This window comes from Luteimonas endophytica (assembly GCF_029887875.1).
Taxonomy (GTDB): domain Bacteria; phylum Pseudomonadota; class Gammaproteobacteria; order Xanthomonadales; family Xanthomonadaceae; genus Luteimonas; species Luteimonas endophytica.
Genome location: NZ_JARXRM010000034.1, coordinates 1 through 53,642, shown reverse-complemented (window position 1 = coordinate 53,642; position 53,642 = coordinate 1). Strand labels below are relative to the sequence as shown.

42 protein-coding genes, 3 pseudogenes and 1 riboswitch are annotated in these 53,642 nt (G+C 70.8%); of the genes and pseudogenes, 21 read left to right on the top strand and 24 right to left on the bottom strand.

What is annotated here, in order from left to right:
* From QFW77_RS11150 to hslO, 5 genes are all read right to left on the bottom strand, one after another.
* The coding region (locus QFW77_RS11150; RefSeq protein ID WP_280572385.1) for an IS481 family transposase at positions 1–921 on the bottom strand (921 nt) is incomplete at its 3' end.
* Between the two features lie 197 nt (positions 922–1,118).
* Positions 1,119–2,705 (bottom strand): tetratricopeptide repeat-containing sulfotransferase family protein, encoded by a 1,587-nt coding sequence (locus QFW77_RS11145; protein WP_280574752.1) that lies wholly within the window; start codon positions 2,703–2,705, stop codon positions 1,119–1,121.
* A 176-nt stretch (positions 2,706–2,881) separates the two neighbouring features.
* Positions 2,882–5,752, bottom strand: coding sequence for a TonB-dependent receptor (locus tag QFW77_RS11140; protein ID WP_280574753.1), 2,871 nt, complete (start codon positions 5,750–5,752; stop codon positions 2,882–2,884).
* Positions 5,753–5,934: 182 nt separating this feature from the next.
* Positions 5,935–6,786: an XOO1806 family protein gene (locus tag QFW77_RS11135; RefSeq protein ID WP_425603318.1), complete on the bottom strand. Its 852-nt coding sequence runs from the start codon at positions 6,784–6,786 to the stop codon at positions 5,935–5,937.
* 141 nt (positions 6,787–6,927) lie between these two features.
* On the bottom strand, positions 6,928–7,830 hold the full coding sequence (hslO, locus tag QFW77_RS11130; RefSeq protein WP_280574750.1) for an Hsp33 family molecular chaperone HslO: 903 nt from the start codon (positions 7,828–7,830) through the stop codon (positions 6,928–6,930).
* A gap of 121 nt (positions 7,831–7,951) precedes the next feature.
* On the opposite strand from hslO, the gene mtgA reads away from it, so the two are divergent.
* Genes mtgA through QFW77_RS11115 form a run of 3 tightly spaced genes read left to right on the top strand, consistent with a single transcriptional unit; the run spans position 7,952 to position 10,131 of the window.
* On the top strand, positions 7,952–8,668 hold the full coding sequence (mtgA, locus tag QFW77_RS11125; protein ID WP_280574749.1) for a monofunctional biosynthetic peptidoglycan transglycosylase: 717 nt from the start codon (positions 7,952–7,954) through the stop codon (positions 8,666–8,668).
* 46 nt (positions 8,669–8,714) lie between these two features.
* The gene (locus tag QFW77_RS11120) at positions 8,715–9,740 is read left to right on the top strand and encodes a glycosyltransferase family 2 protein (protein ID WP_280574747.1); all 1,026 of its coding nucleotides are present in this window, start codon (positions 8,715–8,717) and stop codon (positions 9,738–9,740) included.
* Positions 9,700–10,131: a CBS domain-containing protein gene (locus QFW77_RS11115; protein ID WP_280574746.1), complete on the top strand. Its 432-nt coding sequence runs from the start codon at positions 9,700–9,702 to the stop codon at positions 10,129–10,131. Before QFW77_RS11120 ends, QFW77_RS11115 begins: the two co-directional genes overlap by 41 nt.
* A gap of 109 nt (positions 10,132–10,240) precedes the next feature.
* Here QFW77_RS11115 and QFW77_RS11110 read toward each other — a convergent pair whose 3' ends face one another.
* The 6 genes from QFW77_RS11110 to QFW77_RS11085 form a co-directional block, all read right to left on the bottom strand.
* A complete protein-coding gene (locus QFW77_RS11110; RefSeq protein WP_280574745.1) occupies positions 10,241–12,190 on the bottom strand; it encodes an AsmA family protein in 1,950 nt (649 codons plus the stop codon).
* Positions 12,191–12,293: 103 nt separating this feature from the next.
* On the bottom strand, positions 12,294–12,659 hold the full coding sequence (locus QFW77_RS11105; RefSeq protein WP_280574743.1) for a hypothetical protein: 366 nt from the start codon (positions 12,657–12,659) through the stop codon (positions 12,294–12,296).
* 50 nt (positions 12,660–12,709) lie between these two features.
* Positions 12,710–13,360: a PAQR family membrane homeostasis protein TrhA gene (gene trhA, locus QFW77_RS11100; protein ID WP_280574742.1), complete on the bottom strand. Its 651-nt coding sequence runs from the start codon at positions 13,358–13,360 to the stop codon at positions 12,710–12,712.
* Between the two features lie 187 nt (positions 13,361–13,547).
* On the bottom strand, positions 13,548–15,152 hold the full coding sequence (locus QFW77_RS11095; protein WP_280574740.1) for a peptide chain release factor 3: 1,605 nt from the start codon (positions 15,150–15,152) through the stop codon (positions 13,548–13,550).
* 334 nt (positions 15,153–15,486) lie between these two features.
* Positions 15,487–16,455 carry a peptidoglycan DD-metalloendopeptidase family protein gene (locus QFW77_RS11090; protein WP_280574739.1) on the bottom strand — a complete coding sequence of 323 codons (969 nt, stop codon included), beginning with the start codon at positions 16,453–16,455 and terminating at the stop codon, positions 15,487–15,489.
* A 4-nt stretch (positions 16,456–16,459) separates the two neighbouring features.
* A complete protein-coding gene (locus tag QFW77_RS11085; RefSeq protein WP_280574737.1) occupies positions 16,460–17,578 on the bottom strand; it encodes a phytase in 1,119 nt (372 codons plus the stop codon).
* Positions 17,579–17,697: 119 nt separating this feature from the next.
* Positions 17,698–17,822: riboswitch (SAM riboswitch) on the top strand.
* Between the two features lie 84 nt (positions 17,823–17,906).
* Between QFW77_RS11085 and metX the strand changes: the two genes are divergently transcribed.
* The 3 genes from metX to QFW77_RS11070 are packed head-to-tail and all read left to right on the top strand — an operon-like array spanning position 17,907 to position 21,279.
* Entirely contained in the window at positions 17,907–18,947 is a 1,041-nt protein-coding gene (gene metX / locus QFW77_RS11080) for a homoserine O-succinyltransferase MetX (protein ID WP_280574736.1), read from the top strand.
* Positions 18,944–20,179: an O-succinylhomoserine (thiol)-lyase gene (locus QFW77_RS11075; protein ID WP_280574735.1), complete on the top strand. Its 1,236-nt coding sequence runs from the start codon at positions 18,944–18,946 to the stop codon at positions 20,177–20,179. Before metX ends, QFW77_RS11075 begins: the two co-directional genes overlap by 4 nt.
* Entirely contained in the window at positions 20,176–21,279 is a 1,104-nt protein-coding gene (locus QFW77_RS11070; RefSeq protein ID WP_280574734.1) for a homoserine dehydrogenase family protein, read from the top strand. Before QFW77_RS11075 ends, QFW77_RS11070 begins: the two co-directional genes overlap by 4 nt.
* A gap of 30 nt (positions 21,280–21,309) precedes the next feature.
* On the opposite strand, the gene QFW77_RS11065 is transcribed toward QFW77_RS11070, so the two are convergent.
* Positions 21,310–21,699, bottom strand: coding sequence for a DUF1622 domain-containing protein (locus QFW77_RS11065; protein ID WP_280574733.1), 390 nt, complete (start codon positions 21,697–21,699; stop codon positions 21,310–21,312).
* A gap of 7 nt (positions 21,700–21,706) precedes the next feature.
* Positions 21,707–23,089, bottom strand: a complete 1,383-nt coding sequence (locus QFW77_RS11060; RefSeq protein ID WP_280574732.1) for an L-serine ammonia-lyase — start codon at positions 23,087–23,089, stop codon at positions 21,707–21,709.
* 45 nt (positions 23,090–23,134) lie between these two features.
* Between QFW77_RS11060 and QFW77_RS11055 the strand changes: the two are divergent.
* Positions 23,135–23,365 (top strand): annotated as a pseudogene (locus tag QFW77_RS11055) (glutaredoxin family protein); the annotation flags it as partial.
* Between the two features lie 430 nt (positions 23,366–23,795).
* On the opposite strand, the gene QFW77_RS11050 reads toward QFW77_RS11055, so the two are convergent.
* The 3 genes from QFW77_RS11050 to QFW77_RS11040 are packed head-to-tail and all read right to left on the bottom strand — an operon-like array spanning position 23,796 to position 25,658.
* Complete coding sequence (locus tag QFW77_RS11050) at positions 23,796–24,344, bottom strand: YceI family protein (RefSeq protein WP_280574730.1); 549 nt, start codon at positions 24,342–24,344, stop codon at positions 23,796–23,798.
* Positions 24,337–24,939: a cytochrome b gene (locus QFW77_RS11045; protein ID WP_280574728.1), complete on the bottom strand. Its 603-nt coding sequence runs from the start codon at positions 24,937–24,939 to the stop codon at positions 24,337–24,339. The genes QFW77_RS11050 and QFW77_RS11045 overlap by 8 nt, the downstream gene beginning before the upstream one ends.
* Positions 24,936–25,658 (bottom strand): YceI family protein, encoded by a 723-nt coding sequence (locus QFW77_RS11040; protein ID WP_280574727.1) that lies wholly within the window; start codon positions 25,656–25,658, stop codon positions 24,936–24,938. Before QFW77_RS11040 ends, QFW77_RS11045 begins: the two co-directional genes overlap by 4 nt.
* 121 nt (positions 25,659–25,779) lie before the next feature.
* On the opposite strand from QFW77_RS11040, the gene QFW77_RS11035 reads away from it, so the two are divergent.
* The 6 genes from QFW77_RS11035 (at position 25,780) to pdeM (ending at position 38,854) form a co-directional block, all read left to right on the top strand.
* Positions 25,780–29,328, top strand: a complete 3,549-nt coding sequence (locus QFW77_RS11035; RefSeq protein ID WP_280574726.1) for a two-component regulator propeller domain-containing protein — start codon at positions 25,780–25,782, stop codon at positions 29,326–29,328.
* 77 nt (positions 29,329–29,405) lie between these two features.
* The gene (locus QFW77_RS11030; RefSeq protein WP_280574725.1) at positions 29,406–32,960 is read left to right on the top strand and encodes a hybrid sensor histidine kinase/response regulator; all 3,555 of its coding nucleotides are present in this window, start codon (positions 29,406–29,408) and stop codon (positions 32,958–32,960) included.
* Positions 32,961–33,051: 91 nt separating this feature from the next.
* The gene (locus QFW77_RS11025) at positions 33,052–34,047 is read left to right on the top strand and encodes a ligase-associated DNA damage response exonuclease (protein WP_280574724.1); all 996 of its coding nucleotides are present in this window, start codon (positions 33,052–33,054) and stop codon (positions 34,045–34,047) included.
* 55 nt (positions 34,048–34,102) lie between these two features.
* Positions 34,103–35,710: an ATP-dependent DNA ligase gene (locus QFW77_RS11020; protein WP_280574723.1), complete on the top strand. Its 1,608-nt coding sequence runs from the start codon at positions 34,103–34,105 to the stop codon at positions 35,708–35,710.
* 2 nt (positions 35,711–35,712) lie between these two features.
* Positions 35,713–38,199, top strand: a complete 2,487-nt coding sequence (locus QFW77_RS11015) for a ligase-associated DNA damage response DEXH box helicase (protein ID WP_280574722.1) — start codon at positions 35,713–35,715, stop codon at positions 38,197–38,199.
* Positions 38,189–38,854 carry a ligase-associated DNA damage response endonuclease PdeM gene (pdeM, locus tag QFW77_RS11010; protein ID WP_280574721.1) on the top strand — a complete coding sequence of 222 codons (666 nt, stop codon included), beginning with the start codon at positions 38,189–38,191 and terminating at the stop codon, positions 38,852–38,854. Before QFW77_RS11015 ends, pdeM begins: the two co-directional genes overlap by 11 nt.
* A gap of 34 nt (positions 38,855–38,888) precedes the next feature.
* Here the strand turns inward: pdeM and hemE are convergent, their stop codons facing one another.
* From hemE to QFW77_RS10990, 4 genes are all read right to left on the bottom strand, one after another.
* Positions 38,889–39,968, bottom strand: coding sequence for a uroporphyrinogen decarboxylase (gene hemE, locus QFW77_RS11005; protein ID WP_280574720.1), 1,080 nt, complete (start codon positions 39,966–39,968; stop codon positions 38,889–38,891).
* Positions 39,969–40,037: 69 nt separating this feature from the next.
* Positions 40,038–40,292: a WGR domain-containing protein gene (locus QFW77_RS11000; protein WP_280574719.1), complete on the bottom strand. Its 255-nt coding sequence runs from the start codon at positions 40,290–40,292 to the stop codon at positions 40,038–40,040.
* A gap of 124 nt (positions 40,293–40,416) precedes the next feature.
* Positions 40,417–41,514 (bottom strand): 3-dehydroquinate synthase, encoded by a 1,098-nt coding sequence (gene aroB, locus QFW77_RS10995; RefSeq protein ID WP_280574718.1) that lies wholly within the window; start codon positions 41,512–41,514, stop codon positions 40,417–40,419.
* Positions 41,511–42,071 carry a shikimate kinase gene (locus QFW77_RS10990; RefSeq protein WP_280574716.1) on the bottom strand — a complete coding sequence of 187 codons (561 nt, stop codon included), beginning with the start codon at positions 42,069–42,071 and terminating at the stop codon, positions 41,511–41,513. Before QFW77_RS10990 ends, aroB begins: the two co-directional genes overlap by 4 nt.
* 125 nt (positions 42,072–42,196) lie before the next feature.
* Between QFW77_RS10990 and QFW77_RS10985 the strand changes: the two genes are divergently transcribed.
* Positions 42,197–42,400, top strand: a complete 204-nt coding sequence (locus QFW77_RS10985) for a dodecin family protein (RefSeq protein WP_280574715.1) — start codon at positions 42,197–42,199, stop codon at positions 42,398–42,400.
* Positions 42,401–42,501: 101 nt separating this feature from the next.
* On the opposite strand, the gene QFW77_RS10980 is transcribed toward QFW77_RS10985, so the two are convergent.
* The gene (locus tag QFW77_RS10980; protein WP_280574714.1) at positions 42,502–43,317 is read right to left on the bottom strand and encodes a kinase; all 816 of its coding nucleotides are present in this window, start codon (positions 43,315–43,317) and stop codon (positions 42,502–42,504) included.
* Between the two features lie 17 nt (positions 43,318–43,334).
* Between QFW77_RS10980 and pdxH the strand changes: the two genes are divergently transcribed.
* The 3 genes from pdxH to QFW77_RS10965 all read left to right on the top strand — a co-directional run bounded on the left by pdxH (position 43,335) and on the right by QFW77_RS10965 (position 45,505).
* Positions 43,335–43,937 carry a pyridoxamine 5'-phosphate oxidase gene (gene pdxH, locus QFW77_RS10975; protein ID WP_280574713.1) on the top strand — a complete coding sequence of 201 codons (603 nt, stop codon included), beginning with the start codon at positions 43,335–43,337 and terminating at the stop codon, positions 43,935–43,937.
* Complete coding sequence (locus QFW77_RS10970) at positions 43,934–44,743, top strand: cobalamin-binding protein (RefSeq protein ID WP_280574712.1); 810 nt, start codon at positions 43,934–43,936, stop codon at positions 44,741–44,743. The genes pdxH and QFW77_RS10970 overlap by 4 nt, the downstream gene beginning before the upstream one ends.
* 366 nt (positions 44,744–45,109) lie before the next feature.
* Positions 45,110–45,505: a DoxX family protein gene (locus QFW77_RS10965; RefSeq protein ID WP_280574711.1), complete on the top strand. Its 396-nt coding sequence runs from the start codon at positions 45,110–45,112 to the stop codon at positions 45,503–45,505.
* A 25-nt stretch (positions 45,506–45,530) separates the two neighbouring features.
* On the opposite strand, the gene QFW77_RS10960 is transcribed toward QFW77_RS10965, so the two are convergent.
* The 3 genes from QFW77_RS10960 to QFW77_RS10950 form a co-directional block, all read right to left on the bottom strand.
* Positions 45,531–46,010 (bottom strand): DUF4426 domain-containing protein, encoded by a 480-nt coding sequence (locus QFW77_RS10960; RefSeq protein ID WP_280574710.1) that lies wholly within the window; start codon positions 46,008–46,010, stop codon positions 45,531–45,533.
* Positions 46,003–46,848, bottom strand: coding sequence for a pyrroline-5-carboxylate reductase (gene proC / locus QFW77_RS10955; RefSeq protein ID WP_280574709.1), 846 nt, complete (start codon positions 46,846–46,848; stop codon positions 46,003–46,005). Before proC ends, QFW77_RS10960 begins: the two co-directional genes overlap by 8 nt.
* Before the next feature lie 218 nt (positions 46,849–47,066).
* A complete protein-coding gene (locus QFW77_RS10950; RefSeq protein ID WP_280574707.1) occupies positions 47,067–47,798 on the bottom strand; it encodes a YggS family pyridoxal phosphate-dependent enzyme in 732 nt (243 codons plus the stop codon).
* Between the two features lie 152 nt (positions 47,799–47,950).
* Between QFW77_RS10950 and QFW77_RS10945 the strand changes: the two genes are divergently transcribed.
* The 4 genes and pseudogenes from QFW77_RS10945 to QFW77_RS10935 all read left to right on the top strand — a co-directional run.
* Complete coding sequence (locus QFW77_RS10945) at positions 47,951–48,988, top strand: type IV pilus twitching motility protein PilT (protein WP_180680083.1); 1,038 nt, start codon at positions 47,951–47,953, stop codon at positions 48,986–48,988.
* A 170-nt stretch (positions 48,989–49,158) separates the two neighbouring features.
* Positions 49,159–50,289, top strand: coding sequence for a PilT/PilU family type 4a pilus ATPase (locus QFW77_RS10940; RefSeq protein WP_180680084.1), 1,131 nt, complete (start codon positions 49,159–49,161; stop codon positions 50,287–50,289).
* A gap of 104 nt (positions 50,290–50,393) precedes the next feature.
* Positions 50,394–51,368 (top strand): annotated as a pseudogene (locus tag QFW77_RS19130) (DUF6531 domain-containing protein); the annotation flags it as partial.
* A gap of 1,047 nt (positions 51,369–52,415) precedes the next feature.
* Positions 52,416–53,642: pseudogene (locus tag QFW77_RS10935) on the top strand (hypothetical protein); the annotation flags it as partial.

The window sequence follows — 53,642 nt, the reverse complement described above, 5'->3', positions numbered from 1 at the left end:
TGGACGCTGGAGGCGACTGATAGGCGGCCGGTAGCCGAGGCTGGCATGTGGTCGATGCCAGTTGTACTGATGGAGCCAGTGAGGCAGGGCCTGGCGCCGCTGGTCTGAGCTGTCATAGGAGCGAGCGTAAGCCCACTCGCGCAATGTGGTCTGGACCAGTCGTTCGGCCTTGCCGTTGGTACGGGGCGTGTAGGGGCGCGTGCGCAGGTGGCGCAGGCCCAGTCGGCGCAGGAGCCGGCGGAACAGCCGGGACTTGTAACAGGCGCCGTTGTCGGTCATGACCCGGGCGAAGGTGATGCCAAGGCCGCGGTAGTACCGTAGCGCTTGCAGCAGCGCCCGGCACGCACTGGTGCCACGTTCGTCGTTCTCGACGGTACCGAAGGCGATCCGGGAGTGGTCGTCGATGGCAAGGTGGACGAACTCCCAACCGGCGCCATCCGAAGTGCCCTGGCGAGCGCCGGTGACGCGATGTCCGGGGCGCCAGAACCGGCCCAGCTTCTTGATGTCCAGATGCAACAGATCACCCACCTGTGGGTACTCGTAGCGGTGGTCCGGGCGCGCTGGCGCCAGCTCGGCCAGTCGATGCAGACCGGCACGACGCATCAGCCGCGCGATCGTGCTCCGGCCGACGGGCAGTGCCAGCGAGATCTGGCGATAGGTCCGCCGCTGGCGACGCAGGGCGACTACCTGCTCGACGACCGGCGCCGGCGTGGCACTGGGGCAGCGAAGCGGGCGCGACGAACGGTCCTGGAGCCCTCCCGGGCCTTCCTCGCGGAAGCGGCGCAACCACTTGTAGGCCGTTCGAGTGCTCACACCCGCAGCGTGGGCGGCTTCTTCGACCCGAAGACCGTGCTCGATCACCCGTTCCACAAGCAGGGCTCGACCGCGAGGCGTAAGACGGGCATGTTTATGCAGGTTCATCCGGGGCTCCTGGGGTGCTGAATGGGTCGCACCTCCAGTGTTCCGGGATCACCCCGGATGAACAACCTACTGAGAGATCACAGCTAGCGGTCGCCTGGAGAATCGTGCAAATCGACTGGCCGGTACCACCTGGTTTGCGCCGTTCTCGAGCAAAAGACAGGCGCGGCTTGGGAGGCCTACCAGAAGGTGCGCGGCCTTCAATCGCAGATGATGCCTGCCTTCTCCAGCATCTCCCGGAGCGGCTGCAGGCGGGAGCGATAGCGCTTCCACCGATCCAGTGCGGTGGTATACATCGGCGCCCGAACCTGGACGGCGCTCGCGGTTGTGACCGGGGAGAGGTTCTTTTCGAACGCCAGGCACGCGTCGTCCCATTCGAGTTCGCAATGGGAGACGATTGCGCGGCTGGTGTTTTCCTGTTCCGTCACCAGCGCTTCGTACCCCACTTCCAGGATCCGTCCGGGAAACGCCCTTTTCCAATGCGCCATTAGCCCGTCGAACAGGATGTAGTAGTGCCCGATGTCGAGGAGGTCGTAGGAATAGTCGAAGTAGGGCGACTCCGGCGCGAAAAGCTGCCTGAAATTGCTGAGACAGGTGTCAAGTGGGTGCCGACGGACACAGACGATCTTCGCCGCCGGCAGCGCGCAGGCGATGTACCCCAGGTACAGGAAGTTGTGCGGCAGCTTGTCGGTAAAGAACGGCAGCGAGCCTGTGAATGCGCGGGTGCTGGCCACGTAGTCGTCGCCCAACCTACGCCAGTCGACAGCATTCGCGCCTGCGCGGGAAATGTGCGCTGGATTGAACATCTCGAACGACTGGCCGCCTAACGCGCGCTTCCAGGCGGAGGGGAAATTGTGCAGTTCCCCGGCGGACTGGACTTGGGGGTGGCTGGAGATGATCCGGTCCACCAAGGTAGTGCCGGTGCGCGGCATGCCGACGATGAAAATCGGATCTTCGGCGGCGCTGCCCTGGGTGGTCGGACTGGAATAGGGGGCAGGGAAGACCGAGGCCAATGCAGCGAACAGGTCCCTGTCCTTCGACCTGGAATACCGAAGCAATTCCCTGGGAGCTGCCTTGCCGAGCACGCAATGGTCGAAGGCGCTTTCGTAGTCGCCGATGTCCTCAAATTCCTTGGCCAATGCCATGTTGAGGAATGTGGTTGCGGTGACCTTGCCCGCCGCGCGTTCGGCCAGAGCCGATAGGCGTTGTATGTGGTTGGATTCCCTGGACTGCCTGCGTAGTTGGGACAGGGAATGGTGCGCCCTCCAGTGATGCGGGTTCAGGGCGACACTGGCCTCCAGCTCGCGTTCGGCGCCATCCAGATCACCAAGGAAGGTGAGCGCGGTGCCGAGGTTGAAGCGCACTCCAGAATCTCCGGGCATGAGCCGTGCCGCCCTGCGAAAGGCGTGTGCCGCGCGCTCGTAGGCGTGGCATTGCACCAGTACGACGCCGAGCGTGTCGAATCCAGCAGCGTTTTCCGGCAGCAGGAGACGTTCGGCCTTGCCGGCCGCAGCCAGGGCCGCGGCATAGTCCTGCGACGCAACGCATGCCCTTGCCAGGTAAAGATGAAAATCGGCGCGCTGCGGATCCAGCGTGATCGCCCGCCTGAAATGGTCCTGCGCGTCGCGGATCCTGCTTCGTTCCAGCACGGCGACGCCCGCGATGAAGTGGCTCTCTGGGTCGAAAGGGGTTCGTTCGATCAAGCGAGCGGCTTGCGAATGCGCATCGTCCCAGCGCCGCTGATGCATGGCGGCGAGCGCCTTTTTCTTGAGCTCGGCTACGTCCATGGATGGGGGTGCTCTTGAAGCATCGAATGACTGCCTCTGCCGGGCGCGGTGGCCAACGTCTACGTGCCGGTTCGGCATTATGGATGAGTGGGCCGACGTCGCCAAAAGCGCGTCCGCAGAAAAGACTACAGCCCCTTGCGGGGCTGTAGTCTTGGAGCACAACGGAACTTCTAGGATCAGAAGCTCTGCTGGTAGCGCATGTACACGAAGCGGCCGATGTCGTGACCGCCGTAGAACGCATAGCCGGAGCTCGGCTGCGTGTAGTAGATCGGCGGGTCGCGATCGAACACGTTGTTGGCGCCAACGGCGATCCTGGCATTCCACGGCGCGTTCCAGCTGAACTGCACGTCGTTGAACGCCACCGAACCCACTTCGTTGTGCGGAACGACCGCGCCCAGCGTATCCGGTGCCTGGTAGTCCGGGATCGAGCAGTGCCGTCCGTCGCCGAAGCCCATGCACGCTTCCTTGCTGCCCGAGTTGTACCGGATGCCCCAGTTGACCGCAAAGTCGTTGAGCGCCCAATTCAGGTTTAGATTCGAGCGGATGCGGAAGCTGTCCTCGAAACCGTTGGCCTGGCTCGGTACCTCTTCCGGATCGTTCGTGGACTTGGTTTCGTAGCTGCTGACGTAGGTCGTTGCCCACCTGGCGCCGAACTGACCGTAGTCGGTGTTGAGCGTGTAGTTCAGGTCCAGGTCGAAACCTTCGGTTTCGGCATAGCCGGAGTTCCGGCCACCGAACCCGAGCTCGGTCACGATGTAGCCGAGAGATGGGCTACGCGAGAACAGCTCGCAGCGGCTTTCGATCAGGGCGACGTAGCAGTCGTTCAGGATTTCGTTCGGCGTGTCGGCAACGATCGTGTTTTCGATCCTGATGTTCCACCAGTCGAGCGCGACGGACAGGCCTTCCACGTAGCTCGGGCTGTACACCAGGCCGAGCGTCTTGGACGTGGAGAATTCCGGCTCGAGGAAGGGGTTGGAGCCCGAGCGGAACGGGACCGGCGTCTGAGCAACCCGGCCATCGGTGGGCTCGAAGCCTTGCTGCAGCTGGCGATAGTTGGCCGGCACGTCCTGAAGGCAGCGGGCCGAGCCGCGGGCATCGCCATAGACGCTGTCGCAGGGATCGTGGAAACCGGTGGTGAAGGTATCCGTCGTGCCGCCGTACAGGTCGCCAATGGACGGCGCGCGGAAGCCCTCGGCCCAGGTGCCGCGGACCAGCAGGTCGTCGATCGGTCGCCACTTCAGCCCGAACTTGTTGTTCGTGGTGTCACCGAAGGTATCGAAGTCCGAATAGCGGCTGGCCACGCTGAGCGACAGTTCCTGGGCGAAAGGAGCATCGGCCAGGATCGGGATGTTCAACTCGGCATAGACCTCGTCCACCGAGTACGAACCGTAGGTCGGGCCGGACGCCAGATTGGTGGAATCGCCCGACTGCGCGATCGCGTCCGGGGTGAAGCCGCCTTCTTCCTTGCGGTGCTCGACGCCCACCGCGAAGCCCAGGTCGCCTGCAGGCAACGTCCACAGCGAACCGGTCAGGTTGGCGAAGTAGTTGTTGGTCTCGGTCCTGCCCAGCGCATGCTCTTGCTTGTAGAGATAGTCCTGGACCGCCGGATCAGCCAGCGAATGGGCCACCGCACCCGTGCCGAAGCCGGCGAAGGGGTTCCATGGCACGCAACCGGCGATCACCTCGTCGGCGCCGTCGACCCCGGTGCCCTCGGTGCCGCAGACGATCTGGCCCTGGGCGTTCATGAACGACGGACCCACCGCCTGGCGGATGTTCGGGATATAGAGGTTGCCGTTGTTGACGATCCGCAGCTCGTTCTCGTTGTACATGTACCCGACGTCCCAGTCGAAGTACCGTGTGCCGATTTCGAACGCGCCCTGCAGCGCCAAGCTCGCGCGCCAAGTGGTCTGGTCGGTGTCCGTGGTGCGCGGCACTTCCCAACCGCGACGGCGCCAGTTGACCGGGTCGGTGCCGCCGGTCGGGTTGAAGTAGCTGTCGGCCGACATCGGAGCCTGGATGGCAGCGGCCTGCGACTGGGTCGGGTAGCCGGCGATCTGGCGGAACGAGGAGCGCTTGGTGTAGCCCAGGTCGGCGAGGAAGCGGATGTCGTCGGTCAGATCGTAGTTGGTGCTGACGAACAGCGAACGGCGTTCGAGCGGGGTCAGCAAGTGCATCTGGTCGGTCGGCTTGCTGGTGTCGGCGGCGGTCTGGTCGTGCCAGCCGTCCGTGCCCAGGGCGTCGCTGCCGCGATCGGCGACCTGCCAGGGGTCATCACCGCTCACGCGCCAGTTGCCCCACTGACCGACGGGGGTGGTGCTGTACTGCGGGTAGCCGGGGTAGGAATCGTCGGAGAACCAGCGGTCGCGCGCCCAGACGCTTTCTTCATCGTGATACTCGGCGCCGATGGTGACCGAGCCACGATCGCCGGCCATGCCGATCACGAAGTCGTAGGTCTGCTTCGCTCCGTCGCCTTCGCCGTACTGGCCGTAGTAAGCGTTGACTTCGGCGCCCTCGAAGTTGCGCCGGGTGATGATGTTGATGACGCCAGCCATGGCGTCGGAGCCGTAGATGGAGGAGGCGCCGTCCTTCAGGACGTCGATGCGTTCGACCATGGCGGTCGGGATGGTGGACACGTCCTGGAAGCCATCGGGGCTGATGCCCAGGCGCTTGCCGTTGACCAAGACCAGAGTGCGCTGTGCGCCGAGGTTGCGCAGGTCGATGTACTGACCGCCCGCTTCCTGGTTGGCGGTCAGCGGCGAGGTGCGGCTGAATGTAGGGGAACCCGCCGAAGGAATGTTCTGCAGCAGGTCGGCAACGGTATTGAACCCACCGGCCTGGATTTCATCGCGGCTGATGGTCACGACCGGCTGAGCGGTCTCGATGTCGACCTGGCGGATACGCGAGCCGGTCACCTCGATGCGGTCGAGGGTGGTGGCTTCCTGCTCGGTTTCCTGGGCGAACGCAACGCCCGTGCCCGCCAGGGCGGTTGCACCTGCGGCGAGCGCGAGGGTGATCGCGTCGCGGAGCTGGGTGGTCTTGAATGTCATCTCTCTCTCCAAGTGAGTCTTGGGAAATTCCCATGGGAACCCGCCGGTGGCGTCAACTAAAACGCCTAATTCGGCAAGGCCGGGGCCGATAGTAGCCCCCCTCGGAGAAAAATTAAAGTGTCGTTAATCGAGACGGCGAAAAACGGAACTTTCACGTTTCCCGCGGTGATGCCGAGCAGCCGTCAGAGATCCTGCTCGTAGCGGACATAGGGCACCGTGCCCTCGTCCTCGCCGTTCTCACCGCGCGGTGAGAAAGGATTCCTGCCGCGCGTGACGACGTTCTCGGCGCCCACGGTGAGCTGCCCGCTCCAGGGCGTCCGCCATGTCAGGCCGAGTCCGAGGCCTTCCCAGCGCGGCTGGCCCGGAGTGTCGATGACCTGGCCGATGACGTTGGCGCCGAAATTGCCGAAACCGCCGCCGACGGTCAACGAACGGCTGTCCCAGCGATCGGCCAGACCGGCCGGCGCCTGGGCGTAGGGGATGAGGCGCGCCTTGGCGACGGTGCCGGCGATCGAGACGAAACCCTGGTCGCTGATGTTCTTCTGCGCGAACACGGTGAGATCGTTGCTGTCGACCTGACTGGCGCCGCCACGCGGCCCGGTCGAGGTCATCCATGCAGGGAGATCGCCGCTGCTCTCGCCGACCGCCAGGCCGATGCTGCCGCCGGGGCGGCTGAAGGCGGCGGTGGCCGAACTGCGGCGCCCGCCGTCATCGCCGAGATCGTCGTCGAGCGATGCGAGCAGGCAGTTGTTGGCCAAGTTGCCGAGCGCGTGCGACAGCCCGCTCGGATCGTTGCAGAGCAAGGCGAGCGAATCGCCCGATTCCAGGCCGAAAGCCGCATCCAGGCGGTTGCCGCCGAAACGCAACCGTGCGCCGCTGCGCGCGGCGCCGTCGTCGGCGGGCTCGAGCACCAGCAGCGCTTCGAGCCGCCCGCTGGCGTTGTTCCAGATCGGAAGCACCGTCTGTTCGCCGTCGCCGGACGCGGCGCGGCGATCCTGCGCGTGTGCACCCAGCGTGGCGCCGAAGGCGAGCAGGGCGGCAATCGCGAGCTTGGCAGGGCGCAGATGCATGACGGTCGGTCGACCCGAGGGTGGAGTCGGAAGTTCCCCGGAACCAGCGGGACCCGATTCTACCCGATTTATGTTTATTTAACAAGATCCCCGGCCCGCTCCCGGCTACTGCAACCGGTGCGGGGCGTCCATTGGAGCGCCGGTGGCCGTGAACAAGGCGTCAACGGCATCCCGATCGAATTCGTAGGCCTGGCCGCAGAATTCGCAGTGGATGCGGGCCAGGCCGTCGATGACCGCCGCCCCCGCCTCCTCCTGCCCGAGCGATCGCAGGACCTCGGCGACGCGCCCGCGCGAACACGAACACCCGAATCGCAGCGGTCTGGCGCCCAGCGGCTCCGGCGCCTCCTCGTGGAAGAGGCGATGGAGCAGCGTTGCGCCCGGCCAGGCCAGCAGTTCGGCGGGCCTCAGGGTGTCGAACAGGGCACTGGCCCGGTCCCAGCCGTCGGCATCGCCCTGGTCGCCGGGCAGCTTCTGCAGCATCAGCCCGGCCGCCGCATGCCCGTCGGCGGCAAGCAGCAGGCGGGTGGGCAACTGCTCGGACTGGTGGAAGTAGCCCTCGAACGCTTCGGACAGCGAATCGGCGGCGATCTCCACCAGGCCCTGGTAGCGCTGGGGTTCGCGGTTGCCCGTGCCCGGGTTCTCGACGGTGATCGCCAGGATGGCGCTGGCGGCGGCGTCGCGCAGGCCGGACGGGAGCGTCGCGCCGTCGTCGGCGAGGCGGACGATGCCGCGCAGGGTGCCGGCCGCGGTGCATTCGGCGAACAGCGTGCGTAGCGCGCCCTGGCCGCGCAGGTGCACCGACAGGCGGCCCTCCACCTTTGCATGCCCGGTGAACAGTGCTGCGGCCGCACACGCCTCCCCCAGCAGCGTGGCGGCGCCCGGGGAAAGCGTGTCGCGGCTGCGGATCGCCTCCCAGGTCCCGCCCAGGTGGACGCGCACCCCGCGCACACCGGCCCGGGGCAGCAGGAAGCGGTCGAGGCTGTCGGTGTCGGCGGGGCGGTCGTTCATAGGGATCGGGATCGGCAGCGGGTGCGGCGGCGCCATGATGTCCGATAATGCGGGCAGCGGACATGGCGAAGAAGACGATGGATGGGGGCGGATCGGCGGGGCTCAAGCGGGATCGGCGGCGATGAGGGCGCGCCGGCCACGTCGCCGGCCCTGGCTGCGGCGGCTGTTGCTGCTGCCGGTGCTGCTGGCAGTGTTCAGCGTGCTGCAGGTGGCGGCGCTGCGTTTCCTCGATCCTCCGCTGTCGATGTTCATGGCGGCGCGCCACGCCGACGCGTGGCGCGCCGGCGACAGCGGGTTCCGCCACGCTTACCAGTGGCGTGATCTCGACCGGATCGCGCCGGCGCTGCCGCTGGCCGCGATCGCCGCGGAGGACCAGAACTTCGCCACGCATCATGGGTTCGACCTCGAGGCCATACAGAAGGCGCGCGAGCACAACGCGCGCGGCGGGCGGCTGCGCGGTGCCAGCACGATCAGCCAGCAGGTGGCCAAGAACTTGTTCCTGTGGAACGGCCGCAGCTGGGTCCGGAAGGGGCTGGAGGCGTGGTACACGGTGCTGGTCGAGGCGATCTGGCCGAAGCGGCGCATTCTCGAGGTCTATGTGAACGTCGCCGAGTTCGGCGACGGCGTATACGGTGCGCAGGCGGCGGCGCGCGCCTTCTTCGGCAGGGATGCGGAGGGTCTTTCCCAGACCCAGAGCGCGCGCCTGGCCGCGGTGCTGCCCAGCCCGCGACGATACAGCGCCGCCCGTCCCGGGCCCTACGTGCAGCGGCGGACCGCGGCGATCGAGCGGCAGATGCGCCAGATCGGCGGCGTCGCGTACCTGGAGCGGCTGGATTGAACCCGGCGGCGGTGTGGGTTGCGGCGGCAAGCCTTAGGATGTCCCGATGACCATGGACCGCCTGACCGTCGTCGTCGCCGCCTACAACGAGGCCGAGGCCCTGCCGGTGTTGCAGGGGCGGCTGGCTGCGGTGCTCGATGCGCTGGCCGCGGACGGGCTGGACGGCCGGGCACTGTACGTCGACGACGGCAGCCGCGATTCCACCTGGGAGGTGTTGCGCGCGATCGCCGCGGGCGACGGACGCGTCTCACTGCTGCGGCTGTCGCGCAATTTCGGCAAGGAGGCGGCGCTCACCGCCGGGCTCGACCTCGTCGACGAGGGGGCTGCACTGATCCTGGATGCAGACGGCCAGGATCCGCCGGAGCTGATCCCGGCGTTCGTGGCGCGCTGGCGCGAGGGCTACGACGACGTCTACGGCACCCGTTTGCAGCGCGAGGGCGAGGGCTGGCTGAAGCGGGCCTCGGCGCACGCGTTCTACCGGGTGATGCAGCGGCTGTCGAAGACGCCGATCCCGGTCGACACCGGGGATTTCCGGCTACTCTCGCCGCGCGCGCTCGCGGCCTTGCGGCAGCTGCGCGAGCGGCACCGGTTCATGAAGGGACTGTTCGGCTGGGTCGGCTACCGGCGCGTCTCGATCCCCTACCGGCGCGAGCCGCGCCTGGCCGGCGACAGCAAGTTCAATTTCTGGCGGCTGTGGAACTTCGCGCTCGAAGGGATCACCAGCTTCTCGACCGCGCCGTTGCGGCTGGCGACCTACGTGGGCCTGGGCAGCGCGGTGCTGGCCTTCGCTTATGCGGTGTGGGTGGTGGTGAAGGCGATCTTCCTCGGCGACCCGGTGGCGGGCTGGCCCACGATGATGGTGGTGATCCTGTTCCTGGGGGGCGTGCAGCTGATCGCCCTGGGCATGATCGGCGAATACCTGGGCCGGCTGTACGAGGAGTCCAAGCAGCGGCCGCTGTATCTCGTCGACAGCTGGTTGCCGGCCGCGGGAGTATGCTCGGGCCGGACCCAGCCGAGCGGAGGTGAGCGCCATGCGTACGGTGAGACAGCTGCTGGAGGCGAAGGCGCCTGAGATCTTCGCGGTGGCGCCGGACGTGCCGGTGATCGAGGCGATCCGGCTGATGGCGCACAAGCACATCGGTGCGGTGCTGGTGATGCAGGGGGGGCGCCTGGCCGGGATCCTTTCGGAACGCGACTACGCCCGCAAGATCGTGCTCGAGGGGCGGTCGTCGAAGGACACGCCGGTGCGCGACATCATGACCGCGAAGGTCATCACGGTTGCCCTGGACGACAACGTGCAGGGCTGCATGCAGCTGGTCACGCGGGAACGCATCCGCCACCTGCCGGTCGCCGACGCGGCCGGAAACGTGCTGGGGGTAGTGTCGATCGGCGACCTGGTCAAGGCGGTCATCGAGGACCAGCAGCTGGAACTCGACCAGCTGCAGCGCTACATCGCGTCCTGACCCGGCTCCCTTTCTCGACGGCAGCGGTGGCTGGCCGCCCGCCCGATGCCTGGCGGCCATCTCCACCCAAGCCCGTCATCCTTCGGAAGCGATAGACGCGTCGGGCGGGCTACTCCGCGTACTGCCCGCCGCAGCTGCTGTCCTCGCCCCCGCCCAGTTCGAGCATGGCGAGCAGGGCGGCCGGCGGGGCGATGGTGCCCAGGGTGATCGCCAGCGCGCCGCGCAGGCCGAGCCGGCCCATGTCGGGGCGGAAGCTGGGGTCGCGGAAGGTGCCGTCCGCGACCAGCGGCGAGCGCAGCGAGAGGATGCTGCGATCCTTCGGGCGCGGCTTGAGCACCAGATCCAGGGTCTCGTCGCGCAGGCTGATGCTGCCCTCGCCGAGGATGATCGTGTCGGTGGTGTCGAACGCCAGCGCACGCGCCTCCATCACCCCGTCGCGCACCGCGAAATCGCCGAACGCGCAACGCACCGGGATGATGCGGTCGCCGGTGATGAGGAAACGCAGCGCCTCGGCGATGTCGACGCCGGCGAACTCCACCAGCAGGTTGCTGACCTTCCCCGGGCCCATGCCCACGGCGATGTCGCCGTCCGCGCTGCCGAGCATCTTCGCCACCGAGTTGCCGGTGCCGCTGATGCCCACCACGCCGCCGATCGCGCCGACCGCGTCCTTCGCCAGCGCCGAGTCCGGGAACAGCCGGGCCAGCTGCAGGCCCTCGATCCGGGCGTCCAGCCGGGTGCGGATCGGCTGCTGGTTCGAATCCATGCGCACGGTCGCGCGGATGTCTCCGCCGGCGACGCCGAAGTTCAGCGGGTCCAGGGTGACCTGGCCGCTCTCCAGCAGCAGATGCGCCTCCATGTCGTCCAGCGGCAGCGTGGGGGCGTCGATGCGCCGGGCGCGCAGGCGCACGTCGGCGTCCATCGCGTGCAGCTTGTCCAGCGCGTATGGAGTGTCGGGAAGCACCCGGTCGCTGGTGGCCTGCTGCTGCGCCCGCTCGCGCTGCGTCTCGTTGGCGGTCTCGCCATCTCCCGATTGCGGCGGCGCGCCGATGAAGCCCGCCAGATCGTCCAGGTCGAGCAGGTCCGAGGTGAGGTCGGCACGGAGCACCGGACGTTCGCCGCCGGCCTCCACGGTCACGTCGCCGGCCAGGTCGCTGTCGCCCACCTTTCCCTCGAAGCCGGTATAGCGCCAGGTGTCGCCCTCGCGGCGAAAACGGCCGTCCAGGGAGTAGGGCGGCGTGGAGGGCATGGCGATGCCGAGCAGCGGGTACAGGTCCTCCAGGTCGCGCCCGGACAGCGCCATCTGCAGGTCGAACCGCTCCAGCCGGAACGGATCGACCAGCGCCCCGCGTGCATGGGCGCGGGTGGTGCCGGCGGTGGCGTGCAGGTCCAGGCGGTAGGCGTTCTCCGTGTCCTGCAGGTCGAGCGGAGACTGGGCGCTGCCCTCCAGGCGGAACGGGTTGCCGCGCCAGCGGCCTTCGCCCGCGATTCCGACCGGCGGCGCGGCTCCTTCGCGCTGCGGCTCGCGGCTCGCGACGCGGGCGTCGATGAGGGTGTCGTGCGCGGCGTCGACGAAGAGCAGCCGGCCCTCCTCGATCCACAACCGCTCGAGTCGCGGCCGGTCTCCATCCCCGGACCGGGCGAAATCCCAGTTGCCGCCGCCCTCGGGTCCGGTCTCCAGGCGCAGCCGCGGTTTCGTCAGGCGGATGTCGGGAATCCGTACGCCGCGCCCGGTGAACAGGGAAGCCAGGCTGATGCGCAGCTCCAGGCGGTCGGCGCTGGCCATTTCGGTTTCCTTGGCCCAGGACGCGTTCCCGAGGCGGAGGTCATCGGCGCGGATCGTGGTTTCTAGGGCGGGATCGACGTCCAGATCGCCGCCGATCTCGAAGCTGCGGCCGATGCGCGATTCCACCCCGCGCTCGACCGCCCCCTTGAACCAGTTCCAGTCCCAGAACAGCCACATCGCCAGCACGGCCAGCGCGACAGCGGCCAGGGCGCTCCACCACGGATGGTCCGCGGCGATCGCGATCGCCCGGGGAGTGCGTGGAGCGTCGGTTGCCATGCCCGCCCTGCGGTGTGAACTGCCGACACCATCGTCAGGCGGCGGTAAAGCAGGGGTGAATGCCGCACCCTCCGGTTCAGCCGGCAGCGGCCGTCAGGCGCGCCTAGTCCTGGATCGGCTCGCAGCGCAGGCTGCGGCCGCCGTCCTCCTGGGAGAGCTCGACGTAGTCGTCATCGACCACCAGCCGGAGACCGACGTCCGCCCAGGTCGGCGGCGTGCTGCCGGCGATGGCGCCGAGCCGCACCGTACGCCCATCGCTCATCCTGACGCGGGCGACGCGACCTTCGCGGATCAGCTCGACGCGGTTGCCGTCGTCGCAGGCGTAGCGCGCCTGCACCACCTCGTCGTCGGCGGCGGCTGGGGCCTGCGCCGGGGAGGGCTCGGTGGCCTGCGGCTCCGGAGATTTCGCTTGGCAGGCCGTCAGCAGGAGCGCAAGGAGGATACCGATGCCGGGAAAGGAAAAGTTCACTGGAGTCGCCTCGCGGCGTTCGACCGGAGCCCATGATAGCGCGGCGGCCGTCAGACCGGCCCGATCACCTCGGCCATGACCGCGACGTAGTGGCAGACGCTGCCGGCGATGCAGAACAGATGCCAGATCGCGTGCGAGTACGGCACCGTTTCGCGGTGGTAGAAGAACGTGCCCAGCGTGTAGGCGATGCCGCCGGCGAGCAGCCAGCCGAAGGTCCAGGCGTCGAGCGCGCTCAGGACCGGCTTGATCGCCACCAGGACCAGCCACCCCATCGCCACGTAGATCAGCGTCGACAGGCGCCTGAAGCGCCCGGTGTAGAACAGCTTGAACACCACGCCGGCCAGCGCCAGGGTCCAGATCGCCGCGAACAGCGACCAGCCGAGCGGCCCGCGCAGGGCGATGAGGGTGAAAGGCGTGTAGGTGCCGGCGATCAGCAGGTAGATCGCGCAGTGGTCGAAGACCTTGAGCCGGCCCTTGAGGACCGGGTGGGTGACGGCGTGATAGAGAGTGGAGGCGGTGTAGAGCAGCAGCAGCGAGATGGCGAACACGATCGCCGCGCCGAGCTGCCAGGCATTGCCGTGCAGCGCCGCGAGCGCGATCAGCACCGCGCCCCCGGCCAGCGCGGCCGCCGCTCCCACGCCGTGGGTCAGCGCGCTGGCCAGCTCCTGGCGCTTGGCGTGCAGGGTGGCGGCGTGGCTCATCCGGCTACCTTGGTCCGGGCGATTGGAGCAAATGCTCGGTCGCCCCGCCCGGCAATCGCGGCGTCCCCGCGCACTTGCGGTGAGCTGTCCGGGCTCGCTGTCGGCGTTCGCGGTGATGGGATCCATGGGCCGCCCGGTGCTGGAGATCGCCACCGTAGCGACCCGCCGGCCACGGCCGGGTGACGGTTCAGTCGATCCCCACCGCGTGGGCGTGCTCGCGGGTGGCCAGCAGTTCCACATCGGGCCAGCGTTCTGCGGTCAGCTGAAGGTTGACGCGGGTCGGGGCGAGGTAGACCAGCTGGCCGGCGGCGTCGAGGCCGAGATGCTGGGCGTTCTTCTCGCGGAACTCCTCCAGCTTCCGGGGGTCGCCGCAGCGCACCCAGCGGGTGGTCACCACGCCTACCGGCTCGAACCCGGCGTCGACCCCGTACTCGTCCTTGAGCCGGTAGGCGGCGACGTCGAACTGCAGCACCCCGACCGCGCCGAGGATCAGGTCGTTGGACATCAGCGGGCGGAAGAACTGGGTGGCGCCCTCCTCGGACAGCTGCGCCAGGCCCTTCTGCAGCTGCTTGAGCTTGAGCGGATCGCGCAGGCGGGCGCGCCGGAACAGCTCGGGTGCGAAATTGGGAATGCCGGTGAAGGCCAGCGTCTCGCCCTCGGTAAAGGTGTCGCCGATGGAAATGGTGCCGTGGTTGTGGATGCCGATCACGTCGCCGGGCCAGGCCTCGGCGGCGATCTCGCGGTCGCTGGCCATGAAGGTGAGCGCGTTGGCGAGCTTGACCTCCTTGCCGGCGCGCACGTGGAACGCCTTCATCCCGGCCACGAAGCGGCCCGAGCAGACCCGCATGAAGGCGACCCGGTCGCGGTGCTGCGGATCCATGTTGGCCTGGATCTTGAACACGAACCCGGTCAGCCGCTCCTCGGCTGGCCGTACCATACGGGTGGTGGTGGCGCGGGGCTGGGGCGGCGGAGCGTGTCCGACGAAGAAATCGAGCAGTGGCTGCACGCCGAAATTGTTCACCGCCGAACCGAAGAACACCGGGGTCTGGCGGCCGGCCAGGTAGGCCCCGGCATCGAAGGGGTGCGACGCGCCCTGCACCAGCGCGAGCTCGTCGCGCAGCTCGGTCAGCATCTGCGCGCCGATCCGCGCCTCGAGGGCGGGGTCTTCGATGGAGGCGAAGATGGTCGAGTCCTGCCGGGTGAAGTTGCGGCCCGGTTCGTAGAGGTGCACCTCGCCGGTGAGCAGGTGCACCACGCCCTTGAGGCGCTGGCCCATGCCGATCGGCCAGGTGACCGGGGCGCACTGGATGCCGAGCACGGATTCGACTTCGTCGAGCAGCTCGATCGGCTCGCGGCCTTCGCGGTCGAGCTTGTTGATGAAGGTCATGATCGGCGTATCGCGCAGGCGGCAGACCTCCATCAGCTTGATGGTGCGCTCCTCCACGCCCTTGGCGACGTCGATCACCATCAGCGCGGAGTCGACCGCCGTGAGCACCCGGTAGGTGTCCTCGCCGAAGTCGGCATGACCGGGGGTGTCGAGCAGGTTGACGACGCGGCCCTCGTAGGGGAACTGCATCACCGAGGAGGTCACCGAGATGCCGCGCTCCTTCTCCAGCGCCATCCAGTCGGAGGTGGCGTGGCGCGCCGCCTTGCGGCCCTTGACGCTGCCGGCCATCTGGATGGCGCCGCCGAACAGCAGCAGCTTTTCGGTCAGGGTGGTCTTGCCGGCGTCGGGGTGCGAGATGATCGCGAAGGTGCGGCGGCGCGCGGCTTCAGTGGAAACGTCGGGCATGGGGGGAGCGCGCCGATGGGCGCCGGTCTGGAGGCGGGAGGGCGCGATTATAGGTTCTACCGGTCGTTGCTGCGTTCGTCGGAACCGCGACCTTCGCCGGTGAGCAGAGGCAGGCTCGGATCTACGGCGCTCGAAAGGCGGGTCGACGCGTTGCCGGCGATGGAGTGTCGGGTCTACGGCCTTCGACGAGAGCGGAGCCCGGGCCGGGGAGGCCTTGCCGGCGGAGTCGGGCCATCCATGGCCCGATCCGCCGCCGCAGGCCGTCCATGGCCTGCTGTCCGCCTCCCCCGGCGCGGCTCACGCCCCCGCGCCCCCAGCCGAAGACGCTCCTGGGCTATTCGCTGGCGCCGGCCCGCGCCGACGGTGATGGGTCGTCGGCGGGCGCGGGGGCGGCCTGCTGCGGGTCGTCGAAGCGCAGGATCCCGCGCGGGCCGAACATGCGGAAAGGGATCGACTGCAGCTGCATGCCGCGGTTGACCTGGACCACGAAGTGCAGGTGCGGTCCGCTGCTGAAGCCGGTATTGCCGGACAGCGCGATACGCTGGCCGCGGCGGATCCGCTCGCCGCTGCTTACGAATACCCGTTCTGCGTCCAGATGGGCGTACACCGCCATCGTGCCGTCGTCGTGCAGGATCCGCACGAAGTTCGCGCGGCCGCCGTAGCGTTCCTCGGTGCCGGTGGCGGTGAACCCCGACTCGGCCTGCATCACCGTGCCGTCGCGCGCCGCCAGCACCGGGGTCCCGACCTCGACTGCCAGGTCCACCGCGTGGCGATTCTCCGCATCGTCATGGCTGAAGCGGCCGCCCCAGCCCTGCTCGACGTAGAGTTGCCGGCTTTGCAGCGGCCAGGCGTATTCAATGTCCTGCGGCCGTGCGCCAGGATGGCCGGGGACGGCTTCGAGGCGGAGTTCCGCGCTGGCCGCCGCGGTGCCGGCGATGCGTGCCACCAGGACCCGGCCGCGCGCTGGCACCGTGGCGCGTGCCGGCAGGGCCGGCTGCGCCTGCGGCGCGGCGCCCGCGGAGGCGCGCAGGACCACCCCGATCGGGCCGTCGAGCAGGTTTTCCGCCCACGCCAGCACCAGGCCGTCGCGCTGCTCGAGCCGCAGCCGCGCCACCGGGGCGGGCTCGATCTCCACCGCCACCAACGTCACTGCGGCGGCAGGCGCACCGTCGCCGACCCGGTCGCCGTAGTGGACCACGCCGTCCTCGCCGGTCCATCTGTACACGCGCGCCGCCTGCGACCATGCCGGCGTCGCCAGCAGGGCGGCGGCTGCCAGCGCCGCCATGGTCCAGCGCGCGTGCATCGGCTCAGCGCAGGCAGTCGGGGTCGAGCCGCAGCGCGCGGACCACGTCGCGAAGGTCGAACGCGGTGACCGCGCGATCGTCGTGCACCGCGTACAGGGCGCCGCCGGGAAAGCGCGGCGTGGCCGCCGCATGCAGCGCGACGCCATCGGTATTGGCGGTGAGGCGGCCGGTGAAGCTGCCGCGCGGCGCCAGATCCGCGCGGGCGTAGAGATGGAACGTGGTCAGTGGGGTGAGCTGGTCCACCGCCACCCAGTAGCCGCTTTCGGCGCCGCACGACCACAGCGCCACGCCTTCGGCCTCGCCGACGAAGCTGCCATCCGGCAGGTCGACCCCGGTATAGCGGCCGTCCAGGGTGTATTCGCGCAGCGTCGAGACGTTGCGACGGTCCTCGTCGGCCACCAGCAGCCGGTCGTGCAGCGGATCGCCGGCGATCGACTCGACCATGCGCAGCGCGCCGCGCTCGCTGGTGTCGCCGAAGGCCCCGAGGTACTCGGCCTGGAACGCGTCCGCGGCCCGCTGTAGCCGGTAGCGGCGCACCCGCCGGTCCAGTTCGGCGAGCGGTGGCACCACCTCGTGGCGCGCGCCGTACATGAAGCTGTCGGTCACGTAGGCCAGCAGTTCCCCGGGCGCGGATTCGTGCAGCCAGATGCCGTACGGGCTGCGCAGTTCCTGCTGGCCGAAACTGCCCGCCGGGCGGAATTCCGGCAGCTCCAGCACCTGGACCCGGGGCGCATCGCGCTCGGTGACGAACGCGTGGTCGCCATAGACGAGCAGTCCGTTGGGGCGGGTGAATTCCCCGGCGCCGGCGCCGCGGCGGCCGACGCTGCGCAGGCGCTCGCCGCTGTCGCCGTCGAACACCACCAGGCGGTGGCTCGACTTGGCGGTGGCGATCACCCAGGTGGCGCCGTCCGGATGGATCCAGGTCGCCAGCGAGTCCAGCTCGTCCTCGCGGTTCTCCTCGGTGACGTACACCTCCTCCACGGTGACGCTGTCGCGAACCTCGCCGAGCACCCGGGCGGCGGAAGACGAACGGGGGGCCGGCTCGAGGGTCGAGCAGGCGGCGAGGAGCAGGCAGGTCGCGGCCGCGGCGAGCAGGGCAGCGACGGATCGGTAGGTCGGCATCGCGGAATTATCGCCGAGCGGGGGCGTCCTGCGGTGTCCGAAACGCTTGCACCAGAAACCATATCGCTCGATACGCATGAAGAGATTGACAAACCGGGATTCCGCTGGCAGTCTCGCTGCATCCATCGAGACCGGCGGAGGGACAGGCCCTTTGATGCCGGGGCAACCTCCACCCGGCGCCCAGGCGCGCGGGGGGAAGGTGCCAAGTCCTGCGGGGACCTGAGCGTCCACCGGAAGATGGTTGCGGACCGCCTCCCCCACGGCGGGCGCAATTCACCGACCCGGCTCCCCGTGCGCATCGATGGCCCCTCCATCTCTGGAAGGCGCCATGAGCCTGGTCGACCCCGCGGTTTTCCACCCCGAGCCGAATCCCGCATACCCGCCTTGCGCCGCCGGCCGGGAGCCGGACCTCGCCGCGCTGCGCGGCGAGGTCGCGATCGAACTCGCCCTCAGGCATGCCGGGAACCGACGCGTGCGGCTGGCCTGGGAACTGCAGGGGGCCGCCGACGCGCCTGTCGTGCTGGTGGCCGGCGGGATTTCCGCGCATCGCCATCTGGCGCCCAGCGCGACCTTCCCGGAACCCGGCTGGGCCGGTGCGCTGGCCGAGCCCTCGCGCACCCTCGACCCGGCCCGCTTCAGGCTGCTGGGCCTCGACTACGTAGGCGCCGACGGCAGGCTGGACGCACCGATCGACACCGCCGACCAGGCCGACGCCGTCGCCGCGCTGCTCTCGCACCTGCGGATCGGCCGTCTGCATGCCTTCGTCGGCTATTCCTACGGGGCCTTGGTGGGCCTGCAGTTCGCGGTGCGGCACTCGGCGCGTCTGGAGCGCCTGGTCGCGGTGAGCGGTGCGCACCGCCCCCATCCCTATGCCGCCGCCTGGCGGGCGTTGCAGCGTCGCGCCGTCGCGCTCGGGCAGCTGCAGTGCGCCGATGCCCAGGGGCTTTCGCTGGCGCGGCAGTTCGCCATGCTCAGCTACCGCACCCAGGAGGAATTCGCCGAGCGCTTCGACGCGCCACCCGAGATCGTCAACGGCCGGGTGCGCGTGGCGGCCGAGGACTATCTCGACGCGGCGGGGGCGCGCTACGTGGCGCGCACGCCGGTCGATGCCTGGCTGCGGCTGTCCGAATCGATCGACCTGCACCGCATCGACCCGGCCGCTGTGGCGGTACCGACCACCGTGATCGCGGTCGAAGGAGACCGCCTGGTGCCGCTGAGCGATTCGGTGGCGCTGGTGGAGGGGCTTGGCGCGCACGGCAGCCTGCGCGTGTTGCGCTCCGCCTACGGCCACGACGCCTTCCTCAAGGAAACCGACCGCATCGACGCCCTGTTGCGCAACGCGCTGCACCCTCACGGAGAGATCGCATGAGCCACCCCGACCAGACCGCCGCCCCCTGTCCGGCCCCCGCCACCCGCGCGGTGCGCGCCGGCATCGACCGCGATCCGGCCTTCGGTGCGGTCACCCCGCCGCTGGTGCTGTCCTCGAACTTCAGCTTCGCCGGCTTCGCGGCCAAGCGCGAGTACGACTACACCCGCAGCGGCAACCCCACCCGCGACCTGCTCGGCGACGCGCTGGCCGAACTCGAGGGCGGCGCCGGCGGCGTGGTCACCTCCACCGGGATGTCGGCGATCACCCTGCTGCTGCACGCGCTGCTCGAGCCCGGCGACCGGCTGGTGGTGCCGCACGACGCCTACGGCGGCAGCTGGCGGCTGTTCGACGCGCTCGCGCGCAAGGGCCATTTCGAGCTGGTCACCGCGGACCTCACCGACCCGCGCTCGCTCGCCGAGGCGCTGGCGCGGGCGCCCAAGCTGGTGCTGGTGGAAACGCCGTCCAATCCGCTGCTGCGCATCACCGACCTGCGCTTCGTGATCGAGGCCGCACACCGCGCCGGCGCGCTGGTCGCGGTCGACAACACCTTTCTCTCGCCGGCGCTGCAGGTACCGATCGCGTTCGGCGCCGACGCGGTGCTGCACTCGACCACCAAGTACATCAACGGCCACAGCGACGTGGTCGGCGGCGCCCTGGTCGCCGCGACGGCCGAACTGCACCAGCAGTTCTGCTGGTGGGCGAACGCGCTCGGCATCACCGGTGCGCCGTTCGACAGCTTCCTGACCTTGCGCGGGCTGCGCACGCTCGACGCGCGGTTGCGCGTGCACCAGGAGAACGCCGCGGCGATCGCCGCGCAGCTGCAGGCCCATCCGGCGGTGGCGCGGGTGTACTGGCCCGGACTGGAGTCCCATCCCGGCCATGCCGTCGCCGCGCGCCAGCAGCGCGGCTTCGGGGCGATGCTGAGCGTCGAGCTGTGCGGCGAAGGCGCCGCCGGGCAGGAGCGCGCGGTGCGGGCGTTCGTCGAGGGCCTGCGCCATTTCACCCTGGCCGAGTCGCTGGGCGGGGTGGAGAGCCTGATCGCGCACCCCGCCACCATGACCCACGCGGCGATGACCGCCGAGGCGCGGGCGAAGGCGGGGATCCCCGACGGCCTGCTGCGACTGTCGGTGGGCATCGAGGCGCTCGAAGACCTGCAGGCCGATCTGGCCCGGGCGCTGTCGCGCGCGGCTGCGGCGCAGCACGCTCCGGCGCGCAAGCTGGTGGACGCATGAGCACGGTGTTGCGGCTGCCCGCGGCGCCCCGGACCGTAGCGCCGGCGGCGCGTGCCGGGCAGGCGCCGCCGCGCCTGGCGCTGCTCGGCACCGGTACCGTCGGCGGCGCCTTCGTCGCGCGCTGCGAGCGGCTGCGCGGGCAGGGCGCGGCGGTGCCCGCGTTCGCCTGGCTGTCGAACTCGCGCGCGCTGGTAGCGGGCGGCGGCGATCCCCGCGGCGCGGTCGAGCGGGCCCGGGCCGCGCCGGCGCGCGCGGGCGGCTGGCCGCCGTGGGTCGAGGCCGAAGGCCTGCGCAAGGGCGATATCGTCGTCGACGCCACCGCCAGCGACAGCGTCGCCGGCCAGCACAGCGAGTGGCTGGCGCGCGGGATCCACGTGGTCACCGCCAACAAGCTCGGCAACGGCGGCCAGCTGGCGCGCGCGCAGGCGATCGCCGCCGCGCACGCCGACGGCGACGCCCGCTACGGCGACAGCGCCACCGTCGGCGCGGGACTACCGCTGCTGCGCACGATCCGCGAGCTGGTCGCCGGCGGCGACCGGATCCTCGAGGTCGAGGGAATCCTCTCGGGATCGCTGGCCTGGCTGTTCGACCGCTACGACGATTCGCGACCGTTTTCCGACCTGGTGCGCGAGGCGCGCGCCAGCGGCTACACCGAGCCGGACCCGCGCCTGGACCTGTCCGGGGAGGACGTGCGCCGCAAGCTGCTGATCCTGGCGCGCGCCGCCGGCCTGCCGCTGGAGGCACACGCGGTGCGCGGCGATTCGCTGCTTCCGGCGGCCCTGGCGACGGCCGCCGACGATGCGGTCGATGCATTGTTGCCGAGTCTGGATGCGCCGCTGCGCGAACGTTTCCGGCTGGCGCACCGCGACGGCGCGCGGCTGCGCTTCGTCGCCCGGTTCGGCGAGGCGGGGGCGGAACTGGGGCTGCGCGCGCTGCCGGCCGCGCATCCGCTGTGCGCGGGCGGCGGTACCGACAACGTGGTCGCGATCGCCAGTTGCCGCTACCGCGAACAGCCCCTGGTGATCCGCGGCCCCGGTGCCGGCGCCGAGGTGACCGCGGCCGCCATCCTCGACGACGTGCTGGCGATCGCGCGCGGCTGATGGGGACGAGGCACGGGCGGCCTGCCGCGCTCAGTCCCGCGGGCGGGGCGGGGTTTCGGCGCCCTCCGGGCCGGCGCGCCACGGCCACCGGCCCTCGACCTCGAGGTGCAGGGCGAAGACCAGGAACGTGCGGATCAGCACCATCGCGCCGAGCATCATCAGGCTTTCGAAGGTGTACTCGATGGCGATCGTCCGGATGATGTCCGCCGCCACCAGAAACTCCAGGCCGAGGATCAGCCCGCGCACGCTGTGCATGCGGAAGGCGAGATAGGCCTGGTGGCCGGTGCCGGCCCGGAGCTCGAACGGCCAGCGCGCGGCGGCGAACACGAAACCACCGATGATCACCGCCACGCCCAGCATCTCCAGCGCCTGGATGCACCAGCCGATGAGCTGAACCAGCGGCTCGCCGATCGTCACCATGCGTCGCTCAGCACTCGATCACGTTCACCGCGAGACCGCCGCGGGACGTTTCCTTGTACTTGTCGCGCATGTCGCGGCCGGTCTCGCGCATGGTCTTGATCACCTTGTCCAGGCTGACCTTGTGCTTGCCGTCGCCGCGCATGGCCATGCGCGTGGCGTTGATCGCCTTGACCGCCCCCATCGCGTTGCGCTCGATGCAGGGGATCTGCACCAGCCCGCCGATCGGGTCGCAGGTCAGCCCGAGGTTGTGCTCCATGCCGATCTCGGCGGCGTTCTCGATCTGGCCCGGATCGCCGCCCAGCGCCGCGGTCAGGCCGGCGGCGGCCATGGAGCATGCCACGCCGACCTCGCCCTGGCAGCCGACCTCGGCGCCGGAGATCGATGCGTTCTCCTTGTAGAGGATGCCGACCGCGGCCGCGGTGAGCAGGAAATCGAAGACGCCCTGCTCGGTGGCGCCGGGAACGAAGCGATCGTAGTAGTGCAGCACCGCGGGGATGATCCCGGCCGCGCCGTTGGTCGGCGCGGTGACCACGCGGCCGCCGGCGGCGTTCTCCTCGTTGACCGCCAGCGCGAACAGGTTGACCCAGTCGAGCACGTCCAGCGGGTCGGCCAGCGCCGCCTCGGGCCGCGTCGACAGTTCCTGGTACAGCATCGGCGCGCGCCGGGTCACGTGCAGCCCGCCGGGCAGGGTGCCGGTCTGGCGGATGCCGCGCTCCACGCAGGCGCGCATCGCCGCCCACAGTGCGCGCAGGCCGTCGCGGATCTCCTCGGCGCTGCGCCAGCACTGTTCGTTGGCGAACATCAGCTGGGCGACGGTGATGCGGTTGTCGCGCGCACGCTGCAGCAGTTCGTCGCCGCTGGAGAAGGGGTAGGGCACCCTGGTGGTGTCGGCGACGATGCGGTCCTCGGCGGCCTCGTCCTGGTTGACCACGAAGCCGCCGCCGACCGAGTAGTAGTCGCGGCTGGCGATCTCGGCGCCCTCGGCATCGAAGGCGGCGAAACGCATCCCGTTGGTGTGGAAAGGCAGCTTCTGCCGCTTGTTCATCAGCAGGTCGCGCTTCTCGTCGAAGCCGATCTCGTGCCGGCCGTGCAGGCGGATGCGACCCTGGCCGCGGATCCGCTCGAGCGCAGGCGGGATCACGTCGGGATCGATCAGGTGCGGCCAGTGCCCCTCCAGTCCCATCATTACCGCCTTGTCGGTGCCGTGGCCGCGGCCGGTCAGCGCAAGCGAGCCGAACACCTCCGCGCGGATGCGGGCCACGTCCTGCAGCCGCCCCGGCTCGATCAGCCAGCGCTCGACGAAGCGCGCGGCGGCGCGCATCGGGCCCACCGTATGCGAGGAGCTGGGGCCGATGCCGATCTTGTAGAGGTCGAAGGTGCTGACTGCCATGCGGGTATTCTACTCGCCCGTCCCTGCCGGCCCGGTGTACCTGCGATGACCCAGCCACGGCTCGTCCTGTACCAGCGCGACGACTGCCATCTTTGCGATCTGGCGCTGGATGAGCTGGCGGCGGCGCGCGTTCCCGAGTTCGACAGCGTGTTCATCGACGCCGACCCGGCGCTGGAGGCGCGCTATGGGGTCCGCGTGCCGGTGCTGCGCGACCGCGAGCGCGACGCGGAGCTGGACTGGCCGTTCGACCGCGGCGCGGTGCGCCGCTGGCTTTCGCTGGCGGTGGCGACGGCACTGCCGCTGGGTGCCGGCACGGCCGAGGCGGCGGCGGGCGACGTGGACCTGGCCAATCACGGCGTGGTCGCGATGACCGAACCGGCCGCCGATTGGGCCGGGCGGCGCCTGGGCGAGGTGCTGGACCTGGACGGCGTCGAACGGATCGTGCTCGTCAAGGCCGTGACCAGCGCCCCGGGCGACATCGACCTGGCCAACGTGCGCCGGATCCTGCGAACGGCCAGCGGGGTCGCGCACGGGGGCCGCGGAATGCGCCCGGGGCTGCTGCGGATGGGCAGCGACGACGCGACCTGGGAGGGACTGCTGCTGATGCGCTCCGGGGACGTGTTCGGGTTCGCCATCGGCCAGGACGAGGTCTGCCTGACCGGCTCCGGCGGGCGCCGCGCCTGCTGGGACGAGCCTGGGAACGGCCTCAGTCGGCCGGGCGGAACACCACCCGGGTACTGATCGCGATCGCGTCGGGGATCACCGAGGTGTCGGCCCACTCGCCCTCGCCGACGCCGAACTCCAGGCGGTTCACCGTGGCCCTGCCGGCGAGGACCGGCTGCGCGCCGGGGGTCCAGTCGAAGGTGAGGGTGACCGGCCGTTCGACGCCGCGCAGGGAGAGCACTCCGTCCGCCGCGTAGCGTCCGCCGCCCAGGCTGCGGAACCCGCTGGCGGTGTAGCGCGCCTGCGCGAACCGCGCGCTGTCGAAAAAGGCCGGACCGCGCAGTTCGCCGTCGTAGTCGTCGTTGCCGGCGGTGGCGCTGGCGAGCGGAATGGTCACCTCCAGCCGCGCGCCGGCCGGATCGGCGGGGTCGAACGAGAGCGTGGTCCGGAACCCGGGAAAGCCGCCACTGAAGGCCTCGCCCTGGTAGGTGCCGCCGAACGCGAGGCTCGAGCCCGGCGCCTGCACGTAGTCGGTGGCCGCCGCCGTGGCTGCGAATGCGAGCAGGGCGGCGAACAGCAGGGTCTTACGCATCGCGGGAATCCTCGGCGAGGGTGGTGGGAGATCCGGGGCCGGCGCGCAGCCAGCCGCGCGGCAGCATCCGCGCCAGGGTGGCGTCCTGCAGGAACAGATGGTGGTGGAACGCGGCCGCGGCGTGCACCAGGGCCACCGCCACCAGCAGCCAGAACAGCCATTCGTGGGCGCTGGCAGCCAGATCGCGCAGCTCCGCGTCGCGCGCGGCGATGGCCGGCAGGTTGAACAGGCCGAACCACTGCAGCGGGAAACCGGCGGCGGAATTGAACAGCCAGCCGCTGAGCGGAATCGCGAACAGCAGCGCATACAGCAGCCAGTGCGACAGCCGCGCCGCATTGCGCTGCCAGCCGGGCACGCCCGTCAGCGGCCGCGGCGCACCGGCGTACAGCCGCCACCCCAGCCGCAGCAGCGCCAGCGCCAGGATGGTGAGGCCGAACGACTTGTGCAGGGCGTAGATCCGGATCTTGTCGGGACTGTTGAGCATGTCGACCATCCACAGCCCCGCGGCGCCCTGACCGAGGATCAGCAGCACCACCAGCCAGTGCAGCAGCTGGCTGACGCCTCCCCAGCGGTCGGCGGTGTTCTTCCAGGTCACGTGCGATGCTCCGGTGGCCGCTGCGTTCGATCGCGCAGCGACGCCTGCGGCCCCTCGGCGGCCGGCGGTGGGGTGGCCTTCCGGTCCCCGTTCCCGATCGCCTCTGCGGCAGCGGCGCGCGTGCGGGTGGCCTCGGCCTCGATGTGCAGTTCGACCGTGCGCCCGATCATCGAGCCCCACGCGTCGATACCGTAGTCGGTGCGGTCGAGCGTGCCGACCGCGGTGAAGCCGGCGGTGCTGCGGAACGGCGGCAGCGGGTGGCGCTTGAGCGCGTTCAGCCGCACCGTCAGGGACAATGGCCGCGAGACGCCGCGCAGGGTGAGGGTGCCGTGGACGGCTGCGCGGTCTTCGGCCAGCGGCTCCACCCGTTCGCTGGCGAACACCGCGACCGGGTGCCCTTCCGCATCCAGCAGATTGCGGCCGAGCGCGGCGCGGTTCCAGCGCGCGTCCCCCAGGTCGATCGCAGCCACCGGGATCTCGGCGCGCAGCCTGGCCGTGGACCAGTCCTCGGGATCGAAGACCAGGGTTCCGGTACTGCCCGACACGGTGCCGATCGCGCGCGAGAAGCCGGCATGGTCCACCGCGAACACGACCCGGGTGTGCACCGGGTCGAGCGCATAGGTCCGCGGTTCGGCCCGGGCGGCGCCGGCGCCCAGCGCGAGCGCGAGCGCGAGGACCAGCGGGGCGGGCAGCAGGCGCGGAGCGGGGGCGACGGGCATCGGCTCTTTTCCTGGGGATTCGCCGATTCTACGGCCCTGGCCGGTCGGCGGCGCGCGGCGGGCGGGCTTGCGCCCGCAATGCAGCGTTGCGAGGATCGGCCGGGCCAACCGGGGAAGGCCGATGCTCGACAGGATGTCATGGCTGCTGTGTTCGCTGTTCGCGCTGGTGCCGCTGGCGGCGCCAGCCGCGCCGGGCCGGCCCGCCCTGCCCGAAACGCCACGCTTCCGGCAACTCACCGTCGCCGACGGCCTGCCGTCGGACAACGTGAACGCGCTGGCCGAGGACCAGCACGGCTATCTCTGGGTCGGCACCGCCGATGGCCTGGCCCGCTACGACGGCGTCGATCACCGGGTCTGGCGCCGCGAACGGGGGCTGCCGGACAACGCCGTCACGGCGCTGCACGTGGACGCCGCCAACCGGCTCTGGATCGGTACCGAATCCGGGCTGGCGGTGCTGGACAGCGAGCGCGCGGGTGTGGCCATCCCCGGCGGCGGCGCGACGCCGTTTCCCGCCGATCGCATCAGCGCGCTGGCGTCGACGCCCGATGGCGCGGTCTGGGCGGGCACCTCGAACACCGGCCTGTACCGGCTCGACGGCGGGGCGGTGGCGCGCTTCCTGCCGGACGCCGACGACCCGCGCGCGCTGCCCTCCGCAACCGTCTATGACCTTCGCACGGCTCCGGACGGTGCGCTCTGGGTGAGCACCAAGGGTGGCGTGGCGCGCTGGGCCGGCGACGGCTTCGAGGTGCTCGCCGAGAGCGCCGTCGAGGATTCGATCGTCTACGGCATCATGGTCGAGCGGGGTGGCCGGCTGTGGATCGGCACCCAGCTCGGTGTGTACTCGCGCGAGACCGATGGCCGGGTGCTGCCGGCACGCTGGAACGACGACGCGATCGGCGTCCCGGGCAACAAGATCTACGCGCCGCTGCACCGCGACCGCAACGGGTTCTACTGGCTGGACACCCGCGCCGGGCTCGCTCTGGGCGACCGCGAGCAGGCGCGGATCGTGCCGGTCTACAGCCAGGTCCTGCAGGGCCCGGTGCTGCCGGCGCTGGGCGAGGTGCTGGAGGACCGCGGCGGTGGGCTGTGGTTCGCCAGCGACGGCGCCGGGCTCTGGTACCTGCCGCCGAACTGGCACCGGTTCGCGATGCTGGCGCGCCGCGAGGGCGAGCAGGACACCCTCGGCAACGCCGACATCACCGCGATGGCCGCCGGCGCCGACGGTGCGGTCTGGCTGCACGGTTCCAGCGGCGTGCTGGACCGCCTCGACCCGCTGACCGGCCAGGTCGAGCACGTCCATTACGACCGCGATGCCGATTACGTTCCCGACGCGGTGCTCGAGGATGCCGGGGGCGACGTGTGGTTCGCCTACTACGGCGGCGTGGCGCGGCTCGCGCGCGCCAGCGGCGAGCTGCGCGCCTGGAGCTATCTCGACGCGGTGGATGCGGCGATCGGCTGGCCGCATGTGGGCCTGGCGCAGGACGGCGACGGACTGGTGTGGGCGGCCACCCAGCGCCACGGCCTCCAGGCCCGCGACCGCAGCGGCCGGGTACGCGAGCAGGTGGTGCCGGGGGACGGCCGCGGGCTCGACGCCAACGCCATGGTGCACGCGATCGAGCGCGCCCCCGACGGTGGCCTCTGGGTCGCGGCCGACCAGGGGCTGCTGATGTGGAACGCGGGCGCGCGCCGGTTCGAACCGGTGCCGGGAGCAGGCGGCCCGGGCGTGGTGGCATTCGCATCCGGCGATGGCGAGACGGTCTGGCTGGTGCGCGACGGACGCCTCGAGTCGTACCGGTGGGACGGCGCGGAGCTGGAGCTGCGCGAGGTCCTCGACGGCAGCCATGGCCTGCCGCCGGTACCGTTCAACGGGATCACCGTGGATGGGGCCGGACTGCTCTGGCTGACCTGTCAGCGCGGGCTGGTCAGGGTGGATCCACGGCTCAAGGCCGTGCAGGTGTTCGGCGCCAGCAATGGCCTGCCGGGCCAGAACATTCGCCTGCCGCCGCTGCTGCGCCAGCACGACGGCCGCATCCTGATCGCCACCCCCGGCAGCCTGGTGGTGTTCGACCCGGCGGCGGTCGGGCCGGCGGAGGCGGTGCCCAACCTGGTGGTCGAGAGCGTCGGCGTGCGCCGCGCCGGAACGGTCGAGGCGCTCGACCCCGGCGCGGGATTCGTCCTGCGTCACGGCGACCGCGACCTGCGGGTGGTCGCGCGGCTGCTCAACTTCAACGACGCCCGCAACAACAGCTACCGCTTCCGGCTGCACGGCTACGACAGCGACTGGGTGGAGGTGGGGGCCAGCGGGGAGCGGGCGTTCTCCCTGCTCGCGCCCGGCCGCTACCGGCTGGAGATCGTGGCCCGCACCGCCCAGAGCCTGTGGTCGGACCCGTTGGAGCTGGCGTTCGAGGTGGCGCCGCCCTGGTGGCGGAGCTGGTGGGCGTCGGCCCTGCTGCTGGTGGTGGTAGCGCTGCTGCTGGGCGCCGGCGCGCTGGGCTGGCAGCGGCGGGTGCGGCGGCGGATGGTCTGGGAGCGGATCCGCCACGAGAACGAGGTCGCGCGCAAGGCTTCGGAGGCGAAGACCCGGTTTTTGGCCACCCTGGGCCACGAGGTGCGCACGCCCATGACCGGGGTGCTGGGCATGAGCGAACTGCTGCTTGAGACCCCGCTGGACGGCCGCCAGCGGCGCTACACCGAGTCGATCCAGCGCGCCGGCGATCACCTGATGCGGCTGGTCAACGACGCGCTGGACTTGGCGCGGATCGAGGCCGGCAAGCTGCAGCTCGACCCGCAGCCCTTCGATCTGCACCAGTTGCTCGACGACGTGGCCGGGCTGATGGGGCCGGGGGCATGCCAGCGCGGGCTGGAGTTCCGCCTCGAGGTGGCCGGGGACCTGCCGCGCTGGATCCGCGGCGATCCGGTGCGGGTGCGCCAGATCCTGCTGAATCTGCTCGGCAACGCAACCAAGTTCACCGAGGCCGGGCGGGTCGCGCTCGCCGCGGACCGGCTGGCGGACGGTCTCCGCTTCGTCGTGGCCGACACCGGGCCGGGCCTGAACGAGGAGCAGAAGCGGCGCCTGTTCCGGCGCTTCGAACAGGCCGAGGGCGCGCGCACCGCGGCCCGCTACGGCGGCAGCGGGCTGGGCCTGGCGATCTGCCAGGAACTGGCCGCGGCGATGGGCGGCAGGATCGACGTGGACAGCGCGCCGGGGGAGGGGACCCGCTTCATCGTCGAACTGCCGCTGCCGGTCGCGAGCGCGCCGCAGGCGCCGCAGCCTGATGCGGCCCGGCCCGCGGGCGCCTTCCGGCTGCTGCTGGTCGAGGACGACCCGACCGTGGCCGAGGTGATCTCGGGGCTGCTGCGCGCGCAAGGCCACGAGGTGGCGCATGTCGCCCACGGCCTGGCCGCGCTGATGGAACTGTCCGCGCACGCGTTCGACGTCCTGCTGCTGGATCTGGACCTGCCCGGCATCGACGGCCTGGCGCTGGCGCGGCAGTTGCGCGCGCAGGGGCGGGCCCAGCCGCTCGTGGCGATCACCGCGCGCGCCGACGCCGAAGCCGAACCGCTGGCGCGTGCGGCGGGCTTCGACGCGTTCCTGCGCAAGCCGGTGACCGGACAGGGGCTGGCGGAGACGCTCGCCGCCGTGCGCCCGGGCGTTCGCGCGCCAGCCTGAAGCGATCGCCGGGATTGCCGTCGTCCGCCATTGCGTCCAACCTGCGCGACTGGCGGAGCAGAGTGGATCGCGCACCGATGACCCGGCGGCCGTACCCCTGGACGATGTGGTTGATGGCCCTGGCGCTGGCGTCGCTGCCGGTGCCGCATGGCGTCGCCGCCGAGCTTCGCGACACGCCGCGTCCGCGCCAGTTCACCGTCGCCGATGGGCTGCCCTCCAACCGCATCAACGACCTGGTCGAGGACCGCCACGGCTATCTCTGGATCGCGACCAGCGACGGCCTGGCGCGCTACGACGGCACCGGCTTCCGCATCTGGCGCGAGGAGCAGGGTCTTCCCGCCAACTTCGTGTGGTCGCTGGCGCTGGACCGGAAGGGGCGGTTGTGGGTCGGGACCGGCCATGGTGGGCTGGCCATGTACGATCCGGCCGTCGACCGGTTCGCCAGGTTCGACCGGGCCAATACCCCCGGGCTCGGTAGCGACGACATCTGGTCGCTGGCGGCGACCGCGGACGATGCGCTGTGGATCGGCACCGCCGATGGCGGCCTGCACCGCATGGCCGGGGACGGTACCGTCGCCCGCTTCATGCCCGATCCCGACGATCCGCGCAGCCTGCCCGCGGCCGGGGTGGTGAGCCTGGCGGTGGCGGCGGACGACGGCGCCCTGTGGGTCGGGACCACCGACGGCGTGGCGCGCTGGACCGGGGACGGCTTCGAGCGGCTGCCGCGCGACGCGCTGCCGGACCGGCGGGTGAACCACCTGCATGCCGACGCCTCTGGCACCCTGTGGATCGGGACGCCCGGCGGCGTCGCCGCGCGCCGCGGCGACGGCAGCGTGGTCGCCGCGCCGTGGCGGCCGGAGGATCCCGGGCTGCGCCCGCTGCAGGTGCTGCTGCAGGATTCGCGGGGCGATTTCTGGCTGGACGTGCCGGCCGGACTCGGCCACGCCAGCGGCGGCGAGGTCAGCGCCGTGCCGCTCTTCAGCGAGCTGGCGCAGGGCCAGGTGCGTCCGCAGTGGACCTCCGCGCACGAGGACCGCGAGGGCGGCGTATGGTTGATCAGCAACACCAACGGCCTGTGGTACCAGCCGGCCGGGTGGAGCCGGTTCACCGTGCTCAGCAGGCGGCTGGAGGATCCGCACAGCCTCGGCAACGCCCATGTCCGCGCGATCGCGCCCGCCGCCGATGGCGGCGTCTGGCTGGTGGGATCCGGAGGCGTGCTCGACCGCCTGGACCCGGCCAGCGGCGGGGTCCGGCACGCGATGAAGGACGTCGGTGAAGGCCTGATCCTGGGCGGCGTGCACGAGGCCCGCGATGGCGCCGTGTGGGTGGGGTGGCGCGGCGGGCTGGCACGGCTCGAGCCGGACAGCGGCGCGATCCGCCGCTGGCGCCAGGGCGACCCCGGCGACGCGGTGCACGGCGAGGCGCAGAGTTTCCTGGAGACCGGCGACGGGCTGCTCTGGATCGCGTTCGATGCCGGCGGGATCCAGGCCCGCGATGGGGGCGGGCGGGTGGTCCACGATTTCCCGCCTGGCGGCGGCGGCCTCGAACGCGGCGAGATCGCCCGGAATCTCAGGCTCGGGCCCGACGGCGCGCCGTGGGCCACCACCACCCTGGGGGTGCGGCGCTTCGAGGACGCTGGCGGACGATGGGTGTTCGTGCCGGGCGCTCCCCGCGGCTCCTACTCCGACTTCGCCGCGGCGGCCGGCGGCGTGCTCTGGCTCGCCGGCCCGGGGGCGGTGGAGCGCTGCCGCTGGACCGGCGCCGCGCTGGCCTGCGAGCGCTGGTTCGGCCCCGACGAAGGCCTGCCGCGGGTCGCCTTCGGCGGCCTGGTGGTCGACGCCGACGGAGCGCTGTGGCTCACCAGCGTGCGCGGCCTGGTACGCGCCGATCCGGATGCCCGCGCGGTGCGCGTCTACGGCGCCTGGGACGGCCTGCCCGGCCAGGAGTTCTCCGGGCGTCCGGTGGCGACGCATGGTCATGGCCGGATCCTCGCCGCCACCCCCGACGGGCTGGCGTTGTTCGATCCGCGCCGCCTGGCGCCGACCGGGCCGGTGCCGAGCCTGGCGATCGAGCGCGTCGAGGTGCGCAGCGCCGAGGGATTGTTGCGCTTCGCCCCGGACGCGCCTTTCGCGATCGGCCACGACGCCCGCGACCTGCGCGTGGTGGCCAGGCTGCTGTCGTTCCGCAATCCCAGGGCCAACGCCTACGCGTTCCGGCTCGACGGCCACGACGAAGGGTGGGTTGCTGCCGGCGCCAGCGGCGAGCGGGTCTTCTCGCGGCTGCCGCCGGGGGGGTACACGCTGCAGGTGAAGGCCCGCAACGCCGACAGCGTCTGGTCGGAGCGCGCCACCCTCGCGTTCGAGGTCACGCCACCCTGGTGGCGTACCCCGTGGGCGCTGGCGCTGTTCGCGCTGGCCGGGCTGCTGCTGGCCTGGTGGCTGGCCGCCGCCTACCGCACGCGGCTGCGGCGCCGCCATGCCTGGCAGCTGGTCGAGCACAAGCGCGAGCTGGCCGAGCAGGCGTCCGAGGCCAAGACCCGCTTCCTGGCGACCCTGGGGCACGAAGTGCGCACGCCCATGACCGGGGTGCTGGGGATGAGCGAACTGCTGCTGGAAACGACGCTCGACGGGCGCCAGCGCGCGTATACCGAATCGATCCGCCGCGCCGGCGAGCACCTGATGCGGCTGGTCAACGACGCCCTGGACCTGGCACGGATCGAGGCGGGGAAACTGCAGCTCGATCCGCAGCCGTTCGACCTGCGCGGGCTGCTGCACGAGGTCGGCGGGCTGATGGCGCCGCTGGCGCGCCAGCGCGGCCTGGCGTATCGCGAGCAGGTCGGACGCGGCCTGCCGCGCTGGGTCCGCGGCGATGCGATGCGGGTGCGACAGATCCTGCTCAACCTGCTCGGCAACGCGATCAAGTTCACCGAGCGGGGACAGGTGACGCTGCGCGTCGACGAGATCGAGGGGGCGGTCCGGTTCGTGGTGTCGGATACCGGGCCGGGGCTCAACGTCGAACAGAAGCAGCGCCTGTTCCGCCGTTTCGAGCAGGCCGACGGCGCGCGCACCACGGCCCGCTATGGCGGCAGCGGGCTGGGCCTTGCGATCTGCCAGGAACTTGCAGCGGCGATGGGCGGACACGTCGCGGTCGACAGCGAACCCGGCCAGGGCACCCGCTTCACCGTCGAGCTGCCGCTGCCGCCGGCCGCGGCCGCCGCCGCGCCGCTGCCGGGCGGCGAGCCGGCACCGGGCGGGCGGGTCCTGCTGGTTGAGGACGATGCCATCGTCGCCGAGGTGATCGCCGGGCTGCTGCGCGTGCAGGGCCACGAGGTGACCCACGCCGCCCACGGGCTGGCTGCGCTGACCGAGGTCGCCGGCGGCGATTTCAGCCTGGCTCTGCTCGATCTCGACCTGCCCGGCATCGACGGCCTGGCGCTGGCCCGGCAGCTGCGCGACCAGGGCTTCGCCCGGCCGCTGGTGGCGATCACCGCGCGCGCCGACGGCGAGGCCGAGCCCGCGGCGCGTGCGGCCGGATTCGACGCCTTCCTGCGCAAGCCCCTGACCGGGCGGGCGCTGGCGGCGACCATCCACCGGGTGCTCGGGGGCGGAGAACCGGAGGACCCGGCCGGATAGCTCCGGCCGGCGCGCGCGCCGGGGCTAGGCCCTGCATCGCTGCGGGCCCGCGTCTGCGCGCCCTGCACGCGCGCCACGCCAGACTCCGGCCATGGTCGCCAAGGATCTCGTCGAACTTCGCCCCGAAGGTCTCTATTGCCCGGTCGGCGGCTTCCATATCGATCCGTGGCGGCCGGTGCCCATCGCGGTCATCACCCACGGCCACGGCGACCACGCCCGTGCCGGCATGGGCGAATACCACTGCAGCGACGCCTGCCTGCCGGTGCTGCGCTGGCGCCTGGGCGAGCAGCGCTACCACCCGCATGCGCACGGCGCGGCGTTCGAGCTCGGCGGCGCCCGCGTGTCGCTGCATCCAGCCGGCCATGTGCTGGGTTCGGCGCAGGTGCGGATCGAGGCTGGCGGCGAGGTCTGGGTGGCGTCGGGCGACTACAAGCGCCAGCCGGATCCGACCTGCGCGCCGTTCGAGGTGGTGGCGTGCGACACGTTCATCACCGAGGCCACGTTCGGCCTGCCGGTGTACCGCTGGCCGCCGACCGGCGAGGTCGCGCGCGCGATCGTGGAATGGCGTGACCACTGCGCCGCACGTGGCGAGGCCGCCGTGCTGTTCTGCTACGCCCTCGGCAAGGCGCAGCGGATCCTGGCCGAACTGGCGGCGCATACCGACCGCCCGGCGCTGCTGCACGGCGCGATCGCCGCAGGGGTGCGGGTCTACCGCGAGGCCGGGGTAGCGATGCTGCCGACCGCCGCGGTGGCGGAGGAGACGCAGGGCCGCGACTTCGCCGGAGAACTGGTGCTGGCGCCCCCCTCGGCCGCCGGCAGCCCGTGGATGCGGCGCTTCCGCCGCGCCCAGACCGGCTTCGCCTCCGGCTGGATGCGGGTACGCGGCAACCGCCGCCGGCGCAACCACGACCGCGGCTTCGTGATCTCCGACCATGCCGACTGGCCGGACCTGATGCGCACCGTGCGCGAGACCGGCGCGCGCCGGGTGATCGCCACCCACGGCAACACCGATGCGATCGTGCGTGCGCTCAACGAGGAAGGCATCGCCGCCGAGGCGTTCCGGACCGGCTTCGGGGAAGAGGAATGAAGTGCCGCGCGCACCGGGCGCTGGACGCAGGAGCGCCGGGCGGCGAGGGGCGCGGATGAAGCGCTTCGCCGCCCTGTACCGCGAGCTGGACCGCAGCACCGCCACGCTCGACCGGCGCGCGGCGCTGGCGGGGTATTTCCGCCAGGCGCCGCCGCGCGACGCCGCCTGGGCGCTGTACCTGCTGTCGGGCGGCAAGGTCGCCGGCGCCAGGCAGCGCATCGCCGGCACCCGCGAACTGCGCGAGTGGATCGCGGCCGAGGCCGGGCTGCCGGACTGGCTGGTCGAGGACAGCCACGACCAGGTCGGCGACCTGGCCGAGACGCTGGCGCTGCTGCTCGACGATCCGGCGGCGTCCACCGACGACACCGGCCTGGCCGACTGGGTCGAGCGGCGCCTGCTGCCGGTCGCCAACCGCGAGCCGGAGGTGCGCCGCGCGCTGGTGCTCGAGGCCTGGCGCACGCTGCCGTTCGACGAGCGGCTGGTGTTCAACAAGCTGCTGACCGGCGCGTTGCGGGTAGGCGTGTCGCAGCGCACGGTGCAGCAGGCGCTGGCGGAGATGAGCGGCGTGGACATCGCCCGCATCGCCCAGCGCATGCTCGGCGAATGGACGCCGACGCCCTCGTTCATGCGCGACCTGCTGACCGTCGAAGCGCTGCCGGCCGATCGCCAGCAGCCGTACCCGTTCTTCCTCGCCTCGCCGCTGGAGGACGGCCCCGAGGGGCTCGGCGAGGTCGGCGAGTGGCTGCTGGAGTGGAAGTGGGACGGTATCCGCCTGCAGCTGATCCGCCGCGGCGGCGAGGTGGCGCTGTGGTCGCGCGGCGAGGAGCGCCTGGACGGCCGCTTTCCCGAGATCGAGGCGGCGGCGGCGGGGCTGCCGGACGGCTGCGTGCTGGACGGCGAACTGCTGGCCTGGGGCAGCGGCGGCGGCGCCACGCCGCTGCCGTTCATCGCCCTGCAGAAGCGGATCCAGCGCCGCAAGCCGGGCCCCAGGCTGCTGGCCGATACCCCGGTCCGGGTCCAGGCCTACGACGTGCTGGAACTCGATGGCGAGGACCTGCGCGAGTGGCCGCTGCAGCAGCGCCGCGAGCGGCTCGAGACCCTGCTCGCCGCCCACGCCGACCCGCGCATCGTGCTCTCGCCGCAGGTCGAAGTCGCCGACTGGAACGAGGCGGCCAGGCTGCGCGGGCTGGCGCGCGAACGCGCCGTCGAGGGGCTGATGCTCAAGCGTCGCGACTCGCCCTATCGCTCGGGGCGCCGGCGCGGCGACTGGTGGAAATGGAAGATCGACCCGCTCACCATCGATGCCGTGCTGCTGTACGCGCAGCACGGCAGCGGCCGCCGCAGCAGCCTCTACACCGACTACACCTTCGGGCTCTGGGACGGCGACGCGCTGGTGCCGGTGGCCAAGGCCTACTCCGGCCTGGACGACAAGGAAATTCTCACCCTGGACCGCTGGATCCGCGCCAACACGCTGGAGCGCTTCGGCCCGGTGCGTTCGGTGCGCGCAGAGCACGTATTCGAGCTCGGCTTCGAGGCGGTCAACCGCAGCGCGAGGCACAAGTCCGGGATCGCCGTGCGGTTCCCGCGGATCCTGCGCTGGCGCCACGACAAGCCCGCCGCCCAGGCCGACCGCCTCGATACCCTGCGGACCCTGGCGCGCTGACCGTGGCGGGCGCCTCCGACCCGGCCGCCGCGGCCGCGACCGACGCACCGCTGCTGCGCTGGTTCGCGGCGCGCGGCTGGGCCGCAGCGCCGTTCCAGCGGGAGCTCTGGCGGCGCTACCTGGCGGGGGAGTCCGGCCTGCTGCACACGCCGACCGGCAGCGGCAAGACCCTGGCCGCGTTCGGCGGCCCGCTGCTGGAGGCGCTGGCACTCGCGCAGCCGGAACGCGCCGCCGCGGGGGGACCGGGGCGTGCTCCGGAACTGCGGGTGCTCTGGATCACCCCGCTGCGGGCGCTCGCGGCCGATACCCTGCTCGCGCTGCGCGACGCCGCCGCCGCGGTGGGCCTCGACTGGCAGCTGGGCCTGCGCACCGGCGACGCCAGCGCCCGCGACCGGCGCCTGGCGCGCGCCGGACGGCTCGACGCGCTGGTCACAACGCCCGAGTCGCTGGCGCTGCTGCTGTCCTACCCGGACACGTCGCCGCGCCTGGCCGGGCTGAAGTGCGTGATCGTGGACGAATGGCACGAGCTGCTCGGCAACAAGCGCGGGGTGCTGCTCCAGCTCGGGCTGGCAAGGCTGCGCGCGCTCAATCCGGCGCTGCGGATCTGGGGCCTGTCGGCGACGCTGGGCAACCTCGACGAGGCACGCGACGTGCTGCTGCCGCATGCACCGGACGCGGCGGTCGTGGCCGGCGCGGCGCCCCGGGCGTTCAGCCTGGAGGCGCTGCTGCCGCACCGGGGCGAGCGATTCCCCTGGGCCGGGCACCTCGGGCTCGCCCAGCTGCCGCGGGTGCTCGAGAAGCTGCTCGCGGTGCGCACCAGCCTGCTGTTCGCCAACACCCGCTCCCAGGCCGAACTGTGGCACCAGGCGCTCGCCTCGGTCTGGCCGGAAGCGCCGGAAACCCTGGCGCTGCACCACGGCTCGCTGGATCCCGCCCTGCGCGCGGCCGCCGAACAGGGGCTGCGCGAGGGCGGCGTGCGCTGCGTGGTGGCCACTTCCAGCCTGGACCTCGGCGTCGACTTTCCCGCGGTCGACCAGGTGCTGCAGCTGGGCAGCCCCAAGGGCGTGGCGCGGCTGCTGCAGCGCGCCGGCCGCGCCAGGCACCGCCCCGGCGAGGCCGGGCGCGTGGTCTGCGTGCCGACCCATGCGCTGGAGCTGGTCGAGTACGCCGCCGCGCGTGCCGCGGTGGCGCGCGGGACGATCGAGGCGCGGCCGCCGCCGACGCTGAGCCTGGACGTGCTCTCGCAGCACTGCGTCACCCTGGCGCTCGGCGGCGGGTTCCACGCCGAGCCGCTGCTGCGCGAGGTACGCGGCACCCACGCGTTCCGCGCGCTCGATGCCGGCGCCTGGGGCGCGGTGCTGGATTTCGTGGTGCAGGGCGGGCGGGCGCTGGCGGGCTATCCCGATTTCCGCCGCGTGGTTCGCGACCAAGACGGTGCGTACCGCGTGCCGGACCGGCGCGTGGCGCTGCGGCACCGGCTGTCGATCGGCACCATCGCCAGCGACGGCGCGGTGCAGGTGCGGTTCCCGCGCGGCGGCGCGCTGGGCGCGGTGGAAGAAGGCTTCGTCGGCCGTTTGCGCCGGGGCGACCGCTTCCTGTTCGCCGGGCGCACGCTCGAGCTGATCCGGCTGGAGAACATGACCGCCTGGGTGCGCCTGGCCAGGGGCGGCGACGGCGCGGTGCCGAAATGGATGGGCGGCCGGCTGCCGCTGTCGGGCGAGCTCGCGCGGGAAGTGGAGCGGACCCTCGGCGGGCCACGCGACGCGCCCGAACTGCAGGCCGTCGACGGACTGCTGCGGCTGCAGCAGCGGCTCTCGGCGCTGCCCGCGCCCGGCACGCTGCTGGCGGAGTGGAGCACGGTGCGCGGTGGCCGGCACCTGTTTCTTTATCCGTTCGCTGGGCGGCAGGTACACGACGGCCTGGCGGCGCTGCTGGCGCTGCGCTGGGGCAGGGGAGCGCCGAACAGCTTCGCCTTCTCCGCCAACGACTACGGGCTGGTGCTGTCGCCGGCGCAGGACACCTCCATGGATGCCGATACATTGCGCGCGATGCTCACACCGGAACGGCTGCTGCAGGATCTGCGCGAGAGCCTCAACCTGGCCGAGCTGGCGCGCCGCCAGTTCCGCGGCATCGCCCGGGTGGCGGGGCTGCTCCCGCCGTCGCTGCCGGGACGCGCGCCGCGCTCGCTGCGGCAGCTGCAGGCCTCCAGCGGGCTGCTGTTCGACGTGCTGCAGCGCCACGATCCGGGCCACATGCTGCTGGAGCAGGCCGAACGCGAAGTGTTCGAAGGCCAGCTCGAGGTCGGGCGGCTGCGGCGCACCCTGCGCGACTGCGCCGGCCGCACGCTGCGATGGCATGCCACCGCGACGCTGACCCCGCTCTCGTTCCCGCTGTGGGCCGAATCGATCCGCGGGCGGCTGAGCACCGAGGACTGGCGCACCCGGGTGAGCCGCGCCGCCGCCCAGCTCGAGCGTCGCCATGGCCGATGACCGCGAGATCGCGCTGGAGGGCGAGCGCATCGTCCTGTATGCCGAGCGCGCGCTGTACTGGCCGCGCGCGGCGACTCTCGTGGTCGCCGACCTGCACCTGGGCAAGGGCGACGAGTTCCGCCGCAACGGCCTGGCGGTGCCGGCCGGCGGCACCGGCCACGACCTGGACCGCATCGACGCCCTGCTCGAGAAGACCGGCGCCGGGCGCCTGCTGGTGCTGGGCGACCTGCTGCATGGGCTGATTCCCGATGCGCCGTGGCTGGCGCGCTGGTTCGCCTGGCGCAACCGCCGCGCAGGCCTGGCGGTCGAGGTGGTGGTGGGCAATCACGACCGCGCCCTGCGCGTGCACCCCTCGCGCGCCGCCTCGATGGGCCTGCAGCTGCTCGGCAAGGTGCTGCACGAGCCGCCGTTCGCGTTCGTCCACGACGTCGATGATCCCGAAGCGGTGGAAGGCTACCTGCTCGCCGGCCACCTCCACCCGGTGCTGCGGCTGCCCGGACTGCCGCGGCTGCCGGCGTTCCGCTTCGGCGCCAGCGCCGGGGTGCTGCCGGCCTTTACCGCGTTCGCCGGCGGCACCGCCTTCGAACCGGTCGCCGGCGAACGGGTGTTCGCGTGCGCCCCCGGCACGCTGGTGGAGCTGCCCGCTTCCGGTTGAACAAGCCGCGCCCGGACGGGCTTCGACGCCGGCGTCAGCGCGCGCTGTGGGCGTGTACGGTTTCCACCAGCACCGCCACGTGGTCGGGGTCCATGTCCGGGGACATGCCGTGGCCGAGGTTGAACACGTGGCCCTCGCGCGAGCCGCCGTTGCCGGCGGCGTAGGCATCGAGCACGGCCGCCACTTCGCGCCGGATCGCCGCCGGCGAACCGTACAACACCGCGGGATCGAGATTGCCCTGCAGCGCGACCCGCCCGCCGACGCGCCGCGCGGCCTCGTCCATGCCCACCAGCCAGTCGACGCCGATGCCCTCGGCGCCGCTGTCGGCCAGCGCCTCCAGGTGGATCGCGCTGCCCTTGCCGAACAGGATCAGCGGGGTGCGCAGGCCGCCCTCGCCGCGCTCCAGCTCGCGGGCGATACGGGTGAGGTAGGGCAGCGAGAACTCGCGGTACATCGCCGGTGACAGCACCCCGCCCCAGGTGTCGAACACCTGCAGCACCTGGGCGCCCGCCGAGCGCTGCGCGGCCAGATAGGCGATCACCGCGTCGGTGTTGACGCTCAGCAGCGCGTGCAGCGCCTGCGGGTCGTTCAACGCCATCGCCTTGATGCGGGCGAAGTCGCGGCTGCCGCCGCCCTCGACCATGTAGCAGGCCAGCGTCCAGGGGCTGCCGGAGAACCCGATCAGCGGGACCTCGCCGTCGAGCTCGCGGCGGATGGTGCGCACCGCGTCCATCACGTAGCGCAGCTCGGTTTCCATGTCCGGTACTCCCAGCGCGGCGATCGCCGCGGCGTCGCGCACCGGCTTGCGGAACTTCGGCCCCTCGCCCTCGACGAAGTACAGCTCCAGCCCCATCGCATCGGGGATGGTGAGGATGTCCGAGAACAGGATCGCGGCATCCAGCGGAAAGCGCCGCAACGGCTGCAGCGTGACCTCGCAGGCGAGCTCCGGGTGCTTGGCCATGGCCAGGAAGCTGCCGGCCTGGCGGCGGGTCTCGCGGTATTCGGGCAGGTAGCGGCCGGCCTGCCGCATCAGCCACACCGGGGTGCGGTCGACGGATTCGCGGCGCAGCGCGCGCAGCAGGCGGTCGTTCTTGAGCGGGGGGAATGAAGTCACTTCGGAAGCACTCGATGATTGCAGGAAGAAAAACGGGGTGCGCAGGGCCGCGGCGCCGCGCCGGACGGGTCAGGGGCGCGGGGTCTCGCCCTGTGCGTAGACCAGCCGGAAGCCGCGCTTGAGCTGGGCGTCGCGCGCCTGCTCCAGCGCGGCCACGGCACTGGCCTGGTCGAGGTACTGGTCGCGGCGCAGCTGGCTGCGCCCGCCGATCTGGCCGGATTCGCGCACCAGCGTCCAGCCGCCGAGCAGGTCCGGCTGCAGCATGAGCTGCACGAAACGGGGCGCTTCGGAGCCTTCGGCGGGCTGTTGCAGGAGCAGGCGCATCCGCCAATTGTAAGGCCCGGCCAGTCGCGAATCGCAGGAGCGTGCCATGCGCGCGAAAGCCCGCACCGCCGGGCCGGCCAGCAATCGCCGCCGATCCGGCCGCCGCTCCGCCTACAGGCCGCGCCTACGGGCCGCCGCGGCGCAGGACCGCCAGTACGGCGCTCTCGGGTACGTCGGAGAGCACCCTGGCGCGGCCCGCGCCATCCCAGACGATGAATCGCAGCCCGCCGGCCGTCGCTTTCTTGTCCAGGCGCATGTGCGCGAGCAGGGCTTCGGGGTCCAGGCCAGCGGGCACGTCGACGGGCAGGCCGAACCGCGCCAGCAGGGTCCGCAGCCGCAGGGTGTCCGCGGCCGGCGCCAGGCCCAGCCCTTCCGACAGGCGCGCCGCCAGCACCATGCCCACCGCGACCGCCTCGCCGTGGTTGAGGCCGCCATAGCCCTGCTCGGTCTCGATCGCGTGGCCGAAGGTGTGCCCGAAGTTGAGCAGCGCGCGCTCGCCGTGTTCGAACGGGTCGCGCGCCACGATCCGGGCCTTGTGCGTGCAGCTGCGCGCCACCGCTTCGGCCAGCGCCGCGGGTTCCATCGCCAGCAGCGCGTCGGCATGGGCTTGGAGCCAGTCGAGGAACGCGGCGTCGCCGAGCGCGCCGTACTTCACCACCTCGGCCAGGCCGGCGCGCAGCTCGCGCGGCGGCAGCGTGCGCAGTACGGCGGTATCGGCCAGCACCGCGCGCGGCGGGTGGAACGCACCGACCAGGTTCTTGCCCTGCGGCAGGTCCACCGCGGTCTTGCCGCCGACCGAGGAGTCGACCATCGCCAGCAGCGTGGTGGGCAGCTGCACGCAGTCGATCCCGCGCATCCAGCAGGCCGCGGCGAAGCCGGCGAGGTCGCCGACCACGCCCCCGCCCAGCGCGTAGACGCAGGCGTCGCGGCGTGCGCCGAGCGCCGCCAGGGCGTCGATCGCGCGGCCGAACCACGCCAGGGTCTTGGACGCCTCCCCGGCGGGAATGACGAAGCCCGCGACGGCCAGGCCGGGCATGGCGGCGCGCAGCGCGGCTTCCACGCGCGCCGCATACAGCGGCGCGACGGTGTCGTCGCTGATCACCAGCACCTGGCGTCCGCACAGCGTGGCGGCGAGCGCGGCGCCGTCGTCGAGCAAACCAGGGGCGATGCCGATCCGGTAGGGGTGCGCACCGGCCACCTCGACCCAGCGTGGCGCGCTCATGCCGGCTCCTGGCGCGGCGCCGCTGTCGCCTGTTGCCGCCATTGCTGCTGCAGCAGCCGGCCCAGCCGCGCCACCGCCGATGTCGGCGCCAGCGCCCCGGTGTCGAAATGCAGATCCGCCACCTCGCGGTACAGCGGCTCGCGGATCCCGGCCAGCCGGTGCAGCACTGCCTCCCGATCGTTGCCGGCCAGCAGCGGGCGGCTGCGGTCCCGGGCCAGCCGCGCCAGCTGCCGTTCCACGCTGGCGTGCAGGTGTACCACGAAGCCGCGCCGGCGCATCAGCGCACGGCCGCCGGGGTCGAGCACCGCGCCGCCACCGGTCGCCAGTACCAGCCCGTCGCCGGCCAGCACCGCCTCCAGCGCCGCACGTTCGCGGGCGCGGAACCCGGCCTCGCCCTCGCAGTCGAAAATGGTGGCCACGCTGGCGCCGGTGCGCCGTTCGATCTCCTCGTCCAGATCCACGAACGCCAGCCCGCAGCGCCCGGCCAGGCGCCGGCCGATCGACGACTTGCCGGCACCCATCGGGCCGACCAGCACGAGGTTGGGAGCGGGGTTCATGCCGCGATGCTAGCAGCGCCCGCGCCGTTGCGCCGCCATCACCATGCGTTCGCGTGCGCGTTACACGGCCCGGCGCAGGCTGGGACGTCCGGCGCGGGTGCGCCAGCCAGCTTCAGGAGACCATCATGTCCGTCGCGAAAGTCATCGAGATCACCGCCTCCTCGCCCAAGAGCATGGAGGACGCGGTGCAGTCCGGCATCAGGAAGACCGCCGAGACGGTCAAGGGCATCAAGGGCGTGTGGGTGAACGAGATCAAGGCGATGGTCGGCGACGACGGCGCCATCAGCGAGTGGCGGGTGAACCTGCGGATCACCTTCGTGGTGAGTTGAGCCACGGCGCACCCTGCGAGCGCTTTGGATGAACCCGCGCCGCCGAGCGCTCGGCTTCCGGGCGGCCGTCGGCGGCCTCTGGATAGAGTGCCGAGCGGGCTCTACCCGGACAGCGGGCGGCGTTCGGCATCCAGGGCGATCGTGGCGGGGGCGATGCCGGGAAGCGTGCGCAGCGCGTGGCGGCCGACCCGCTCGTAGTGCTGGACGAAGCGGGCGATGGCGGCCTGGTCCATGCCGGCGCGGCCGGGCTCGGCGCGCTGCAGCGCGCGTTCCTGTTCGAGGCGCCAACGCGGCACCACTTCGAAGCCGGGAGGCTGGAGGAACAGCAGCCGGTCGATACGCGCCCAGAGCGCCAGATAGTCGCGGTCCAGGGCGTCGTTGCACCAGCGTCGCCAGCGGCCGTCGCCATCTTCCTCGCGTTCCAGCGCGTTGATGGGCGTGGCCAGGGCGGCCCGGTCCTCGGCGGGGGTGCCGAGCAGCCAGCCCTCGAACAGCACCAGGTCGAGCGCGCCGGCCGCCGGCCACAGCGCCTGGGCGCGGCGCCGATCGCCCAGCTTGTCGAAGCGCGGCAGGCTTACCGGTTCGCGCCGCCGGAGCGCGTCCAGCGTGCGCAACGCCAGAGCCAGGTCGTGGGTGCCCGGCGGACCGCGGGTGACCAGCAGCGGGTGCACCCGCCGCGCCAGCGCCTCGCGCGCCGGACGGTCGAAATAGAAGTCGTCGATCGAGAGCGCCGCGGCGCGGACGCCGCGCGCGGCGGCAGCCTCCACCAGCTGCGCCGCCAGCGTCGACTTGCCGGTGCCCTGCAGGCCGCCGATGCCGTAGACGCGGATGCCCGGACGCAGCGCGTCGGCGAGCACGCGCTCGACGAGGGCCGGTGGGAAGCCGCCAGGCCCGGAAGGGTGCGCCGCCTGCGCCATCGCGCCACAATAGCGCAATGGACACCGCCGACCTCTATGCCGAAGCCCTCGCCACCTTCGACGCGCTGTTCGACCAGGCGCGGTCCGCCGGAGAGCCGGACCCCACTGCGATGACCGTCGCCACCGCGGCGCTGGATGCACGGCCCTCGGCGCGCATCGTGCTGCTCAAGGCGCACGACGCGCGCGGCTTCGTGTTCTATACCCACCTGGACGGGCGCAAGGGACGCGAGCTCCAGGCCAACCCGCAGGCCGCACTGCTGTTCCACTGGCCGCGCGTGCGTGGCGGCGTGCAGGCGAGGATCGAAGGACCGGTGGCGATCGTCGCCGACGCCGAGGCCGACGCCTACTTCGCCAGCCGGCCGCGCGGCAGCCAGCTCGGCGCCTGGGCCTCCCGGCAATCGGAGCCGCTGGATTCGCGGGAAGCGTTCGAGCGGCGCCTGGCCGAGCGCGAGCGCGAGTTCGAGGGGCGCGAGGTGCCGCGGCCGCCGCGCTGGAGCGGACTGCGGGTGCGCCCGGAGCGGATCGAGTTCTGGTATGCCGGCGGCCACCGCCTGCACGAGCGCCATTTCTACGAGTGCGACCGCGCCGGGGAATGGTCGAAGCGCATGCTGTATCCGTGAACAAAGCCACCGGGCCGCGCCGCATCGTCTGCCTGACCGAGGAGCCGACCGAGACCCTGTACGCGCTCGGCGAGCAGGACCGGATCGTCGGCATCAGCGGCTTCACCGTGCGCCCGCCGCGTGCGCGGCGCGAGAAGCCGAAGGTCAGCGCCTTCACCAGCGCCAAGATCGGCGAGATCCTGAAGCTGGAGCCCGACCTGGCGATCGGCTTCTCCGACATCCAGGCCGAGATCGCCGCAGAGCTGGTGCGCCACGGCGTGGAGGTGTGGATCAGCAATCACCGCAGCGTCGAGGGGATTCTGGACTACGTGCGCCGGCTGGGCGCGCTGGTCGGCGCCGCGGCGCGCGCCGAAGCCTACGCCGACGAGCTGCGCCAGGGGCTGGAGGAAGTGCAGGCGCGGTCGGCGCAGCTTGCCCACCGGCCCCGGGTGTATTTCGAGGAGTGGGACGATCCGCCGATCACCGGCATCCGCTGGGTGTCCGAGCTGGTCCGGATCGCCGGTGGCGACGATGTCTTTCCGGAGCTGTCGGTCGAGTCGCTGGCGAAGCGGCGGATCCTCGCCGACGCTGCCGAGGTGGTGCGGCGCGCGCCCGACATCGTGCTCGGCTCCTGGTGCGGCAAGCGCTTCCGGCCGGAGAAGGTGGCCGCGCGCCCCGGCTGGGAGGCCATGCCGGCGGTGCGCGACGGCGAGCTGCACGAGATCAAGTCGCCGCTGATCCTGCAGCCCGGCCCGGCGGCGCTGACCGATGGCGTGCACGCCATCGCCGCGATCATCCATGCCTGGTCGCGGCGCCGTAACGCGTAGGCGCGGCCGATGGCCGCCGCTGCTGTTTCGTAGAGCGGCCCGTGGCCGCGAAGACCGCGAGTGTCTCCGGTAGGGCGGACGGCGATTGCGGCGTTGGCCAACCGCGTCGGCCTTCGCGTGCATGGCACGCTCCTACGGGCTGGCGCGGCGTCTTCCGCAGGAGCGGCCCATGGCCGCGAAGGCCGCCGGTGGCGCCGGCCGGGCGGGTGGCGATCCCAGGCGTGGCCGGCCGTGCCGGCGTTCGCGTGCATGGCACGCTCCTACGCATGGCATGGCATGGCATGCCATGCGCAGGGCGGGGCGATGGCTTCCCACGCCTGCCCGGGCCTGCGATCATCGCGCTCCCCCGATCCCCGGAGACCGCCGATGAACCAGGCCGCGATGCAGGACTTCGCCCGGCTGCTGCTGCGCGTCACGCTCGGCGTGCTGGTGCTGCTGCACGGCATCGCCAAGCTGCGCCATGGCCTGGACGGGGTGGAATCCCTGCTGCAGATGCGCGGCTGGCCGACGTTCCTGGCCTATGGCGCGCTGGTCGGCGAGGTGCTGGCGCCGCTCATGCTCATCGCGGGGTTCCACGCGCGCATCGGCGGTGTACTGGTGGCGGTGAACATGCTGTTCGCGCTGCTGCTGGCGCACCTGGGCGAGCTCGGCCGGCTGAACGGCCAGGGCGGCTGGGCGCTGGAGCTGCAGGCGATGTTCCTGGTCGCGGCGGTGGCGGTGGCGCTGCTCGGGCCGGGACGGTTCTCGATCAACCAGCGCTAGCGCATGCGGGCTGCCGGCGCGCGGCCTATTTCGGATACAGGTCGCGGCTGAAGCGCAGGTCGGCACGGGTGCCGTCCTGCTGCACGATCTCGATGTCGAAGCGCAGCGTGTCCGGCGGGGTGACCCGCACGGTGCCCACGTAGTCGATGAGCGGGTTCTCGGGCCCGCCGCTGCGGATCTCGCGCAGCTCGAGCGGCTGCCGCACGCCGCGAAGGTCGATGGCGTTGCCGCTGATCACGGCGGGGACCGAGGTCTCCTGCATCGCCGGGCCTTCGCGCAGGCCGACCAGCAGCAGCACGCTGCGCGGGTTGCGCTCGATCCCGTATTCGCGCGCCATCGCCTCGTTCAGGTCGAGCGTGGGCATGACGCTGGCGCGGATCACGACGTCCCCGCTGCGCAGCACCGCCTCCTCGCGGGTGCGGGTGCCGTGTTCCGGCGGTGGGGCCGGCGCACTGCAGGCGGCGAGCCCGAGCCCGGCCGCCAGCAACAGGACCGCTCTAGTCATTCGCCGCCGCCAGCTCGCGCCCGCGCGCGGCGGCGTTGCGGATCGCGCGCGCCGCCAGGCCGCGCAGGCCGCCGGATTCGAAGGTCTCCACCGCCGCCTGGGTGGTGCCGCCCGGCGAGGTGACGCGGCGGCGCAGTTCCGCCGGCGCCTCGCCGGATTCGTTGAGCATGCGCGCCGCGCCGAGGATGGTCTGCAGCACCAGCGTGCGCGCCGCCTCGGGCGCCAGGCCTTCGGCGATCCCCGCCTCCTCCATCGCCTCGGCGAGCAGGAACACGTAGGCCGGGCCGCTGCCGGAGACGGCCGTCACCGCGTCCATCTGCGCTTCGTCGTCGATCCACACCGTGGCCCCGGCCGAAGACAGCAGCGCCTGCGCGCGCTCGCGGCCGGCCGCGTCGACCCTATGATTGGCGTACAGCCCGGTCACCCCGGCGCCCAGCAGCGCGGGGGTGTTGGGCATCGCGCGGACCACCGCGGTGTCGCCGCCGAGCCAGCGATCCAGCTGGGTGGAGGTGATGCCCGCGGCCACCGACACCGCGGTGGGCCGCTCCGCCTGGGCGCGCGGCGCCAGCGTGGTGCAGACCTCGCGCATCACCTGGGGCTTGACCGCGAGCATCCACAGCGAAGCGCCCTCGACGGCCTCGGCCGCCTCGGCGAACGCCGCCACCCCGAAGTCGGCGGCCAGCGCCCGGCGCGTGGCCTCGTTCGGATCGGCGACGCGCACCGAGTCGGCGGCGGCGCCGCGCGCGATCAGCCCGCCGATCAGGCTGCGCGCCATGTTGCCGCCGCCGATGAAGGCGACCGTGGCGGAGGGCGAGGGGCGGGAGACGGATGTGGTCATGGCGGCTCCTGTGCATGGGGCCCGCCAGCCTAGCGGAACGGCCCGCGGATCGCAGGCGGGGCGTTCATTCTCCGGGCCGGGAACCGTAGGTGCTTCGCGCAGGTGCGCGGTCACCTGCGGACGAAAGCCGCGGCAGCAGGCGCCGACACGGCACCGCGCACCGGCAGCTGGTCGAGCGCGAACCGGACGATCGACGCGCCGGGCCGCGGCGAAACCGCCTATTCGCCTCCTGTCCGCGCTCCGGCCGCGGGCCGCGGGCCGAACAGCGCCGTCCCCACCCGGACCATGGTGGCGCCCTCGGCGATGGCCTCTTCCAGGTCGTCGCTCATCCCCATCGACAGGGTGTCCACCTGCGGGTACCGGGCGGCCAGCGCCTCGAACGCGGCGCGCATCCGTGCGAACGCGGCCCGGCGGCGCGACGGCTCCGGGTGGGGGGCGGGGATCGCCATCAGCCCGCGCAGCGCCAGCCGTGGCTCCGCCGCGACCGCATCGGCCAGCGCCGGCACGTCCTCGGGCCGGCAGCCTTGCTTGCTGTCCTCGTCGTCGATGTTGACCTGCACCAGCACGTTCAGCGGCCCCCGTTCAGCCGGGCGATGGCGCGCCAGCGCCGCCACCAGCTTGGGCCGGTCCAGGGTCTGCACCCAATCGAACAGCGCCGCGGCCTGGCGGGCCTTGTTCGATTGCAGATGGCCGATCAGGTGCCACTCCACCGGTCGCCCCGCCAGCGCTTCGATCTTGCCGGCCGCTTCCTGCACGTAGTTCTCGCCGAACGCCGGGCGCGCCTCGCCGGCGGCCAGCCGCAGCGCAAGCAGGGCGGCGAGTTCGCCGGCGTCGCGGGTCTTGCCCACGGCCAGCAGCCGCGGCGCTGGCCGGTCGGCCCGGCTGGCGGCGTTATCGATCCTGAGCGCGACGGCCTGCAGCCGTTCGCCGGGGGCGCTGTGCTGGGGCATGGGGCCGGTTCCGGTACGCATCCTGCATGGTACTGCGGGGCTGGATTTGTGACGCGAGTAGGGGGCTATACTGCGCTCCGGGGGTAGTCTGGGCCGGTCTCGAGGCCGCGCCAGGCGCTATCGACACGTACATTGCTGTGCAGGGGACACGCATGGATATCGCCGAACTGTTGGCGTTCTCGGTCAAGAACAAGGCATCGGACCTGCATCTGTCGGCGGGCCTGCCGCCGATGATCCGCGTCGATGGCGACGTGCGCCGGATCAACATACCGGCGCTGGACCACAAGCAGGTGCACGCGCTGGTCTACGACATCATGTCGGACAAGCAGCGCCGCGACTACGAGGAATTCCTCGAGGTCGACTTCTCGTTCGAGATCCCGGGCCTGGCGCGTTTCCGCGTCAACGCCTTCAACCAGAACCGCGGCGCCGGCGCGGTGTTCCGTACCGTGCCCTCCGAGGTGCTGACCCTCGAAGATCTCGGCTGCCCGGCGATCTTCCGCCAGCTGATCGACCAGCCGCAGGGACTGATCCTGGTGACCGGGCCGACCGGCTCGGGCAAGTCCACCACCCTGGCGGCGATGCTCGACCACATCAACAAGAACGAGTACGGGCACATCCTCTCGGTGGAGGACCCGATCGAGTTCGTGCACACCTCGCAGAAGTGCCTGATCAACCAGCGCGAGGTGCACCGCGACACCCACGGCTTCAACGAGGCGCTGCGCTCGGCGCTGCGCGAGGATCCGGATTACATCCTGGTCGGCGAAATGCGCGACATCGAGACCATCCGGCTGGCGCTGACCGCCGCCGAGACCGGCCACCTGGTGTTCGCCACCCTGCACACCTCCAGCGCGGCCAAGACCATCGACCGCATCATCGACGTCTTCCCGGCCGGCGAGAAGCCGATGGTGCGCTCGATGCTGTCCGAGTCGCTGCGCGCGGTGATCAGCCAGGCGCTGCTGAAGAAGGTGGGCGGCGGCCGCACCGCCGCCTGGGAAATCATGGTCGGCACCCCCGCCATCCGCAACCTGATCCGCGAGGACAAGGTGGCGCAGATGTACTCGGCCATCCAGACCGGCCAGTCGGTGGGCATGATGACCCTCGACCAGCACCTGCAGGACCTGGTCAAGCGCGGCCTGGTCACGCGCGCGCAGGCCAAGGACTACGCGAAGGACAAGCGTCTTTTCGAATGATCGAAAGGACGCGTGACTCGTCGATTGTGATGACCGGACATGCGTCCGTCGAAAACCATGATTCGCCAGGAGCCGGGTTCTGATGCAGTGACTGGATGCCGACAGGGGCCGGGGGCGCTCTTCGAATCACCAGTCATCGATCACGAATCGCGGCTCCGCAGGAGCCAACAATGAGCAGCATCGATTTCACCTCGTTCCTCAAGCTGATGGCGCACCAGAAGGCGTCGGACCTGTTCGTCACCGCCGGCATGCCGCCGTCGATCAAGGTCCACGGCAAGATCTCGCCGATCACCCAGAACCCGCTCACGCCGCAGCAGTCGCGCGACCTGGTGCTCAACGTGATGTCGCCGCCCCAGCGCGAGGAGTTCGAGAAGACCCACGAGTGCAACTTCGCCATCGGCGTCTCCGGCGTGGGCCGGTTCCGCGTGAGCTGCTTCTACCAGCGCAACCAGGTCGGCATGGTGCTGCGCCGGATCGAGACCAAGATCCCGACCATCGAGGAGCTCAACCTGCCGCCGGTCATCAAGACCCTGGCGATGACCAAGCGCGGCATCATCATCTTCGTCGGCGCCACCGGCACCGGCAAGTCCACCTCGCTGGCGGCGATGATCGGCTACCGCAACCACAACTCCACCGGGCACATCATCACCATCGAGGACCCGATCGAGTTCGTGCACAAGCACGAGGGCTGCATCATCACCCAGCGCGAGGTCGGCATCGACACCGACAGCTGGGAAAACGCGCTCAAGAACACCCTGCGCCAGGCGCCCGACGTGATCATGATCGGCGAGGTGCGCACCCGCGAGGGCATGGACCACGCCATCGCATTCGCAGAAACCGGCCACCTGGTGCTGTGCACCCTGCACGCCAACAACGCCAACCAGGCGATGGACCGCATCATCAACTTCTTCCCCGAAGACCGCCGCGGCCAGCTGCTGATGGATCTCTCGCTCAACCTCAAGGGCGTGGTCGCCCAGCAGCTGATCCCGACCCCGGACGGCAAGGGCCGCCGGGTGGCGATGGAGATCATGCTCGGCACCCCGCTGGTGCAGGACTACATCCGCGACGGCGAGATCCACAAGCTCAAGGACGTGATGAAGGAGTCCACCAACCTGGGCATGAAGACCTTCGACCAGGCCCTGTTCGAGCTCTACCAGGCCGGCGAGATCTCCTACGAGGACGCCCTGCGCTACGCCGACTCCGCCAACGAGGTGCGCCTGCGCATCAAGCTGGCCCAGGGCGGCGACGCCCGCACCCTCAGCCAGGGGCTGGACGGGGTGGAGGTCGCGGAGGCTAGCTGATTCTGCTACCTATTCGGGAAAGGATTTCGGCATTGAAATCTGATTAGGCAGGGGTCGAACCCCCTGGACGCCTGGAGCACCCGCTCGTTTGCTCACAAGGAAGCATGCAAATGCACGCTCGTTCGCTCGCTCTGATAGCGGTCGTATTCCTCTGGATGGCATCCTCTCTCCTGCCAGCAGTGGCCCAGGAAGCACCGCTCGACTACTGCGTGCAACGAACGAACCTCCAGCCCTATCAGAAGTGCTTCTCGAGCTTGCCGGAAGCAGAGGGCTTCATCAGGGAGCCAGGGCCGGGGCCTGCGTCGGTGAACCGGTACCTGGAGCGGGGGGAAGCCATACCTCTACAACTCGGAAGGCTCCACTATACCTACAGAATAAAGCCGCGCAGATACGAAAGATCTCTGGGGGACTTCTACAGCTTGCACTTGAACTATGTAGGGGGCTCGCCCGCCAGGAACTGCAACCAGAATCCGGTCCCAGTTCCCGGCATTAATCACTTCGGGTGCGATACGGAAGATGAGCTCAGGGCGAATGTCCTGGAAGGTTGGCCTTACTACAATGGTCCAGACATCGGGGCGCATTACGAGGGAGGTTGGACGGAAACGAATCCTGGCTCGTGGGGGGTCTTCACTTTCAATCCCGAGACACAACGCGGGTATGTAGTTCAAACGGCCGTTCGCGACCTGGTGATGACATCGGGAAAGGTCCATCAAGCATTTCGCCGCGAGTACTACGAGTGCCCCGAACATTTCATGGGCATCTCCCCTTCGGGCAGTGAACAGACGGCATGGCCCCGCACCTGTCGCAACTCTACGACAGCATTTCTGTCGATCACGTCGAAGCAGTATGAAGCCTGTGAGAAAGACGGAAATCCTTGCGTCGCTGCTACCGGGAACAAGGAATACAGGGCGTCAGACTTCGAGTGGGACGGTCTGACATTCAAGCGCGCCTATAACTCAATATCCGACCTGAGCCTTCAGTCCGGCCTGTCCGACAATTGGGCTCACTCCTACTCCGATCGTTTGCTAACCACATCAAACGTCACCACCGACATAACCTGGATCAGAGCGGACGGCTACTACGAGGTGTTCTCGAAAGTGGCAGCCAACTCGTATCGGTCTCGAAACATGCCAGGCCACCTGCTGCATCGCGATGTAGATGCAACCGGAAAGACAGTTTCCTGGAGAGTTCTGAGTAGCGATGGCGACTTGCTTCTGTTTAATTCGGCGGGTCGCCTGGTTGCTCGCGAATCCAAAGGCGTGAGGTATACGCTGCACTACTGTGGGCGCTTAGATCATGCGATCGGAAAGTGCACGAGCTTCAATGCGCTGTCCGAGGTGCGGAGCGACAACGGTCGGGTACTCTTCTTCATCTATTCAGCAATGGATGTCGAGAGAGATGGCGTCGTGCTCAATGAGGATCGTTTGAGTTTCCTTGTTGGCGACGACGGAACGACTTACATGCAGTACTCGTACGACGCCCTCGGTCGGCTTCAGGAAGCGCGCTATGCGGACGGATCTAGCATCTTCTATTTGTATGGCGAGCCGAACAATGTCTGCCGCGATTCGAGCGCAGGGTGCATTCCAGAGCGTTTCAACACGTACCTGACTGGCATTGTCGATCAGGATGGCGTGCGGATTTCAAACTATGCCTACGACGCGCAAGGAAGAGTCGTCCTGAGTGAGGGGGCTGACGGTGCTGGCGAGGTGACGCTGTCCTATCTCGCAGGCGCGGAGGTCGAAGTAAATCTGCCGCTTGGGGCGGTGAAGCGCTACTCTTTCGGGGGTGGCGCTTTTGCCAAGCCTGTGGGAGTACTCCTTTCTTCTGAAGCAATTCCAGATAGCCTCGAGGAAAACACGTTCTCTGACTATCGATTGATCTCGCACACCACGGCGAGCGGCGCCCGGGCGGTGTTATCGTACGACGGGTTCAGAACCACCGGACACAGCGACTATGGTCGACAGGCTCAGCTATTGAGGTCGAGAAGTTCGCTATGGAACGATCTTGTAAACCGGCCGGTTGAACAAGTCACCTATGACGCGGCTGGAAGTCCCACGCATAGAGTTGAACAACAGTACAACGCCCGCGGACAGACCGTCGGCTACTCGAGCGTTGATCCGGTTTCGGGTGCACGGCGAACTTCCCAAAGCTCGTACTGCGAAGGAGAGGACGTGGGCGCAGGCACGTGCCCGGTTGCCGGCTCGCTTCTCTCGCATGATGGCCCTCGCACGGATGTGACGGACCTAACGTTGTGGTCCTACTACGAAACCGACCATCCTGACTGTGCGGAAGGTGTGGGAGCGTGTCACTATCGCAAGGGCGACCTGTGGAAGGTCACCAACGCCCTCGGCCAAGTCACGGAAACCCTACGCTACGACGGCGCAGGCCGCCCCCTCTCGATCAAGGACGCCAATGGCGTCGTCACCGACATGGAGTACCACCCGCGCGGCTGGCTGACTGCGCGCAAGGTGCGTGGCCCCGACGACACCACCGAAGCCGACGACCGGGTCACCCGTATCGACTACTGGCCCACCGGTCTGGTCAAGCGGGTCACCCAGCCGGATGGCGCGTACACCGAGTACGGCTACGACGCCGCGCACCGCCTGACCTCGATCGGCGACAACGCCGGCAACACCATCACCTACACCCTCGACAACGCCGGCAACCGCATCGCCGAGGAGACCCGCGATACCGGGGGCACCCTGCGGCAGACGCTGTCGCGGGTGTTCAATCAGCTCGGCCAGCTCGCCACCCAGGCCGATGCCGGCGACAACCCGACCGACTACACCTACGATGCGAATGGCAACCTCGAGACCATCACCGACGCCCTGGACCGGGAAACGCTGAACGAGTACGACCCGCTCGACCGTCTGGTCCGCACTCTCCAGGATGTCGATGGCATCGAGGCCGAGACCCGCTTCGAGTACGACGCCCTCGACCATCTGACCAAGGTCGTCGACCCCAAGGGCTTGGAGACCGAGTACACCTACAACGCCTTCGGCGACCTGCTGCAGCTCGACAGTCCGGACACCGGCACCACCACGTACAGCTACGACGAAGCCGGCAACAGGACCGGCCAGGTCGACGCCCGCGGCCAGGCCAGCACCTACGCCTACGACGCGCTCAACCGGTTGACCGGCGTCGCCTACGCGGGGGCAACAGACCAGGACGTCAGCTACGTCTACGATGTCACCCAGCCCGGGTGCGGGCCCGACGAGACCTACTCGATCGGCCGCCTGACCGCGATGGAAGACGCCAGCGGCAGCACCCGCTACTGCTACGACCGCTTCGGCCAGATGACGCGCAAGCTCCAGGTCACCAACGGGCAGACGTTCGCGCTGCGCTACAGCTAC

What these genes read in the sequence shown, in the direction of transcription:
- QFW77_RS11145 (WP_280574752.1), bottom strand. Translation starts at nt 2,705, where the DNA reads ATGGACGTAGCCGAGCTCAAGAAAAAGGCGCTCGCCGCCATGCATCAG.
- QFW77_RS11140 (WP_280574753.1), bottom strand. Translation starts at nt 5,752, where the DNA reads ATGACATTCAAGACCACCCAGCTCCGCGACGCGATCACCCTCGCGCTC.
- hslO (WP_280574750.1), bottom strand. Translation starts at nt 7,830, where the DNA reads ATGAACGACCGCCCCGCCGACACCGACAGCCTCGACCGCTTCCTGCTG.
- mtgA (WP_280574749.1), top strand. Translation starts at nt 7,952, where the DNA reads ATGAGGGCGCGCCGGCCACGTCGCCGGCCCTGGCTGCGGCGGCTGTTG.
- QFW77_RS11120 (WP_280574747.1), top strand. Translation starts at nt 8,715, where the DNA reads ATGACCATGGACCGCCTGACCGTCGTCGTCGCCGCCTACAACGAGGCC.
- QFW77_RS11115 (WP_280574746.1), top strand. Translation starts at nt 9,700, where the DNA reads ATGCGTACGGTGAGACAGCTGCTGGAGGCGAAGGCGCCTGAGATCTTC.
- QFW77_RS11110 (WP_280574745.1), bottom strand. Translation starts at nt 12,190, where the DNA reads ATGGCAACCGACGCTCCACGCACTCCCCGGGCGATCGCGATCGCCGCG.
- trhA (WP_280574742.1), bottom strand. Translation starts at nt 13,360, where the DNA reads ATGAGCCACGCCGCCACCCTGCACGCCAAGCGCCAGGAGCTGGCCAGC.
- QFW77_RS11095 (WP_280574740.1), bottom strand. Translation starts at nt 15,152, where the DNA reads ATGCCCGACGTTTCCACTGAAGCCGCGCGCCGCCGCACCTTCGCGATC.
- QFW77_RS11090 (WP_280574739.1), bottom strand. Translation starts at nt 16,455, where the DNA reads ATGCACGCGCGCTGGACCATGGCGGCGCTGGCAGCCGCCGCCCTGCTG.
- QFW77_RS11085 (WP_280574737.1), bottom strand. Translation starts at nt 17,578, where the DNA reads ATGCCGACCTACCGATCCGTCGCTGCCCTGCTCGCCGCGGCCGCGACC.
- metX (WP_280574736.1), top strand. Translation starts at nt 17,907, where the DNA reads ATGAGCCTGGTCGACCCCGCGGTTTTCCACCCCGAGCCGAATCCCGCA.
- QFW77_RS11075 (WP_280574735.1), top strand. Translation starts at nt 18,944, where the DNA reads ATGAGCCACCCCGACCAGACCGCCGCCCCCTGTCCGGCCCCCGCCACC.
- QFW77_RS11070 (WP_280574734.1), top strand. Translation starts at nt 20,176, where the DNA reads ATGAGCACGGTGTTGCGGCTGCCCGCGGCGCCCCGGACCGTAGCGCCG.
- QFW77_RS11065 (WP_280574733.1), bottom strand. Translation starts at nt 21,699, where the DNA reads ATGGTGACGATCGGCGAGCCGCTGGTTCAGCTCATCGGCTGGTGCATC.
- QFW77_RS11060 (WP_280574732.1), bottom strand. Translation starts at nt 23,089, where the DNA reads ATGGCAGTCAGCACCTTCGACCTCTACAAGATCGGCATCGGCCCCAGC.
- QFW77_RS11050 (WP_280574730.1), bottom strand. Translation starts at nt 24,344, where the DNA reads ATGCGTAAGACCCTGCTGTTCGCCGCCCTGCTCGCATTCGCAGCCACG.
- QFW77_RS11040 (WP_280574727.1), bottom strand. Translation starts at nt 25,658, where the DNA reads ATGCCCGTCGCCCCCGCTCCGCGCCTGCTGCCCGCCCCGCTGGTCCTC.
- QFW77_RS11035 (WP_280574726.1), top strand. Translation starts at nt 25,780, where the DNA reads ATGCTCGACAGGATGTCATGGCTGCTGTGTTCGCTGTTCGCGCTGGTG.
- QFW77_RS11030 (WP_280574725.1), top strand. Translation starts at nt 29,406, where the DNA reads ATGACCCGGCGGCCGTACCCCTGGACGATGTGGTTGATGGCCCTGGCG.
- QFW77_RS11025 (WP_280574724.1), top strand. Translation starts at nt 33,052, where the DNA reads ATGGTCGCCAAGGATCTCGTCGAACTTCGCCCCGAAGGTCTCTATTGC.
- QFW77_RS11020 (WP_280574723.1), top strand. Translation starts at nt 34,103, where the DNA reads ATGAAGCGCTTCGCCGCCCTGTACCGCGAGCTGGACCGCAGCACCGCC.
- pdeM (WP_280574721.1), top strand. Translation starts at nt 38,189, where the DNA reads ATGGCCGATGACCGCGAGATCGCGCTGGAGGGCGAGCGCATCGTCCTG.
- QFW77_RS11000 (WP_280574719.1), bottom strand. Translation starts at nt 40,292, where the DNA reads ATGCGCCTGCTCCTGCAACAGCCCGCCGAAGGCTCCGAAGCGCCCCGT.
- aroB (WP_280574718.1), bottom strand. Translation starts at nt 41,514, where the DNA reads ATGAGCGCGCCACGCTGGGTCGAGGTGGCCGGTGCGCACCCCTACCGG.
- QFW77_RS10990 (WP_280574716.1), bottom strand. Translation starts at nt 42,071, where the DNA reads ATGAACCCCGCTCCCAACCTCGTGCTGGTCGGCCCGATGGGTGCCGGC.
- QFW77_RS10985 (WP_280574715.1), top strand. Translation starts at nt 42,197, where the DNA reads ATGTCCGTCGCGAAAGTCATCGAGATCACCGCCTCCTCGCCCAAGAGC.
- QFW77_RS10980 (WP_280574714.1), bottom strand. Translation starts at nt 43,317, where the DNA reads ATGGCGCAGGCGGCGCACCCTTCCGGGCCTGGCGGCTTCCCACCGGCC.
- pdxH (WP_280574713.1), top strand. Translation starts at nt 43,335, where the DNA reads ATGGACACCGCCGACCTCTATGCCGAAGCCCTCGCCACCTTCGACGCG.
- QFW77_RS10965 (WP_280574711.1), top strand. Translation starts at nt 45,110, where the DNA reads ATGAACCAGGCCGCGATGCAGGACTTCGCCCGGCTGCTGCTGCGCGTC.
- QFW77_RS10960 (WP_280574710.1), bottom strand. Translation starts at nt 46,010, where the DNA reads ATGACTAGAGCGGTCCTGTTGCTGGCGGCCGGGCTCGGGCTCGCCGCC.
- proC (WP_280574709.1), bottom strand. Translation starts at nt 46,848, where the DNA reads ATGACCACATCCGTCTCCCGCCCCTCGCCCTCCGCCACGGTCGCCTTC.
- QFW77_RS10950 (WP_280574707.1), bottom strand. Translation starts at nt 47,798, where the DNA reads ATGCCCCAGCACAGCGCCCCCGGCGAACGGCTGCAGGCCGTCGCGCTC.
- QFW77_RS10945 (WP_180680083.1), top strand. Translation starts at nt 47,951, where the DNA reads ATGGATATCGCCGAACTGTTGGCGTTCTCGGTCAAGAACAAGGCATCG.
- QFW77_RS10940 (WP_180680084.1), top strand. Translation starts at nt 49,159, where the DNA reads ATGAGCAGCATCGATTTCACCTCGTTCCTCAAGCTGATGGCGCACCAG.